Source organism: Pseudonocardia yuanmonensis (assembly GCF_039542425.1).
Taxonomy (GTDB): Bacteria; Actinomycetota; Actinomycetes; order Mycobacteriales; family Pseudonocardiaceae; genus Pseudonocardia; species Pseudonocardia yuanmonensis.
Window position 1 is genome coordinate 54917 of sequence record NZ_BAABIC010000010.1, and the last position, 55500, is coordinate 110416.

The following is a 55500-nucleotide window of genomic DNA, read 5'->3' on the forward strand; positions in this document are numbered from 1 at the left end:
CGTCCACCCCTACTTCGGCATCAGCAAGGAACTGTCCGTGCAGTTCGTGCTCGGCTACACGCCGGACGAGTTCGCGGCGTCGCTGCGCTCGATCGCCGAGGGCGAGATCGACGTCGCCCCGCTGGTCACCGCCCGGGTCGGGCTGGACCGGCTGCCCTGGGCGTTCGAGGCCCTGTCCGATCCCGAGGAACACTGCAAGATCGTCGTGGAGCCGTGAGATGACCGACTGGACCGCCGTGGCCGGGCAGCTGGCCGAGGAGTTCGCGCCGCGCGCCGCCGAGATCGACCGGGAGGGCCGCTTCCCGACCGAGAACGTCGAACGGATGAAGGAGGTCGGCTACCTGTCCTCCGTCGTGCCGGTCGAGCTGGGCGGCGGCGGGGCGGACCTCGCCACCTTCGCCGCCTGCCAGAAGGTCATCGCCGGGGCCTGCGCCTCCACCGCGCTCGCGACGAACATGCACCTGTTCGGGATCGGTGCGGCGGCCGAGGGCTGGTACGGGGGCGACCGCTCCGGGGAGCCGATCTTCGCGATGGTCGCCGACGGCACCGTCGTCGGCGGGAGCCTGACGGACGCCGCCACCGGGCTGAACGTGCGCACGTCCTCGACCCCGGCGCGGCCGGTCGAGGGCGGGTACGTGATCACCGGGCGCAAGTCCTTCTGCTCGCTGGCCCCGGTGCTGGACTTCTTCTGGGGCACCGCCGCGGACACCGAGACCGGGCGGCTGCTGCTGTTCGGGCTGCCGCGCGCCACGCCGGGGCTGTCGTTCGTGGACACCTGGGACACGATGGCGATGCGCGGCACCGGGTCCTGGGACGTCGTGTTCGAGGACGTGTTCGTGCCGACGGCGGCGGTGCAGCGCGGCACCGACCCGGCCGGCCCGCCGGTGTGGGACGCGGCCCAGGAGCGCACCTTCGCCTGGTTCGCGGTGTCGGTGGCGTCGGTGTACCTGGGCATCGCCCGTGCGGCGGCCCGGTTCGCCTACGACCGCGTGACCAGCCGGACCGTCACCGGGGCCTCGCTGCCGATGGCCCGCCAGCCCGCCCAGGTGGCCAGCGCGGCGGAGATCGAGCTGGCGCTGCGGCCGGCCGAGGCGATGGTGGCCGACGTGCTCACCCGCCGGGCGGCCGGCGAGCTCCTCCAGCCCGCCGACATCCAGGCGCTCAAGCACGTCTCCGTCAGCGCGGCCGCCGCCGCGGTCGACCGGTGCGTGCGGATGGTGGGCGGGCACGGGATCTTCCGGTCGCTGCCGATGGAGCGGTACTACCGGGACGTGCGGGCCGGGCAGTTCCACCCGCCGTCGGCCGACGTCGCGGTGGAGACCATCGGCAAGGCCGCGCTGGGCACCGACCCGGCCGCCCAGCCCCGCTGGCCCGCGGACTGAGCGGGCGACCGGCGCTCCCGAGGCGGGTACGTACCTCTGCGTATGGGAACGGTCGCCCCGCGCCGTCACCCTGTCCGATGCCCCGGCCGACCGACCGGGGCATCGGGCACACCACGAGGAGGTGCACGGCATGTTGGGTGATCGGTTGGGCGAGTGCGCGGGAAAGATCACCGGCGTCCGCGTCCTCCCCTCCGAGGGGGAGCAGGTCTGGATCGAGGTGTCCTTCCAGGGGCGCGGAACCCTGCTGGGGCAGGAGATCACGGACACGGGCACCTACCGGCAGACGATCCGGCCCGGCGGGGTCCTCTACGGAGAGGGCCACGTCCTGATGATGTCGCCGGGCGGTGACGTCGTCGACTGGGTCGGTGGTGGCGTCGGTCGGCCGACCGGGCCCGGGTACAAGGCGAGCTTCGGTGTCTTCGGCACCGCGCAGACGAGGTCGGAGAAGCTCGGACGCGTCGCCCAGGTCGCGGACGTGATCGAGTACGAGGTCGAGGAGGACGGGAGCTACCGCTGGACCATGTGGGAGTGGACCGGCGGCGGACTGACCGAGGAGCAGGCCACGGCCGCCCGGTGACGGGGCCGCGGCGGCGGCACTCGTCCGTATGAGTGAACGGCGCTCTCGCTCAGTAGGTGTGAGCGAAAGTGCCGTTCGCCGGCGTTCTCTCCCGGGGCTAGCCTCGTCCGCGTGGAGACCGCGGCGGGGGTGGTGCTCGCGGGGGGCCGCTCGCGGCGGATGGGGCGGCCGAAGGCCGCGCTGGAGTGGCACGGCTCCACGCTGCTCTACCGCACCGCCGCCCTGCTCGGGCGCACGGTGGAGGGCCCGGTCGTCGTGGTCAGGGCCCCCGCCCAGGACCTGCCGCGGCTCCCGGCCGGCGTCGACGTCGTCGAGGACCCGCGCGAGGGGCTCGGGCCGATGCAGGGGGTCGCCGCCGGGCTCGGGGCGGTGGCGGACTGCGCGGCGGTCGCCTTCGTGTGCTCGACCGACATGCCGTTCCTGCACCCCGCCTTCGTCCGACGGGTGCTGCGCCGGCTGGCCGATCCCGGGACCGACCTCGTGCTCCCGGTCGCCCGCGGCTTCCGCCAACCCCTCGCCGCCGGGTACCGCACCGCGCTCGCCGGCCTGATCACCGGCCTGATCGCCGAGGGCGATCTCCGGCCCGGGATGCTGCTGAAGCACTGCGCGACCGACCTGCCCCAGGACGAGGCGTTGCTCGCCGACCCCGAGCTGGCCGCGCACGACCCGGAGCTGGACTCGGTGGTCAACGTGAACACCCCGGAGGACTACGCGGCGGCCCGCGCGAGACCGGGCCCGCAGATCGCGGTGCAGTGTTTCGGCGCGCTGGCCGGCGAGGGCCGGCGCGGCCGGCGGTACCTCGCCGCGGCCACCGTCGGGGAGGCGGCGGACGGGGTGGGGCTGTCCGTCGGCCGGCACGTCGTCGCGGCCCTCAACGGCGACCGGATCAGCCGGGACCCGCAGCTCCCGCTGGTGAGCGGGGACGAGGTCGCCTTTCTCTCGGCGGACGCCGGCGGCTGACTGCACACCCGGTGGGACCGCGCCTACAGTCGTGGTGTGACGCCGGGCGGGTACTTCGGGCGGGCACTGCTCGTCGAGGTCGAGGGGCAGGTCGCACACGGCAGCGCGATCGACCTCGACCAGCGCGTCCTGCGCTCCTACCTCGGCGGCGTCGGCCTCGGCACCTGGCTGCTGCACCGGCTCGCGCCGGCCGGGGTCGACCCGCTGGCCCCGGCCGCACCCCTGGCCTTCGTGTTCTCGCCCCTGGTCGGCACCCCGCTGACCACCAGCGCGAAGTTCGCCGTGGTGGCCAAGTCGCCGTTGACCGGCCTGCTCACGGACGCGCTCGCCTCCAGCCGGTTCGCCATCGCCGGCAAGCTCACCGGCCACGACGCGATCGTGCTCCGCGGGCGGGCCGACGTGCTGTCGGTGGTGCTGGTCGACGGCGCCGCGGCCCGCCTCGAACCCGCGCCGGACCTGGCCGGGCTGCCCGCCGCCGAGGCCGAGGCGCGGCTGCGCGCCCGGTTCGGCCGAGGCTGGAACACCGCGGCGATCGGACCGGCCGGGGAACGCGGGGTGCGGTACGCCACCCTCAGCCACGACGGCCGGCACGCCGGGCGGGGCGGGCTCGGCGCGGTCCTCGGGGCGAAGAACGTCAAGGCCGTGCTGGTGCGCGCCGCGACCCGGGTCGCCGTCGCCGACCAGACCTCCGTGCTGGCGGCCGCCCGCGACCTGCGGGACCGCAGCTTCGGCCCGGCGACGGCCAAGTACCGGGAGCTGGGCACGCTGGCGAACCTGCTGGCGTTCAACGCCGTCAGCACCCTGCCGACCCGCAACTTCACCGCGGCCACCTTCGAGGGCGCACCGAAGCTCGCCGCGGAGGAGCTGCACGAGCTCCGCGGGGTGGCCCGCAACAGCTGCGCCTCCTGCTCCATCGGCTGCGAGCACATCTACTCGCGCAAGGGCGGCGGGCGCCAGCGCATGGAGTACGAGAACGTGTTCGCGCTCGGGCCGCTGTGCGGGGTCTCCGATCCCGACGACGTGTTCGCGGCCAGCGCCCGCTGCGACGAGCTGGGGATCGACACCATCTCCGCCGGCGGCACGATCGCCTGGGCCATGGAGTGCGTGGAGCGCGGCCTGCTCGACGCGCCCTGGCTGCGGTTCGGCGACGGGCCGGCGCTGCTGCGGGCGCTCGACCTGATCGGGACCGTGGAGCCGGGCCTGGGGGAGCTGCTGGCCCAGGGGTCGCGGCGGGCGGCGGAGGTCGTCGGCCGGGGCTCGATCGACTTCGCCCCGCAGGTCAAGGGGCTCGAGCTGCCCGGCTACGAGCCCCGGACCCTGCAGTCCATGGCCCTGGGCCTCGCGGTGAACGCCCGGGGCGCCGACCACAACCGCTCCGGTGCCTACGAGGCGGACCTGTCCGGGGAGCTGGACCGGCTCGCCGGCGGCGCCGCCCACGTCGCGGCCGCGATCGGCACCGAGGACCGGGCGGCGGTGATGGACTCGATGATCCTCTGCAAGTTCCTGCGCGGGGTCTTCACCGAGCCCTTCGACGAGTGGGCCGCGCTGCTGGCCGCGGTCACCGGCTGGGACGTCACCGGCGAGGAGCTGCGGGACACGGCGCGGCGGATCGTCCGGGCCAAGCGGGCGTTCAACGTCCGCGAGGGGGCGACCGCGGCGGACGACCGGCTGCCGGCCCGCCTGCTGGACACCCCGCTGGCGCTGGGCTCGGGGCGCACCGCGACGCTGACCGCGGACCGGCTGCAGGCGATGATCGCGGGCTACTACGCCGGGCGGGGCCTCGACGAGGCCGGCCGTGTCCGGCCCGAGGACCTGCCGGACCTGGTGCTCGACGGCTGAGTCCCGTCTTCTCCCCGCCGCGGCCGCCGCGCTCGGTTAGGGTGGTGCGGGTCACGACTCTCAACGGCGAGGGCAAGAAATGACCGCTGTGCAGGAACCGGTCGCGACCACGCGGACCGTCACGGCCGAGATCGACGGCCGCACCGTGACGGTGCCGGAGGGGACGACCATCTACGACGCGGCCCGGCAGGCCGGCGTCGACATCCCGGTGCTGTGCCACGACGAGCGCTACGACCCGGTCGGCGTGTGCCGGATGTGCGTCGTCGACACCGGCGGACGCGCCTTCGCCGCGGCCTGCGTCCGCCCGTGCGAGGACGGGATGGAGGTCAAGACCTCCACCCCGGAGCTCGAACGCAACCGGGCCACGCTCACCGAGCTGCTCCTCTCCGACCAGCCCCCGCGCGCGGAGGACCCGAAGCAGACGACGACCGGGGACAACCTGCTGCTCGCCCTCGCCGACCGGTACGGGGTGGCGCGGGAGACCACCGAGCTGCCGTGCGGGTCGGGCCGCGGCACGGACGCGTCGAACCCGGTGATCGCGGTCGACCACGACGCCTGCATCCTCTGCGACCGCTGCGTGCGGGCCTGCGACGACATCCAGGGCAACGACGTCATCGGGCGCTCCGGCAAGGGCTATGCCACCCGGATCGCGTTCGACCTGAACGACCCGATGGGCGCGAGCTCCTGCGTGACCTGCGGCGAGTGCGTGCAGGCCTGCCCCACCGGGGCGATCACGAACAAGGCGATCAACGACGTCCCGATCCGCCCGCGCGAGGAGCTCGACTCCGTCCACACCGTCTGCCCGTACTGCGGCGTCGGCTGCGCGCTGACCTACCACGTGGACCGCGAGCGCGGCGCGATCGTGTTCGCGGAGGGACGCGACCAGCCCGGCTCGCAGAGCCGGTTGTGCGTCAAGGGCCGCTACGGCTGGGACTACGCGGCCTCCCCGCAGCGGCTCACGGTGCCGTTGATCCGCAAGGACTCGTCGTACCCGAAGGGCCCGCTCTCGGCCGACGTCCGCGGGGACGCCGGGAACGACCGGGGCCGCGGAGGTGGCGGCGGGAACCGCAGCGGCGGCGGCCGGGGTGAGCCGCTGAGCAGGAACGGCCGGGACCGGACGCGCAAGCCCGGCGGCCTCGTCGACTACGACGAGGTGCTGCCGCACTTCCGCGAGGCGACCTGGGAGGAGGCCCTGGACCTCGTCGCCACCCGGCTGAAGGAGATCCACGCCCGGGGCGGCCCCGGCGCCATCGCCGGGTTCGGCTCCGCGAAGTGCTCCAACGAGGAGGCCTACCTCTTCCAGAAGCTCATCCGGGCCGGGTTCGGCACCAACAACGTCGACCACTGCACCCGGCTGTGCCACGCCTCCTCGGTGGCGGCGCTGTTCGAGGGCGTCGGCTCGGGCGCGGTGTCGACCACCTACGGCGACGTGGCCAACGCGGACGTCGTGATCATCACGGGCTCCAACCCGACGGCCAACCACCCGGTGGCCAGCTCGTTCTTCAAGCAGGCCCGGCGGCGCGGCACCAAGATCGTGTACGTCGACCCGCGGGCCAGCACGGTGGCCGAGCACGCGGACTACCACTGCCAGGTCAAGCCGGGCACGGACGTCGCCTTCTACAACGCGCTGATGCACGAGGTGATCCGGCTGGGGCTGATCGACCGGGAGTTCATCGCCGCCCGGACGTCGAACTACGAGGAGCTGGCCCGGACGGTCGCGGACTACCCGCCCGAGCGGGCCGCGCAGATCACCGGGGTGGACGTCGACCTGATCCGCGAGGTCGCCCGGGTGTGGGGCGAGGCGCGGGCCGCGGTCGTCTACTGGGGGATGGGCATCTCCCAGCACACCACCGGCACGGACAACGCCCGCTGCCTCATCGCGCTGTGCTCGATCACCGGCAACGTCGGGCGGCCGGGCACCGGCCTGCACCCGCTGCGGGGGCAGAACAACGTGCAGGGCGCCTCCGACGCCGGCCTGATCCCGATGTTCTATCCCGACTACCAGGGCGTGGACTCCGGCACCACGCGCCGCCGCTTCGAGGAGGCGTGGGGCACCGAGCTCGACCCGAACCGCGGCCTGACCGTCACCGAGATCATCGGCTCGGTGCTGAAGCCCGACGGGGTGCGGGGCATGTACATGCTCGGCGAGAACCCGTTCCTGTCCGACCCGAACATCAACAAGGTGCGCAAGGCGCTGGCCGCGCTGGACTTCCTGGTCGTGCAGGACATCTTCCTCACCGAGACGGCCGAGTTCGCGGACGTCGTGCTGCCCGCGTCCTCGTACCTGGAGAAGGAGGGCACCTACACCAACACCGACCGGCGGGTGCAGCTCGGCCGGAAGGTCCTCGACCCGCCGGGGCAGGCCCGGGTGGACTGGGAGGTCATCCAGGACCTCGCGAACCGGATCGGCCTGGACTGGTCCTACTCCTCGCCGAGCGAGGTGTTCGACGAGATGGTCGCGCTGATGCCCTCCTACGCGAACCTGCGCTACGACAACCTCGGGCTCTCCGGAAAGCTCTACCCGAACGCCGACCCGGAGCACACGGACGGCACGATCGTCATGTTCGACGAGCGCTTCAACACCGACGACGGACTGGCCCACCTGGTCCCGGCCGAGTGGCTGCCGGCGAAGGAGCTGCCCGACGCGGAGTACCCGCTGGTGCTCAACACCGGCCGGCTGCTCGAGCACTGGCACACCGGGTCGATGACGCGCCGCTCGTTCGCGCTGGACACCATCTCGCCCGTCGCCGAGGTGTACCTGCACCCCAAGGACGCGGCCGACCGCGGCCTGGCGCACGGGGAGCTGTGCCGGGTGCGGTCGCGGCGCGGCGTGATCGAGCTGCAGGTGCGCATCTCGCACCGCGAGCAGCTGGGCAACTGCTTCATCCCGTTCCACTTCCGGGAGGCCGCGGCGAACCTGCTGACGATCGACGAGATCGACCCCTTCGGCAAGATCCCGGAGTTCAAGTTCTGCGCGGTCGAGGTCGAGCCGCTGGGAGTGCGGGCATGACGGTCGAGTCGGAGCGGGCGTCGGCGGCCCGCGCCCGGTGGGTGCCCGGGGTGGAGGCCCGGGCGGGCAAGTTCCCCGGGCCCTCGCTCATCCCCGCGCTCAACGCCATCCAGGCCCGGCTCGGGTGGCTGCCGCGGGCGGAGCTGGAGGAGCTGGCGCGGGAGGTGCGACGCCCCCGGTACGAGATCGAGGGGCTCATCTCCTTCTACCCGCACTTCCGCACCACGCCGCCCGCCGCGGTGGCGCTGCACGTGTGCCACGACCTGTCCTGCTGGCTGAGCGGCGGCGAGGAGCGCCTCGCCGAGCTGCGGGCCCGGTTCGGCGACGCGGCGGACGTCGAGCTGGTCGAGGTGTCCTGCCTGGGCCGCTGCGACGTCGCCCCGGCCGCCGCCGTGAACGAGCGCCCCGGCCCGGTGGCCGAGGTCGACGGGTTGGTCGAGGCCGCCCGGTCGACCGGGGTCGGGCAGGCCGCGCCGACGCCGTCGGGCCGCCGCGGGCCGTGGCCCAACGACCCGTACCCGGCCGGCTCGGGCGTGGCCGAGCGCTACCGGTCGCTGCGGGCGCTGCTGGCCGGCGAGCTCGACCCGGACGAGGTCGTGGCCACGCTCTCGGCCTCCGGGCTGCGCGGCATGGGCGGGGCCGGGTTCCCCACGGGCAAGAAGTGGGAGCTGGTGCGCGGTGCCGAGCCCGGCGGGGTGACCTACGCGATCTGCAACGCGGACGAGTCCGAGCCGGGCACGTTCAAGGACCGCCAGATCCTGGCCGACCAGCCCCACCTGGTGCTGGAGGGCCTGCTGCTGGGCATGGCCGTGGTCGGCGCCGAGCAGGGCTGGGTGTTCATCCGGCACGAGTACGGCCCCGAGGAGCACGTGCTGCGCGCCGAGATCGAGGCGGTGCGCGAGGCCGGGGTGATCGGCCCGGACGCCTGCGGCAGCGGCCGGCGGCTGCAGCTCGACGTCTTCGTCTCGCCCGGGGGCTACATCCTCGGCGAGGAGACGGCCCTGCTGGAGTGCATGGAGGGGCATCGCGGGGAGCCGCGGAACAAGCCGCCCTTCCCGGGCAACTACGGGCTGCACGGCCGGCCCACGCTGATGAACTCCGTCGAGACCTTCGCGGACGTCCCGGTGATCCTGCAGCGTGGCGCGGACTGGTGGGCCGACCAGGGCCGGGGCGAGTCCGTCGGCTGGAAGTTCTTCGCGGTCTCCGGCCACGTCGCCCGCCCGGGCGTGTACTGCGTGCCGATGGGGACCACGGTGCGGGAGCTGATCGACGAGGCCGGCGGCGTCCGGGACGGTGCCCGGGTCGGGGCGGTCCAGCCCGGCGGGGCGTCGTCGAACTTCATCGGGCCGGACCAGCTCGACCTGGCCCTGGACTTCGGGCCGCTCGCCGAGGCCGGGACGATGCTCGGCTCCGGGGCGCTGGTGGTGCTCGCCGAGGGCACGGACCTGCTCGCCGCGTCGACCAACGTGTTGCGCTTCTTCCGGAACGAGTCCTGCGGCAAGTGCGTGCCGTGCCGGGTCGGGTCGACCAAGGCGCACGGGCTGCTGCGGGAGGTGCTCGACGCCGGCACGCCGCTCGACGAGGCCCGCCGCGGCGAACTGCTGCGCCTCGAGGAGGCCATGCGCAAGACCTCGATCTGCGGGCTGGGGCAGGTGGCCCTGGGCCCGGTCGTGTCGGTCCTGGGTCTGGACAAGGGCGGCGCGGCGGCGCGCGATCAACCCCGGCCGGAAGGGGAGACGGGACAGCCGGACCGGTGAGCGGCAAGGAGTTCTTCACGGCCCGGACGGTCGCGGAGGCCCTCGCGGAGTTCCGTCCCGCCCGGCGGACCAAGGCCGAGTCGGTGGGGCTGGCGGCCGCGCTGCACCGGGTCCCGGCCGAGGATGTCGTCGCCCCGGCCCCGCTGCCGGGGTTCGCGCGCTCCACGGTCGACGGGTTCGCGGTGCGGGCCGCGGACACCTACGGCGCCTCGGACGGCCTGCCGAGCTATCTCGACCTGCTCGGGGCGGTGCGGATGGGGGCCGCGCCGGAGGTGGCGGTGCGCCCCGGCGGCTGCGTCGTCGTGCCCACCGGCGGCGTCCTGCCCGAGGGGGCCGACGCCGTCGTCATGGTCGAGTTCACCGCGGAGACCCTGCCCGGGTGCGTCGAGGTGACCCGGCCCGTCGCGCCCGGCAGCGGGCTGGTGCGGGCCGACGAGGACGTCGTCGCCGGTGCCGCCCTCGCCCCTGCCGGGCGCCCGCTGCGCGCCCCCGACCTCGGCATGCTCGCGGCCGCCGGGGTCACGACCGTCGCCGCCCACGCCCGGCCGCGGGTGGCGATCGTCTCGACCGGGGACGAGGTGGTGCCGCCGGACACCGCCGAGCTCGCCGCCGGGCAGGTGCGCGACGCCACCGCGTCGGCGTTGGCCGGCCTGGTCGCCGACGCCGGGGGCGAGCCCGTGCAGGCCGGGATCGTGTCCGACGAGCCGGGGGCGCTGCGGGAGCGGCTCACGGACGCGCTCGTCGACGCCGACCTCGTGGTGATCTCCGCCGGCTCCTCGGTCGGTGCGCGGGACGAGACCGCCGGGGCGGTCGCGGCCCTGGGCACGGTCTGGTGCCACGGCCTGGCGATCAAGCCGGGCAAGCCGACGCTGCTCGCGGAGTGCGGCGGGGTGCCGGTCCTCGGGCTGCCGGGCAACCCGCTGTCCGCCCTGGTCGTCTTCCGGCTGATCGGGGTCCCGCTGGTGTGGCGGCTGGCCGGGTGCGAGGACCCGCCACCCGAGCCCAACCGGCGGGCGCGCCTGGCGCGGAACCTGGCCTCGGCCGCGGGCCGGTTGGACGTGGTGCAGGTGCGGCTCGTCGACGGCGTCGCCGAGCCGCTGTTCGGGCCGTCCGCGCTGCTGTCGGTCCTCACCCGCGCGGATGGGTACGTGGTCGTCCCCGAACCCGCGACCGGGCTGGACGCCGGCACCGAGGTCGAGGTCGTGCTCTACCGATGAGCACGCCGAACCGATGAGCACCTGAACCGATGAGCACCTGAACCGATGAGCACCGTCCCGATGACCGCTCGCAGCCCCTACGTCTCCGACGTCCCCGCCGACCTCGCCCTGGCGGCCTGGAACGAGGCGCGTGCCGCCGCCGGCTGCCCGCCCCGCGTCGAGGTGATCCGCGTCGGGGTGGCCGAGGCCGTCGGCCGGGTGACCGCGCAGCCGGTGTGGGCGCGGCGCTCGTCGCCCGCCTTCGACTCCGCGGCCATGGACGGCATCGCGGTCCGGGCGGACGACACGGTGGGCGCCGCCGAGACGACCCCGGTCGTGCTGGCCCCGGACCGGTTCGAGGTGGTGGACACCGGGGACCCGCTCCCCGCCGGCTACGACGCCGTCGTCATGCGGGAGAACGTGCACCGCACCGCCGACGGGGCCGCCGAGCTGCGCGCGGCAGTGGCGCCCTACCAGCACGTCCGCTCGATCGGCGAGGACATCAGCGCCGCCGAGCTGCTGCTCCCGGAGGGGCACCGGCTCCGCGCCGTGGACGTCGCCGCGTGTGCCGCGGCCGGGGTCACCGAGCTCGACGTCCGGCGGGCGCCGCTCGTGGTCGTGGTGCCCACCGGGGACGAGATCCGCCCGATCGGCACCGACCTCGCGCCCGGCGAGATCGCCGACACCAACTCGCTCATGCTCGCCGCACAGGCGCGGGAGATCGGGTGCGCGGCCCGCGTCAGCGACATCGTGCGGGACGACCCGGCCGAGATCGGGGCCGCGCTGCGCGCCGCCGCGGCGGAGGCCGACCTGGTCGTCCTGATCGCCGGGTCGAGCGCGGGCCGGGACGACTACACCGCGCAGGTCGTCGCGGAGGCGGGCACGCTGGCCGTGCACGGCGTCGCGGTGCGGCCGGGCCATCCGGTCGTGCTCGGGACGGTCGCCGGTCGCCCGGCGACGCCCGTGCTGGGCGCGCCCGGCTACCCCGTGTCCGCCGCGCTCACCTTCGACATCTTCGCCGCGCCGATGCTCGCCGGGCTGGAGGGCGCGGCCCCGGCCGAGCGCCCGTCGACGAGCGCGCGGCTCGCCCGCAAGCTCCCCAGCGCGATCGGCATGGACGACTGGGTGCGGGTCCGGCTGGGCCGGGTGCGGGGCGAGGTCGTCGCCACCCCGCTGCCGCGCGGCGCCGGGGTGCTCACCTCGCTGGTGCGCGCCGACGGCCTGCTGACGGTGCCCTCGGGGGTCGAGGGCCACCACGCCGGGGAACGGGTGCGCGTCGAGCTGCTGCGCGGGCCGGGCGAGATCGACCGGACCATGGTCGTGATCGGCTCCCACGACCTCGTGCTCGACCTCGCCGCGTCCCGGCTGCGCGCGGCCGACCCCCTGATCACGCTGGCCTCGTCGAACGTCGGGTCGCTCGGCGGGCTCGTCGCGCTGCGGGACGGGCTGTGCCACCTCGCCGGCTCGCACCTGCTGGATCCCGCGACGGGCGAGTACACGCTGCCCTACCTCGACCGGCTGCTCGGGCCGGACGCCGACGTGGCGGTGGTCCGGCTCGTCCACCGCGAGCAGGGCCTGATCGTGGCCCCGGGCAACCCGCTGGGCGTCCGGGGGATCGAGGACCTGACCCGCCCCGGCCTTCGGTACGTCAACCGGCAGCGGGGCGCGGGCACCCGGGTGCTGCTCGACCAGCAGCTGGCCGAGCTCGGCGTCGACCCCGCGGCGGTGTCGGGCTACTCGCGCGAGGAGCACACCCACCTCGCGGTCGCCGCCGCCGTCGCCGCCGGCCGCGTCGACGCCGGTCTGGGCATCCTCGCCGCCGCGCGGGCCTTCGGGCTGGACTTCGTCCCGGTGGCGCAGGAGCCCTACGACCTGGTCGTACGGACGGACGCGCTGTCCGATCCGCTGACCGCGCCGCTGTGGGAGCTGCTGGACCGCGCGGACTTCCGGGCCGCGGTCGAGGCCCTCGGCGGCTACAGCTGCGCCGAGACCGGCCGGCGGGTGCGCTGACCGCCCCCGACCGACCCCGGTGTCACGGGAGCAGCACGGCCGTCAGCGGACGGCGTGGCGTGGGCTCCAGCGGCGGCGCGCCCGGCGTGGGGAAGCCCAGCCGGATCACCAGCTGCGGGTGCTCCGGGAGGTGCAGCGCCGCACGTAGACCCTTCCGCGCCGATGGCACCTCGACCGCCTGGCTGAGCGGGTCCGTGGCCAGGCCGGCGCGGGTGGCGGTGAGCAGCACCGCGCTGGTGGCCTCGCCGGCCGCCAGCCGGCCCGCCGTGTCGTCCTCCGCCGTCGCCAGCACGAGCAGCAGGCCGCCGGCGGGGGCCGGTTGCCGGCCGGGGGAGAGGAGGCCGGACGGGAAGCGCTGCAGGTGGGGCTCGTCCCACTGCCCGGTACGGACCGGCACCGCGGCGGGCGGGATCCCGTCGCCGGCGTCGGCGTAGCGCCGGGTCCACATCAGCAGCTCCGCGAGGTACCCGGGCTCGTGCCGCTGCTCGCGCGCGGCCTCCGTGAGGACCTCGGTCATCGCCGTCAGCGCGGCCCGCTCGGTGACCGGCACCGCGACGACGCCGACGGCGTGGGCCCGGTCGACGAGCGCCGCCACCTGCGCCGCCGGGACCGGCTCGGGAGAGTACGGCCGCCGGTCGGTGTACCGCCGGGTGATCTGGCCGAACAACGCGGCCGCGGCCCGGTCCGGCTCACCGTCGACGAGCCGGACCGTGGCCAGGTGGTAGGGGTGCTCGGGGTCCGGCACCCGGTCGACCTCGACGGCCCCGCCGAACCCCGCGACGGCGACCAGCAGGTGGTGGAGCGCCGCGCCGCAGCTGATCACCAGGTCCCGGCGGTCCGGGTCGGTACCCGGCAGGTGCCGCACGGGATCGGCGTGCAGCTCGACCTCGCGCGGCCGCAGGCGCCAGCGCCACGGCTGCGTGTTGTGCACCGACGGAGCCCGCAGCGCGAGCCGGAGGGCCCGCTCGAGCAGGCCGGCCGCCACGTCCGTCGCCATCCCGACTCCTCCCGTACCCGTTCCCGGCCGGTCCGCCCTACGTCCCCTGCGGCTCGGGGACGGCGACGAGCACGGGGCACCCGGCGAGCCGGATCGCCGTCCGGGTGGTCGACCCGAGCAGGTGCCGCCGGCCCCGGCCGGTGCCGACGACGAGCAGGCTCGCCCGGTCCGAACTCTGCACGACCGCCTCGTACGGCCGCTCGGGCACCACCCGCACCGTCGCGCTCACGGCGGGCCGGGCCGCGGCGAGGGGACGCAGGACGCGCTCGAGGGCATCCCGCGCCTCCGCGGCCTCGGCCGGTTTGCGGGCGGCGTGGAGCACCTCGAGCGGCACCCCGCGCCGGGCCGCGGCCCGGTGGGCCTGGGCGACCACGACGACGTCGGCGGCGGGGTCGCCCACGGCGGCCACCACCGGGCCGTCCGCCGTCCCCGGCCGCGGCACCACCACGATCGGCCCGCAGGCCCGGGAGGCGAGGTCGAGGGCGAGCGACCCGACCATCGCGTCCGTCGGCCGCCCGCTCCCGGCGAGCCCGACCACGAGCAGCCCGCCGAGCCGGGCGGTCTCCCGCGAGGTCGCGACGAGGGCGGCGAGCGGCTCCTCGTCCAGGAGCACGGTGCGGGCCGGGACCTGCGGGGCGTGCCGGCGGGCGGCCGCGGCTGCCCGGGCGAGGATCCGGAAGGCGTGGGCGTGCAGCGAGCCGGTCGAGCCCGCCGCGTACGGGGCGGCGTGCAGGACCGTGAGCGCGGCGTCCCGGGCGGCGGCCTCGTCGGCGGCCCAGCACACCGCCCGGAGGCCCGCGTCCGTGCCGTCGACGGCGACGGTGACCCCGTTGCGTTCGGCGACGGGCCCGGGTCCGGCGTGCAGTGCGGTCGTGGGGGCGGTCATCGGGGCTCCTCCGGGGTCGACCAGGCGGCCGTGCGGCAGCGACGTGCCCGGAGCGTCGGCCCGTGGCGCCGCTCCCACCAGCGTCGAAGGTCCCGGGGGCGGGCGGTGTTGGGCCCGGCCCGGGAACCCGGGTCGGTCAGGGTGCGGGGCGCACCTGCACCAGCAGATCGGGCCGGATCGCGAAGTAGCCCGTGAACGGGGCGCCCTGGGCGACGAGCAGTGTGAGGGCGACGGCCATGGCGGTCGCGAGGAGCGCGAGCGAGGCGGCGGCGCGGCTCAACCGGTCGGCCTGCACGCAGCCCATCGCGGCGAGGGTCACCGCCGCCACCAGGAACAGCGCGATCAGCCGCAGGGGGTCGATGGCGGAGTTGCTCAGCACGAGCCGGGTGCGCCGGGCCTCCAGCGCCCGGTCGACCGAGGTGACGAGGCGGTCCTGGGCCACCCGCTGCCCGTCCGTGCCGATCGGCAGGGCCAGGACGATCCGCTGCACCTCCACGAGCCGGGCGGGGGCGACGGTGAGCGTGGCCCGTCCGCCGGACATCTGCGGCCACTCGGCGGAGACGTAGGCGTCGATCTGGTCGCGCACGAGCTGCCGGATCTGCGGTTGCTCGGCCGGGAACGTACTGCTCAGCAGGTCGACGTCGCGCAGGGCGCTCGCCTCCTCGCTGACGGCACCGGCGGCCTGGTCGCGGTCGGCCCAGACGTCCGCGACGAGGAACCCGACCAGCAGGCCGAAGATCAGTCCCATCGGGGAGAGCAATCCCGGGCTCAGCGGGCCCAGCGCCGCCTCGTGGCCGCTCCTGCGCACCAGGTGCAGGACGAGGAGGACGACCGCCGCCGCCCCGTACAGCACGAGGAAGATCGCGGCCGTCAGGAGCGCGAGGGGGACGTCCGCCAGCCACGAGACCATGCGGCCATGCTCGGAGCCGATCTCGGAAGGATTACCTGCACGCCCCCACGACCTGCGGCGGGGGGCTCACCACTTCGGCACGACGCGGGTCAGCATCGTGATCACCGCGTCCGGGCCGACGGCCACCTCGTCCACCAGCTCCCGCAGCGGCGCCAGGTCCGGCCCGGCCCGGTCGACACCCGTCCCGGCGCCGGCCCCGCCGTCGGCGACGACGATCCGCAGCCGCCGGGTCCGGTCGTCGTGGAGCGCCATCGTCTCGATCCGCAACCCGCCCGTTCCGGACGTCGGCGGGAGCGGGCCCCGGCACTGCTGCAGCACGCGGACGGCCTCGGTCACGGCCTTCACGATCAGCGCCGCATGCGCACGCGGCCAGTCGGCGGCCCGCAGCCACTCCGCGAGGAGCCCGCGGACCTGGTCCGTCGGGAGCGCGGAGACGTCCGCCGCGTCCAGCCGCCACACCAGGGCGTTCGCCGTCACGGTGTAGCCCGATCTGCCCGGCGGGAGACCCGAGGTCACCTGCTGCGTCGTCGTCGCACTGATCTGTTCCAGCATCGGCCCCGCTCCAGTTGCTGTCGGCTCAACAACCCGGTGGTGCCCCGGCCGCACCACCGGCTCCGTCCCTTCCCCCTCCACGGCGTCCTGAACCCTTGTTCGGCGCGCTCTGCGACGCGTGTCACCTCAGGTGGTCGCGGTCTCCGCGCCCCGGGGATCCGGGACCGCGGTGACCGGGGACAGGGCCGCGCGGGACAGTGGTGCCCCGTCGGCGTCCCGCAAGGTGGGCAGGGTCTTCTCGTAGAACTCGGCGAACACCGGCGGCAGGTCCGCCCGGATGTCGGTGACCTGCAGCTCGACCTCGTGCACCAGGGTCGCCGAGTCTGCGGTGTGGGCGTACCACTGGAACTTCTCGAGCGTCCCGGCCTTGCGGACCTGCTCGACGACGAGGCCGATCGAGCCCTCCTGCGGACGCTGCGGCGAGTGCGGGACGCCGGCCGGGAGGAGCCACGACTCGCCCTCCCGGATGTGCACCGTGCGCGGACCCTCGTCGGTGACGAGGTGGACGTGGATGTCGCCCTTGATCTGGAAGAACCACTCCTCGTAGGGGTCGACGTGGTAGTCCTGCCGCTGGTTGGGCCCGCCGACGACCATGACGATCAGGTCCTCGGCCCCCTCGTGCAGCTGCTTGTTGCCCACCGGCGGCCGCAGCAGGTGGCGGTGCTCGTCGACCCAGCCGTCGAAGCGGACGGGCTCGCTGATCCCGGTCATGTGTCCTCTTCCTGTACGGGTCCCGGTACGGGGCGGTACGCCACGGCGGAGATCTCGATCAGCAGGTGGGGATGGGGGAGCTGGTGCACGGCGACGGTGGTGCGGGCGGGGCCGGACTCGTCGAAGAACTCGGCGTAGACCTCGTTGTAGCCGCCGAAGTCGTTCATGCTCACCAGGTAGGTGGTGACCGAGACCAGGTCCTCCAGCCCGGCCCCGGCGGCTTGCAGGATCTCGCGGACGTTCTCGATCACCGCCCGGGTCTGGACGCGGATGTCCAGGGCCGTGGTGCCGAACTCGTCGACCTCGGCGCCGGCGAAGGAGCCGTCCGGGCGGCGGCTGCTGGTCCCGGAGACGTGGAGGAAGTCGCCGGCGCGGCGGGCGTGCGGGTACCGGCCGCGTGGGCGGGCCCGGCCCGGGACCAGGAAGGCGTCGCCGCTCACGACCGGGCCCCCCTCCGGGACGCCAGCGCGGCGAGCCCCCCGACGACCGCGGTGGTGAGCCCGGCGGCGAGCCGGTCCTGCCGGCGGATGCGCCCCTCGATCCGGGCGTAGGGCAGCGTCGTGAAGGAGACGAGCTCGTAGCGCGACACGTACCCGGGCACGACGCGCTCCAGGGCGTGCCGGGCCCTCGTGGTCCAGCGGAACACCGGCGAGTTCACCCGGTCGCTCATCTCGACGAAGTTGTCCAGGGCCATGTCCGCGATCGCCTCGGCGTTCGCCTTGCGCCGGTCCTGGTAGCGCGGCAGCGCGACCGCCAGGTCGCCGCCGGTCTCGTCGAGGCAGCGGTCGAGCTCCACGCAGTCCTCGAAGGCGCAGTTCGCACCCTGCCCGAAGAAGGGGACGATGGCGTGTGCGGCGTCGCCGAGCAGCGCGACCCGGCCGCGCACCCAGGGCGCGCAGCGGATCGTGACCAGCGACCCGACCGGGTTGTGCAGGAAGTCCTCGGCGAGCGTCGGCATCAGCGGCACGGCGTCCGGGTAGTGGGCGGCGAAGTACCGCCGTACCGCGTCGGCCGTGTCCAGCGCGGCGAACCCGCCCGGCCCCTCCTTCGGCCAGAACAGGGTGCAGGTGAAGGAGCGGTCGGTGTTCGGGAGGGCGATCATCATCGACGACCCGCGGGGCCAGATGTGCAGCGAGCCCGGGTCCAGCGCGAACCCGCCGTCCGGGGCGGGCGGGATGGTGAGCTCCTTGTAGCCGTGCGGGAGGAAGTCCTGCCGGAAGTCGAACCCCTCGCTGAACTGGACGGACCGGCGGACGGCCGACCAGGCGCCGTCGGCCCCGATCACCGCGTCCGCCCGTCGGGTGCCGCCGTCGGCGAAGGTGAGCGTGCCGGTGGCCGGGTCGACGGCGGTCAGCCGGTGCTCGAAGTGCAGCGTGACGTCCGGGGTCTTCTCCGCGCAGTCCAGCAGGGCGTGGTTGAGCCGGGCCCGGCCGATGGAGTTGATCGCACGGGTGCCGTCCGCGGAGTAGGACTGGAAGCCCAGCGCACCGCGGACCGGGTGCAGGGTCCGGCCCCGCATCGGGAGGGCCTCGGCCAGCGCCTGCTCCGCGAGCCCGACCCGGTCGAGCGCGTCGAGCCCGCGCGCGGAGATCGCGAGGTTGATCGAGCGGCCGCGTTCCGCACCGGCGGTGCGCGGGTCCGCGCGCCGCTCGTAGAGGTCCACGGCGATGCCGCGCCGGCCCAGGAAGGCCGCGAGCAGGCAGCCGGCCAGCCCGGCGCCCACCACGGCGACCGACTCCACGGGCGCTCCGGCCCAGGTCGGCTCAGGCATCGCGGGCCTCCCCGGCCGACGACGGGGGACGGGACGACGGGGGACCGGACGACAGGACGGCCGCCAGCGCCGTCGCGGCCCGCCAGGCGTCGTGGTGCGTGCAGTAGAGGGGGACCGGCGCGAACCGGACGACGTCCGGCCGGCGGGCGTCGGCGATCACCCCGTGCTCGTGGCGGAGCCGGGCCCGGACCTCCTCGGCGTCGACCCCGGACACCCGCACCGAGAGCTGGCAACCCCGTCGCTCCGGGTCCGCGGGTGTGATCACCCGGGCGGGCAGCTCCAGGCACACCGTGTCCAGCAGTGCGGCGAGGTAGCCGGTGAGCCGGATGCTGCGCTCCCGCAGGGCCGCCATCCCGATCTCGTCGAAGAGCCGCAGGGAGACCAGGACTGGCACCATCGCGAGGATCGGCGGGTTGGACAGCTGCCACGAGTCCGCGGTGTCGACGGGGTCGACGTCCGGTCCCATCGCGAACCGCGTCGCGGGGTCGGTGCCCCACCAGCCCTGGAGCTTCGGCAGGGTCCGGTCGGCGAGGTGCCGCTCGTGCACGAAGCAGCCGGCGACCGCGCCGGGCCCGGCGTTGACGTACTTGTAGTGGCACCAGGCGGCCCAGTCGACGCCCCACTCGTGGAGCCGCAGCGGGACGTTGCCGACGGCGTGGGCCAGGTCCCAGCCGACGACGGCGCCCGCCGCCCGCCCCGCCGCGGTGATCGCCGGGATGTCCATCAGCTCGCCGGTGAGGTAGTTGACCCCGCCGAGCAGCAGCAGCGCGACCCGGTGACCCTCGGCGCGCAGGAACCCGAGCACGTCCTCGGTGCGCAGGCAGTCCTCGCCGGGGCGCGGACGCAGCCGGATCACCGACCCGGCCGGATCGAGCCCGTGCAGCCGGGCCTGGCTCTGCACGGCGTAGGAGTCCGACGGGAAGGTGGAGTCCTCGACGACGATCGCGTACCGCTCCGGGGTCGGCCGGTAGAAGCTGATCATCATCAGGTGCAGGTTGACCGTCAGCGAGTTCATCACGACGGTCTCCGCCGGCAGGGCGCCGACGAGCCGGGCGGCCCCGTCGCGCAGGAACTCGTGATAGGGCTTCCACGGCCGCGCGGCCTCGAGGTGGCCCTCGACACCGAGCCGGGCCCAGTCCGCCAGCTCCTGCTCGAGCGCCGCCCGCGCGGCGCGGGGCTGCAGGCCGAGGGAGTTGCCAGCCAGGTAGGCGGCCTCGGCGTGGTCGCCCGCGGTGGCCGGAGGGACGTGGAAGTCGGCGCGACGCGCGGGCAGCGGGTCGATCGCGTCGAGGTGCAGGGCGTGCGCCTCGTCGACCGGCCGCAGCACCGTGCTCACGGGGTCAGTCACGGGGTCGCTCACGGCGTCGCTGACGGGGTCGCTGACGGGGTCGCTGACGGGGTCGCTCACGGGGCCGCCTCGCCGACCGGGGCGCGCAGGCCCAGGAAGGTCTCGGCGTTGCCGCCCAGCAGCAGGTCCCGCTGCGCCTCGGTCAGGAAGGCGGCGCCGCGGACCAGCGACCCCGGGGCCTGCTCGCCGAGCGGGTAGGGGTAGTCCGTGCCGAGCAGGACCCGCTCCGGGCCCATCGTGTCGACCAGCAGCCGCAGCGCCCGCTCGTCGAACACCACGGAGTCGACGCAGAAGCGGTCCAGGTAGCCCGAGGGCGGCAGCGCCGAGGTGCCCACGACGTCGTGCCGCTCGCGCCAGGCGTTGTCCATCCGGCCGATCCAGAACGGGAACGAGCCGCCGCCGTGCGCGAAGCAGATCCGCAGCCCGGGGCCGATCCGGTCGAACACCCCGCCCAGCACCATCGCCAGCACGGACAGGTGCGTCTCGGCCGGCATCCCGACCAGCCACTGCGCCATCCAGCGCGTGGTCCGCGGCGACACCGGCATGTCCCAGGGGTGCACGAACACCGGGACCCCGAGCGCTGCGGCGTGCTGCAGGACCGTCCCGATCCCGACGTCGTCCAGGTCGCGGTCGCCGACGTGGTTCCCGATCTCGACGCCCACGTGCCCGGCCGCCACGGCGCGGTCCAGCTCGCGGCACGCGGCGTCCGGGTCCTGCAGCGGCACCTGGCAGAAGGGCAGCAACCGGTCCGGCGCCTCGGCCGCGATCTCCAGCGCCAGGTCGTTGAACACGGCGGCGGTGCGGGACGCGGCGTCCGCCTCCTGCTCGTAGGAGAAGAAGACCGGGGTGGGCGAGAGGACCTGCCGGTCCACGCCGTGCGCGTCCATGTGGGCGAGCCGGACGTCGGCGTTCCAGGCCGAGTCCGTGATCCGCCGGAACGGCCGCTCGCCGAGCATGATCGTCGCGGTGGCCGGGCCGTCGACCCGCAACGAGGGCCGGGCGCCCGCGCCGGGCAGGGCGGGCCAGCCCCGCGGGACGTAGTGGGTGTGGACGTCCGTCACCGGGGCCACGCGTCACCGCCCGATCTCGGTGCGCACGGCGTACAGCTCGGGGAAGAAGGTCAGCGACAGGGCCTCCCGCAGGAACGCGACCCCGCTCGACCCGCCCGTGCCCCGCTTGAACCCGATCGTCCGCTCGACGGTCTTGAGGTGGCGGAAGCGCCACAGCTGGAAGTTCTCCTCGATGTCCACCAGCTCCTCGCACGTCTCGTACTCGGCCCAGTGGTCGTGCGCCGCCTCGTAGATCCGCCGGAACACCTCGACCAGCCCTTGGTCGAAGGTGTGCGCCCGGCGGACGTCGCGCTCGAGGAGATGCACCGGGACCGCGTGGCCCCGCCGGGCGAGGTAGCGGAGGAACTCGTCGTAGAGGCTGGGCGCCTCGAGCAGCTCCCGGAGCAGCGCGCGGGCGGGCGGGTCGTGCGCGAACACCTCGATGATGTCGGCGTTCTTGTTGCCGAGCGCGAACTCCACCGCCCGGTACTGGTGGGACTGGAAGCCCGACGACGGGCCGAGCACGGGCCGGAACTCGGCGTACTCGGCCGGGGTCAGGGTGGCGAGCACGGACCACTGGTCGGTGAGCGTGCGCTGCACGTGCTTGATCCGGGCGAGCTGCTTGAGGGCGAGGGCGAGGTCGTCCGCCGCGATGTTGCGCATCGCCGCGCGCAGCTCGTGCAGGACGAGCTTGAGCCACAGCTCGGACGTCTGGTGCTGGATGATGAACAGCATCTCGTCGTGGTGGGGCGGCCGGCTCCGCGGGTGCTGGGCGTCGAGCAGCCGGTCGAGGCACAGGTAGGAGCTGTAGGAGGTCGTCGACCGGAGGTCCCGGACGATGTCCGCCTCGAGGGACCTCGTGTTGCCCGTCGGCGGTGGGTGGTGCCGGGTCATCGCTGCTCCCGGGGTGGTCGTCAGGTGCGTCTGGGGGTGGGCTCGCCGACCGGGGGCGGCGGCAGCACCTCCAGCTTCTCCACCAGGCCGAGGGCCTGGAACACGCGCAGTGCGGGCCCCGAGCCCAGCCGCACCGCGACCCGGCGCCCCTCGGCGCGGGCCCGTTCCTCGGCGAGGAGGACCAGCCGTACCCCGGAGGAGTCGACGAACTCCAGCTGCGAGAGGTCGAGGACGAGCAGCCCGGGCGCGCCGTCCTCGGCCGCCTCGACCCGGCGCAGCGCCCGGCCGAAGGTGGAGATGTCCAGCTCGCCGTCGAGCACCACCTCCACGGTGCCCGGGAGCGCGGTCACGGCGCGACCTCCACGACGAGCAGGGCCACGTCGTCCCGCAGCGTGCCCTGCTGGAAGGCCACGACGTCCGCGAGCAGCGCGTCGGCGAGGGAGTCCGCGGTCCACGGGCCCGGGGCGCCGACCAGCGCCCGCACGCGCTCCACGCCGTAGAAGCCGTCCACGCCCCTGGCCTCCGTCACCCCGTCGGTGTACAGGACCAGTATGTCCCCGGGGTCCAGCCGGAGCGGTGTCTCGCGCAGCGCGAGATCGGGGAACACGCCGAGCACCGTGCCCGAGGTGGGCACGACCTCGACCTTCGCCTCGACCTCCGCCTCGACATCGGCCTCGACCATCCCGGCGCTCCCTCCGGCGGCTCCGGCCCGGCGCACCAGCGCGGGTGGATGTCCCGCCCCGGCCAGCCGCACCGCGACCCCGCCGTCCTCCTCGACGTCGAGGTGCGCGTGCGCGGCGGTCGCGAACCGCGCGTCCCGCGCCTCGCGCAGCATCGCGTCGTTGAGCCGGTGCAGCGCCTCGACCGGGCCGAACCCGTGCGCGACCTCGGCCCGCACGGTGTGCCGGATCAGCGCCGTGAGGGCGGCGGCGTCCGGGCCCTTGCCGCACACGTCGGCCACCAGCACCGCCCACCGGCCGGGCTGCGGTGCGGCCACGACGTCGTACACGTCGCCGCCGACCTGGACGTCACTGCGCTCGTCGGTCCGCGGCCGGTAGCGGGCGGCCAGCCGCAGCCCCGGTGCGCAGGGCAGGACCGTCGGCAGCAGCGCGGCCTGAAGGGTGTGCGCGATCCGCCGCTGCTGCTCGTAGAGCCAGGCGTTGTCCAGTGCGACGGCCGCGGTGCCGGCCAGGCGCTGGGCGAACGCGAGGTCGAGCTCGTCGAAGCGCCGGCCGGACTCGGCGTGCACCAGGGTGAGCGCCCCGAGGCTGTGCCCGCGCACCACCAGCGGCACCACGACCGCCGAGCGCATCCCGATCGAGCGGATCAGCTCCAGGTGCTCCTCGTCGACGGCCCCGGCGACGAGGAGCTCGTCCGGGATGTCCGGGAAGAACGCCGGCGTGCCGCTGCGGCTGACCTCGACCGCCCCGCCGCGGGCCGCGGGGTCCGGCGGGTAGCGCTCCTGCAGCCGCAGCACGAAGTCGACCCGGGCCGGGTCCTCGTGCGCGACGGCGACCTGCTCCACCTCGTCCTCGCGCACCCGGTGCACCGCGCACCAGTCGGCCAGCTCGGGCACCACCAGGTCGGCGAGCCGCTGCAGCCGCTCCTCCACCGACAGCGGGGCCTCCATGAGCCGGGCCGTGCGCGCGAGGAACTCCATGCGGTCGCGCTGCCGCTCGGCCAGGGCGCGGGCGTGCCGCTCGACCACGAGCAGCCGGGCGCGGTCCAGCGCCTGCGCGCACAGCGCGGCGACGGCCTCGAGGTAGGCCCGCTCCTCGGGCGGGAAGGTGTGCGGGGTGTCGAAGCTGAACACGATCGCGCCGAGGTCGCGGTCCTCCACCCGCAACGGCAGGCAGGCCGAGGCCTCGCGGTCGCCGGACGTGCCGATCGGCGCCATCTCGGGGTACCGGGCCCGCCAGTCCCGCGCGTCCTCGAGCCACACGGGGGTGCCGCCGAGCACGGCGTCGGACAGCGGACGGCCCCGGTGCAGCTCGAGGCGCCGGTACCGCGCCTCGAGCTCGGCGGGCCACCCGGTGCTGAACAGCGAGTTCAGCGTGCGGGGATCGGCGCGCTCGTAGAGCACCCCGGCGTCCGCGTCGAGCAGCTCGACCGACACGGTGACCGCGACCCGCCCGATCGCCTCGGGCGTGACGGCGCCGAGCAGGGCGACCGCGAGCCGCTGCAGGGCGCCGTGCGCCTGCGCGGCGGTCACCGGGCCGCCTCCACACCGGCGGCCGGGCGCTCCGGTCGGGGACGCTCCTCCGCCATGCCCTCACCTCACCCGCCCGTCCGCGCGGGCCTCGTGGAGCGGACCAGTGTGGCAGTCCCCGCCGCCGGCCGGGAGGGATCCGGACCCCGGGGTCGGATGGCGCCGACCCGACGTCCCGGTGAACACCGGGCGAGATCGCGCCCAGGGATGGCGCCCGGGGTGGTTCCCGGGGTTGACTGCACCTCCGAACCGAGGGGGTGGACAGCATGGCGCTGATGCCGAGGGCGTGGGCCGCGCGGTCGCCGCGACGGGAGGACGTCGCGGCCGCCGTCATGGACCTGATCCGGGACCTCGTCCCGTTCGTGCAGACGGGCATCAAGGCCGCCGACGAGCTGCGCGACCGGGCGGTGGGCGCGCTGCGACAGCGGTCCGGGGGCGTGCGCCGGGGCTGACCCGCCCTGCGTCCCGGGGCGCGTCAGGTCCGGCCGACCTGGCGCAGCGTCGCCTCGACCCGCTGCGCGGCGGCGAGCAGTGCGCGGTCCTCCCCGGGCAGACCCTCCAGCGAGATCCCGATCGGCAGCCCGGTGGTGGAGCGGCCGGCCGGGAGCGAGACCGCCGGCATCCCCGCCGCCGAGCCGGGCGCGGTGTTGCGGACGTTCGTGAGGAAGACCGGCACGTCGCGACCGTTGTGCGGGGTGGTCGCGTCGTGGCCGAGCGGGGCGGGCGGCAGCGGCACCGTCGGGTAGACGAGGGCGTCGAGCCGCCGCCCGTCCGGACCGCCCAGCGCCGTCGTGTACGCCTTCCGCAGGTCGTCACGCACGGCGAGGGCGACGCGGTAGGCGTCGTCGGGCACCGGTTCGGCCGTCGCGGCCTCCAGGAGGGCCCGGACGTCCGGTGAGGCGACCTGCTCGACGACCTCGTCGAGGCGCAGCTCCCGGTGCGGGCCGGGCAGGCCCGCGAGGTAGCCGGGGAGCTCCCGGACCACCTCGTACAGCACGATCGGGAAGCCGCAGCGTGCGTCGAGCTCGTGCGCGGCGAGGTCGACCTCGACGAGCTCGGCGCCGGCGTCGGCGAGCCGGTCGAGGACCTCCGCGGCGCAGCGGTCGACGTCCGGGTCCAGGTCCTCCCAGAACCCGGTCCGCGGGATCCCCAGCCGGAGCCGGTCCGGTTCCGGGCGGTCGGGAACGGCGTCGGTGGCGGTCCCGGCGGCGGCCACGGTGGCGGTCCCGGTGGCGGCGTCGACGACCACGCGGTCGACGAGCGCCGCGTCGGCGACGGTGCGGGCGAACACCCCGACGGTGTCGCGGGTCGAGGAGAGCGGGACGACCCGCCCGGAGCCCCAGCGGCCGACGGTGGGCCGGAAGCCGACGACCCCGCAGTGGGCGGCGGGGACACGCATCGAGCCGCCGGTGTCGCTGCCCAGCGCGACGGGCACGACGCCGGTCGCGACGGCCACCGCGGACCCGCCGGACGACCCGCCGGCGATCCGGTCGGGATCGTGCGGGTTGCGGACCGGGCCGGTGTGCGCGTTGTTGCAGGTGATCCCGAAGGCGAGCTCGTGCAGGTTGGTCTTGCCCACCACGACCGCGCCCGCGGCGCGCAACCGGGCGACGGCGACGTGGTCCCGCGCCGGACGCGAGCCCGCGAGGGCCGCGGTGGCGCCGGTGGTGGGGAGATCGGCGGTGTCGATGTTGTCCTTCACCGCGACCGGGACGCCGGCGAGCGGGCCCGCGGCGCGCTCCCGGTCGTCCCGTGCCTGGTCGGGCCGGTCGCTCAGCGCGAGGAAGGCACCCAGGTGCGCGAGCTCCTCGGCCCGCCGCCGGGTCTCGTCGAGCACGGCGCCGGGGGCCCCGGACGCGAGCCGGGACGCGATGCCGTCAGAGATGATGCCGTCAGAGATGTCGTCAGAGCTGGTCATGTCCGCCTCCGCTGTCGTGCAGGTGGTCCGCGCGGCCGCCGCGCGGTGCGTCGGCGCGCCCGCCCCCGATCGCCCGACACGGGGACCTTCGAGGACGCCGCCCGCCCGTCGACGGTGATCGTCACGTCGGCCCGGTGACCCGTCCCTCGTGGTCGCGGGCCAGGTGCGCGCCGAGGACGTCGATGCCGAAATCCGTGGTCGGGTCGCGCCAGACCGAGTGGGCGTGGTTGGCCCCGCGCTGGGTGTTGTCCCACTCGACCAGCAGCCGCGGGCCCTGGAGCCGGTAGTAGTGCGGCTCGCCGGCGGCGGTCGGCCCCGCCCAGGCGACGTGCACCTGGTCGAGCGCGTGGTCGTCGTCGTAGCGCGCGAGCGGTGAGACCTCCGCGGGAACCCGGTCCAGATAGGTGCCGAGCAGGGCCCGGAGCAGCTCGCGCTGGCCGGCGTCGAGCTCGGCGGCGGGCAGGCCCTTCGGGGCCGCGGTGATGGCGACGGCCTCGTGGTCGGCACCGTCGAGCCCGCTCGCCTCGTCGATGGCGTCGCTCGCGGCCTGCAGGCGCTGCTGCTCGTCGTCGTCGGCGAACCGGCCGCGCCAGATGCCGGCGAGCGGGATCACCCGGTCCCCCTCGGAGACCCGGGTGCGGTTGCCCGCGACGATGTCCGACGGCGCCCGCGGCAGCAGCGTCGCCCGCGCGGCGAGCTCCGGGCGCAGCGACCGGACGAGCTCCCGGGCCAGGTCCTCCACGCGGGCGAGCGGGCGCAGCTCGGCCCCGCCGAGCAGGGCGGACCGCGCCGGGTCGGCGCCGAGGAAGCACGGCGTGCAGGCGACGAGCGCGCCGTCGACCACCAGGTTGTTCAGCGAGACGTGGTGCCCGCCGAAGCGCCACCCCCACGGGCCCGACCCGGTCGGGTCGCCGAACACCCGCAGGTAGAACATCCCCGGGTCGCGGCCGCGCTCCCGGTCGAACCGGGCGACGAACCCCTCGGCGTGGTCGAGCACGTTCTCCAGGCCCATGGTCGTCGAGACGGTGACGTAGGCCGGGGTCGACAGGCCGGACGCGACCAGCCGCATCGCGGCCCGCTGCTGGGCGGGTCGCTGCTGGTGCATCGTCAGGCCGCCGTGGTCGGTGGGGGTGTAGAACCAGCGCCGCCGCTCGGCGTCCGTCTCCTCCTGCGCGGTGGGCGTGGGCCCGCTCGCCGTCGCCCGCTGCGCGGGGTCGAGGGCGTCCAGCCACGCGGCGGCGGCCTCGCCCGTCCGCGCGGCGACCTCCCGTGCGCCCGTCCCGGCCCTCGCGGTCGCGCCCAGGTCAGCCATCGCCCGACCGTACCGAGCCCGCGTGCGCCTGGTAACACCTCGGCTGCACCCTGCGAGCGTGTCAGCGTCCTGCCGTCCCATGCTCAGGGGGAGCGATGACGGGAGCAGCGCAGCAGGTCGACCAGCCCGTCCCGGCGCCGGACGTGGCCGGCCCGCCGATCCCCGCCACCGGTGACGGGTCGGGGGACGGGAAGCGCCCGGCGGCCGCCACCACGTTCCTGACGGGCCGGACGGCCGTCGCCGTCTTCGTCGCCCTGACCTACTGGGTGACCGTGTACAGCCTGCCGCAGCCGCCGGTCGCGCCGGCGCCGGCGCACTTCGGGTGGCTCTTCGTCGGGATCGCGGTGTTCGGCCTCTCGCTCTCCCTGCTGGCGGTCGGCGCCGGGAGGATCGGCCGGCTCGCCGCGGTGTGCGTCGTCGCCTACGTCCTGCTGCTGGACTGGCTGCTGTTCTCGGCCTTCTTCGCGGTGGTGCCGTACGCGCCCGAGCTCAGGTTCACGCTCGCCATCGGCGGGCTCGCCCTCGCCTCGTTCGTCTTCGGCGTCATCGTCTTCGACACGCTGCGGGTGGCCGCGTCGCTGCCGATCGTCATCCTCGTCATCGGCCTCGCGACGGCGCCGTCGGGCTTCCTCGGGGGCAGCGACCTCCGCGGACAGCTGATCACATGGATGGGCATCATCCTCGGCGCGAGCGCCGTGGCCGAGGGGGTCAACCAGGGCGCGAAGATCATCGGCGCGTCCAGGGTCACCCAGGCCATCGCCGCGGCCCAGACGGACGACCCCGCCAAGGCCGACGCGCTGCAGCGCTCGCTCGCACCGCGGGTGGCGCACATCGGCGGGGACCTGGGGCCGTCGCTCACCGACGCGGCCACGCCCCGGCGGCCCTGAGGTCGTCGCCGGCGGGGTGATCAGGGCCCGTCAGGGCGCCACGGCCTGCGCCGACCGGCTGTCGACGATGACCCGGCCCAGCGGGACCAGCGACACCGGGATCAGCTTCAGGTTCGCCAGGGCCAGCGGGATCCCGATGATCGTGATGGCCAGCGCGACCGCGGTGACGAGGTGCGCGATCGCCAGCCACCACCCGGCGAAGATGATCCAGATGACGTTGCCGATGGCCGAGGGCGCCCCCGCGTCGTGCCGCCGCACCAGCTCGCGGCCGAAGGGCCACAAGGCGAAGTCGGCGATCCGGAAGGACGCGAGGCCGAACGGGATCGTCACGATCAGCACGCAGCAGACGATGCCGGCGAGCACGTAGCCGAGCGCGAGCCAGATCCCGCACAGCAGGAGCCAGATGATGTTGAGCAGGGTCCGCATGGGTTCCTCCCGTCGCCGCACCCCGATCCTGCACGCGGTCGCCGCGCCGGGGCCTCACCCCTGACGGACGACGGCGCGTGCAGCTCCGTCCGGAACAGGTCGTCACGGGACCCGGCGGCGTTCCAGGAGCGACGGGCCCGTCCGCGCAGAGCCGGACGGCCCTAGCCGCGCGGGCCTGCGGCCCCGACGGTGGGGCCCGCCGGGGCCGCAGGCGACGACCCCCCGATCCCACCCCCCGGCGAACCACTCGCCGTGCCCGAGGAGGCCGCCATGAGCACGACGGACGCCCGCAGCACGGACGCGAGCCCGCCCGCGGATCTCGCGACCGTCGAACTGAAGCTCGAGGTGGTCGTCATCCCGGTCTCGGACGTCGACCTCGCGAAGGACTTCTACCGTGGGCTCGGCTGGCGGCTCGACGCCGACATGACCTTCGACAACGACTTCCGCGGCGTCCAGTTCACCCCGCCCGGCTCGGCGTGCTCGATCCAGTTCGGCACCGCGATGACCACGGCGACGCCCGGCTCGGCGCAGAACCTCTACCTGGTCGTCTCCGACATCGCCGCGGCCCGGGACGAGCTGCGCTCCCGCGGCGTCGAGGTCTCCGAGATCTTCCGACCGGAGGAGCCGGGCGCCCAGTACGGGGTCGGCGGCGCCGGCGGCCGGGTGATCGAGCCCGGCGCCGGGCACGACAGCTACCGCGCCTACGCCACCTTCCACGACCCCGACGGCAACCGCTGGCTGCTGCAGGAGGTCACGACCCGCCTGCCGGGCCGCGTCGACATCGCCGAGACGACCTTCACCTCGACGGCGGACCTGGCGGGCGCGCTGCGGCGGGCCGAGGCCGCGCACGCCGAGCACGAGCGGCGCACGGGCCGGCCCGACCCGGACTGGCCGGACTGGTACGCCGCCTACATGGTCGCGGAGCAGGTCGGGGCGGACCTGCCGCGCTGAGCCCCAGGGGTCGCCGCTTCGCGGTCCGATCCCGGCCACATCTGGGTCCGCGGGGTGAGCGCGCCGCCGGCCTGGCAGTCGTCGGCGGAGCCGCCTCACCCCACCGGTTGCAGCAGGGGTGGAGGTTTGCGGCGAGGTGTCCGGCTGCGGTCGATCCACGACGGTGGCACGAACTCGGGGAGTCCTTCGGCCATGCGGACCCGCCAGTGTGAGTGGTGGATCAGCCGGTGGTGGATCGTGCAGAGCATGTGGTTGCCCAGTGCGGTGGGTCCGCCGTGTTGCCATTCGCGCACGTGGTGGACGTCGCACCAGGAGGGTGGGCGGTCGCAGCCGGGGAAGGCGCAGCCGCCGTCACGGAGGGCGACCGCCCGGCGCAGCCCGTCCGGGACGGTGCGGGTGCCCCAGGTGTGCAGCTCGGAAGGGGTGCAGACGGCGGCCTGGGCGGCAAGCTGGACCTCTGCTCCGGCCCAGGTCTCGGGTGGCAGGCGGCGGGCGGGGCCGCTGTCGAGCAGCCGGGCGATGACCTCGACGTGGCGCAGGCCGGCTTCTCCGGTGGCGAACACGGTGGCGGTGGCGCGACCCTGGCGCCGCCGGGCGACCATGATCGCCGAGCCGCTGTGCCGATAGTGGTCGCGGCCGCCGCCGGCGCACCGGTACAGCGATCATGCGTCGACGCGTCGCGACTCGGCGGCGTGACCGCGCTCGCGGAGCGCATACCGCCCGGTGGTCTCCCAGAACCCCTCGGGACTCTCACGACCGCGTGGTCCTCCGCGGGATGAGCAGCGCCGCGATCCACCCGAGGACCGCGAAGCTGCCGACGATGACCAGTGCCGAGAAGTACTGCCCCCCGCCGGGGATCGCGCCCGCGACGAGCGAGCCGGCAACCGCCACACCCAGCGACGAGCCCAGGTTCGAGACGCTGCGGGAGACGCCGGAGATGTCGCCCTGGACCTCCTCGGGCCAGGCCGACTGCACGAGGTTGACCGAGGCCGTGAGCATGATCCCCACGCCGAGGCCCATGAGGAACAGGCCGGGGACGAAGCTCCAGATGCTGGGCCGGGTGCCGCCGAGGGCGAGCAGCAGGGCCAGGCCGACCGTGGTGACGAAGAAGCCGAAGCGGATCAGTCGCCGCTGGCTGTGCCGGCGGGCCATGCGGGGCGCGGCCGCCGAGGACAGCAGCAGGCCGATCGTCGCGGGCATCAGGAGCAGCCCCGTCTGGATCGCCGAGAAGCCGCGGACCTGCTGCAGGAACACGGAGATCACGAAGAAGGCGCCCTGCAGGACCAGCCACTGCAGGTTCTGGGTCAGCAGGCCGAGGTTCGAGGTCAGGTTGGCGAACAGCCGGACCGACACCAGCGGGGTGCGGCCGTTCTTCTCCCGCGTCCATGCGACGGCGGCGAACAGGGCCAGGACGACGACCCCGAGCCCGACGTAGATCCACATCGGCGACACGCCGCCGGCGGGCACGATCACGGTGCCGCCGATCGCGTAGTCCTGCGTCGCCGTGCCCCATCCGTAGGCCCCGCTCTGCAGGACGCCGAACACCACGAGGAACAGGCCCAGCGCCGAGAGCACCGCCCCGAGCCAGTCGAAGGCCGGGCGCCGCGCGGGCAGCGGCGGGTCGACGATGCCGCGCCCGAGCCAGGCGATCGCCGCCACGATCACGACCTGCAGCAGGAAGGACGCGCGCCAGCTGACGTAGCTGGTGATGAGGCCGCCGATCAGCGGGCCGGCCGCGGCACTGATCCCGGCCGCGCCGCTGACCACGCCGAAGTAGCGGGCGCGGGTGGTCGTGTCGTCGAACAGCACCGTGATGAGATGTAGATCGGCGGGATCAACAAGGCCGACCCGACGCCCTCGAGGAGCGAGTAGCCGATCATGAGCAGGGGCAGCCCCTGCGCCGACGCGGCGAGCAGGGCACCGGCCCCGTACACGACCAGGCCCAGCAGGAAGCAGAACTTGCGGCCCCAGATGTCGGTGAGCTTGCTGCCCGGGATCATCAACGCCGCCATCGTCAGCGTGAACAGCGTGATCGTGGTCTGGATCCCGGTGACCGAGGTGCCGAGGTCGTCGGCGATCGAGGTGATCGCGACGTTCATGTTCGACGCGGCGTAGCTCGCGACGAACTGTGCCAGCGCCAGCGGGAGCACCGCCGCCCTCGCGGTCGCCAGGGCGACGCCGCCCACCCCTCCGGTCCTGGTCACGGTCGTCAGCCTGGGGTGCCCGGCGCGGGGCCCACCTCGCCTGGACCAGGTGACGCTCGGACGGGTCAGGGCAGGCGAACCCCGTCCGGCGGCGCGGTGCGCAGCCGCGCGGCGTCTTGCCCCGGGGGCATGCCGAACAGGCGCCGGTACTCCCGGCTGAACTGCGACGGGCTGTCGTAGCCGACGAGGTGCCCGACGCCGGCGACGTCGTCGGGCCGGCCGACCAGCAGCGCGCGGGCCTCCTGCAGCCGGATGCGCTTCTGGAACTGGATCGGGCTCAGGGCGGTGATCGCGCGGAAGTGCCGGTGGAAGGTCGACGGGCTCATCCCGGAGCGGGCGGCAAGGTCCTCGATGCGCACGGGTTCGGCGTAGTTCTCGCGCAGCCAGGCGATCGCCCGGCCGACGTGCCAGAGGGTGCTGCGGGCCTGGCCGATCTGGCGCAGCATCCCGCCCTGCGGGCCGGTCAGCAGCCGCCACAGGATCTCGCGCTCGATCAGCGGGGCGAGCACGGGCGCGTCGGACGGGTGGTCGAGCAGGCGGAGCATGCGGACCGCGGCGTCGAGCACCTCGACCGTGACCGGCCCGGTGGTGATCGCCGGCTGCGGGGTGTCCCGGCGCGACCGCGGCGGGGCGGGCGCCTCCAGCGACAGCGACGCGATCAGGGACGGGCGCAGCACCAGCGCCATGGCGAGCGCGGGCGCCTCGGGCGTCGCGTCGACGAAGTGCCCGGTCACCGGGAGGGTGGCGGTGACGAGCAGGAGCTCGCCCGCCCGGTACTCGTGCACCCGGTCGCCGAGCAGCAGGCGCTTCCCGCCCCGGGCCATGAGCACCAGCAACGGCTCGGTGAGGCTGTGGTCCGGCTCCGGGCCGCCGTCGGCCCGGCCGAGGAGGAGCCCGTCGACCGCGGTCGTCACGTCCGGCCCCGCGTGCGCGTCGATCAGCTCGCACAGCTCGGCGAGGAGTCCGGGTGCCCGCATGCCGACACGCAAGCACCTGGGCACCGAGCCCGGCAATCCGATCCCGCCGAGGTCGAGCGGATCGTGCACGAGGCGAGCGGGATCGGTCTACCGCGCGGGACCCCGCCGCGGCTTCCCTGGACGGGACCGTTCCGACGACCCGGGAGGCTCCCGTGCCGCTCGACCACTACGTGACCCTCGGCCGCTCCGGGCTGCGGGTCAGCCCCTTCGCGCTCGGCGCCATGACCTTCGGCGAGGACCCCGGCGGTGCCGGGTGCAGCGTCGAGGAGTCGGAGAAGATCCTCGACGTCTACCTCGACCACGGCGGGAACTTCGTCGACACCGCGAACTTCTACACGAACGGACACTCCGAGAAGATCCTCGGCGACTGGCTGGCCGCGGCGCCCGGGCGCCGGGACCGCGTCGTCGTCGCGTCGAAGTTCTTCACCAACCTCTTCCCCGGCGACCCGAACGGCGGGGGAGCGGGCCGGTCGTCGATCATCGCCCAGCTCGACGAGTCGCTGCGCCGCCTGCGCACCGACCACCTCGACCTGTACTGGCTGCACAACTGGGACCGGCACACGCCGATCGAGGAGACGATGCGGACGCTCGACGACCTGGTGCGCGCGGGGAAGGTCCGCTACCTCGGCTTCTCCAACGTGCCGGCCTGGGTCACCGCGCAGGCGCAGACCCGGGCGCTCCTCGCGGGGTGGACGCCGCTGATCGCCCTGCAGGTCGAGTACTCGCTGCTCGCCCGCACCGTCGAGGGCGAGATCGCCCCGTTGGCGCAGGACCAGGGCCTGGCGCTGGTGCCGTGGAGCCCGCTGCGGAACGGCTTCCTGTCCGGCAAGTACCGCCGCGGCGCCGCCGTGGACGACTCCGCGCGCACCGCCTTCGTGGGGCGGCCGAGCGAGCGGGAGTACGAGGTGATCGAGGCGGTCGCGGCCGTCGCCGACGAGCTCGGCACGACCTCCGCCGCCGTCGCCCTCGCCTGGCTGCGGAGCCGGCCCGGCACCATCGTGCCGATCCTCGGGGCGCGGCGGCTCGGGCACCTCGAGCAGAACCTGGCGGGACTCGACGTCACGCTGACCGCGGAGCGGCGCAGCCTGCTCGACGAGCTGTCGGCACCGGTCCTGGACTACCCCGCTCCGCTGCACGGTGCGCTGCGGGCGATGCTCCAGTTCGCCGGGACCACGGTCGACGGCGAGCCGTCCGAGGTCTACCCGCCGCTCCTGCAGAGCGCCGTGCGGTACTGAGCCTCGGGAGGCGGCCGCGGACTCCGCGCCCCAGCCGACGGCGCAGCTCGTGGGTGACCTGCGTCTTCCCCACCCCGAAGGTCCCGTTCACCCAGACGATCCCGCGTCGCATCCTGCCGCGCACGATCGGCACCCGGCCGGGGCCGGGGTTAGCCTCGGACCCATGAGTCTCGCGCTCGGGTCGTTGTTCACCTTCGACAACTCCTACGTCCATGACCTGGGCGAGCTGTGCGTGCCGTGGGAGGCCGCACGGGCCCCGGAGCCGTCCCTCGTCGTGCTCAACGACGAGCTGGCCGCCGAGCTGGGCGTCGACGCCGAGGCGCTGCGCGCGCCCGAGGGAGTCGCGGTCCTGGCCGGGAACGCGAAGCCGGAGGGCGCCGCGTCCGTGGCGATGGCGTACGCCGGGCACCAGTTCGGCGGGTACGTCCCGCGCCTCGGGGACGGGCGGGCGCTGCTGCTCGGCGAGGTGCTCGACAGCCGGGGCCGGCGCCGCGACCTGCACCTCAAGGGCTCGGGGCGGACGCCGTTCGCGCGCGGTGGCGACGGGAAGGCGCCGCTCGGGCCGATGCTGCGCGAGTACGTCGTCGGCGAGGCGATGCACGCGCTCGGCATCCCGACCACGCGCGCGCTCGCCGTCGTCGGGACGGGCGAGCAGGTCGTGCGGGACCGGATGGAGCCCGGGGCGGTGCTGACCCGGGTCGCGGCCAGCCACATCCGCGTCGGGACCTTCCAGTTCGCCGCCGCCACCCGGGACACCGGCCTGCTCCGCCGGCTCGCCGACCACGCCATCGCCCGCCACCACCCGGCCGCGGCCGAGGCCGACAACCCGTACCTCGCCCTGTACACGGGCGTGGTCGAGGCGCAGGCCGCGCTGCTCGCGCAGTGGATGCTCGTCGGGTTCGTGCACGGCGTCATGAACACCGACAACATGACGATCTCGGGCGAGACCATCGACTACGGCCCGTGCGCGTTCATGGACGCCTACGACCCGGCCACGGTGTTCAGCTCGATCGACCACGGCGGCCGCTACGCCTACGGCAACCAACCCGGGATCGCGCAGTGGAACCTGGCCCGGTTCGCCGAGGCCCTGCTCCCGCTCCTCGACGAGGACACCGACGCCGCGATCAAGGCCGCGACCGACGTGCTGCTGTCCTTCGCCGACCGCTACGAGCGGCACTGGCGGACAGGGATGCAGGCCAAGCTCGGCTTGGCCGACGACGCCGAGGACAAGGCCCTCGTCGACGACCTGTTGACGCTGCTGCAGGAGCAGAAGGTCGACTTCACGTCGTTCTTCCGGGCGTTGTCGCGCGCCGTGGCCGGTGATCCGGAGCCGGCGCGGGCGCTCGCGGGGGAGGGCTTCGACGCCTGGGCGCAGCGGTGGCGGGCGCTCCTGCCGGACCGTCCGGGACCCGAGATCGCCGCGGCGATGGACCGGGTCAACCCCGTCTACGTGCCACGCAACCACCTGGTGGACGAGGCGCTGACGGCCGCCGTGGCGGGCGACCGCGCTCCGCTGGACCGGCTGCTCGACGTGCTCGCCCGGCCGTTCGAGGAGCGCCCCGGCCTCGAGGCCTACGCGCTCCCGGCCCCGCCGAGCTTCGGCTCCTTCCGGACCTTCTGCGGCACCTGAGTCCTGTGACGCACGCCCGGTTCCGCCCGTGATGCGTGGTTCCGCGCGTCGCGGGGTACCCGGGGCCCATGCCGATCGTCGAGAAGGTCAAGCGTTTCCTGCAGAGCCCCAACGGTCGCCGGCTCACCGAGCAGGGCCGGCGGCTCGCCGCCGACCCACGCAACCGGGAGCGGGCGCGCGGGATGCTCACCCGGATGCGCCGGCGCTGAGTGACGGACCGGGGCGGCAGTCGCATCCGTGCGACTGCCGCCCCGGCCTGTTCGCAGCCTGATCGCCGGAGCCGGACCGGTTCCCGCGGGATCTCGCGATGCCGCTGCGTCCCTGACAACTCGGGCGCGCGAAGCGGACGGACCGCCGAGACCTCCTGACCCTGCGCCGACGCGGCAGGATGGCCACGTGCCCGTTCCCGAGCGTGTCGCCTGGGCCGTGGACCTGCTGGATCCCCGGGCCGGCGAGCGGATCCTGGAGGTCGGCCCGGGGCCGGGCGTGGCGGCGGACCTGGTGTGCCGGCGCGGCGCGCGGCTGCTCGCCGTGGACCGGTCGGCGGTCGCCACGGACCGGACCCTGCGGCGCAACGCGGACCACGTCGCGGCCGGGCTCCTCGAGGTCCGTACGGCCGAGCTCGCCGCCCTCGACCTGCCGCCCGGGTCGTTCGACGCCGCCTTCTCGGTGAACGTCAACGTGTTCTGGACGCGGTCCGCCGATCGGGAGCTCGCCGTCCTCCGCGACGCGCTCCGTCCCGGCGGCCGCCTGCACGTCTGCTTCGGGCCCGCCGGGCCACAACCCCCGGCGCGGATCACCGCCGCCGTGGGCGGCGCCCTGCGGGCGGCGGGGTTCGACGACGTCGTCGTCCGGTCCGAGCCCGCCGGCCTCGCCCTGTCCTCCCGGCGGCCCTGACCGGGCCCCGGTCCGTCGATCAGCGTCCCGTCACGGCGTCGCCCGCGGTCCGGTCGAGGAGCAGCGCCGACACCGCGGGGAGCGCGAGCACCACCGCGAGCAGCACGAACGCGACGCGGTAGGGCCCGGCCGCACCGGTCGCGACCGGCACCGCGCCGCCCGCCGCGTGCCCGAGCCGCACGAGCAGGGCGCCGACCGCGACGCCGAGGCCGGCGCCGAGCTCCTGCAGCGTGGACAGCAGCGTGTTCGCGTGGGACATCCGCCCGGCCTCGACGTCCGCGAACGCCACGCTGTTGTAGGCGGTGAAACCGGTCGACCGCGCGACCCCGCTGACCAGCAGCAGGGACACCAGCAGTGGCAGCGGCGTGGTGGGCTGCAGGAACGCCATCGCGACCAGGCAGGCCGCGCCCACCGCGATCGAGCCGAGCAGTACGGTGCGGATCCCGAATCGGCGCATGAGCGGGGTCGTCGCGGGCTTGATCGCGACGTTGCCGACGAACAGCGCGATCACCACCGCGCCCGCCTGCGCCGCCGACCAGCCGAACCCGATCTGGAAGAGCAGGGGCAGCAGGAAAGGGATCGCGGTGATCACAGCGCGGTAGACCGAGCCGCTCGCCGCGGTGACCCGGTAGGTCGCGACCCGCAGGATCCGCAGGTCGACGAGGGGACGTTCGGCCCGGAGCAGGTGCCGCACGGCCAGCGCGAGGCCGGCGGCCGCGACGACCAGGGCGATGACCGTCGCGGGGGAGAAGCCCGAGCCGAGCCCCTCCAGTCCGACGACGAGCGCCGCGACCCCGACCGCGGTGAGCGCGAACCCGGCCCGGTCGAGCGGGGGAGGGCTGTCGGCCCGCAGGCCGGGGACGATCCGCAGCGCCACGGCCAGGGCGGCCAGCCCGAGCGGCACGTTGATCACGAAGATCCAGCGCCAGGAGGCGTACTCGGCCAGCACCCCGCCGACGACCGGGGCGAGCACGGGGGCGAGCAGGGCCGGCCAGGTCAGGTAGGCGATGGCCCGCACGAGATCCGCCTTCGCGGTGGTGCGCAGCACGACCAGCCGCCCGACCGGCACCATCATCGCCCCGCCGGCGCCCTGCGCCACCCGCGCGGCGGTGAGCGCGGTGAGGTTCGGCGCGAGCGCGCACGCCGCCGAGGCCAGCACGAACACCGCCAGCGCCGCGCAGAACACCCGGCGCGCCCCGTACCGGTCCGCCAGCCAGCCGCTCACCGGGATCAGGACGCCGAGGGTCAGCACGTAGGCGGTGATCGCCACGTTGACGTCGACCGGGGCGACCCCCAGGTCGGCCGCGATGTGCGGGGCCGCCGGGGCGAGCACGGTGCCGTCGAGGATCTCCATGAAGAACGCCCCGGCGACGAGCAACGCCAGGCCCCGGTGCAGTGCCACGCGGCAAACCGTAACCGGGCCGGCCGCGCCCCCCGGCGCCCGTGTGAGCCGGGCACCGCGGGGTAGACCCGGGGTATGGCCGAACACGTCGACGACGCCCTCTGGAACGAGTTCCACCGTGTCGTGAACATGACGTCCCGGGAGCTGGAGGACTGGCTGCGGACCGACTCCGCCGACGTCGACGCGGAGGTGGAGCCCGACCACGCCGGCACCCCGAACGGCCGCGAGGTGCTGGCGATCCTCCGCAAGCGACGCGCGGACCTCACCACCGAGGACGCCGACTGCATGCGCCGCGTCGTCGACCGGGTGCTGTCCCAGCGCCGCGAGGACCTCGAGCCCACCGCGGGCCAGGCGGCCTGGCGGCACAAGCTCATGCGCCTCGGCCACGACCCCCTCAAGCCCGTCGGCGCCTAGGGGCGGGGCCTCCTCAGGTCGCCGGGTGCTCGCCCACCGGGCGGGTGCGGCGACGGCGGGTGTACGGCAGCACGAACAGGTACAGACCGCTGGCCAGCAGCACGGCGAGCGGGAGCAGGGGCACGTAGAACACCCACTCGGGCAGTGCTCCGCCCAGGGCCGCGAAGCAGACGACGACGGTCAGGGTGAACGCGAGGGACGTCCAGCGGTGGGTCCGGCGGATCCACGTGTTCCGGGTCATCGGGGCCTCCTCGTCGGCGGACGGCTCCTCCGCGACCTGCGGGGCGTCCGGCCGGGGTCGGTGAACGGCGACACCGGTCACGCTACGAACGGGCTCCGGCCAGGGGCTTCTCGATTCCTGACCGGTTCGTCCCGGGGCGACACCGGCGGCGGGGTCGCCCGGCCCGCGGGCCCGGCGTCCGTGAGGAGCCCGGACCGCTGCGCCCAGAGCACGGCCGCCAGGCGGTCGTGCACACCGATCCTGTGGTAGACCGCCTCGAGGTGCTTGTGCACGGTGCGTTCGGTGATCGCGAGCCGGCGCGCCACCGTCCCGGCGGTGAGGCCGCAGGCCACCAGGACGAGGACGGACGTCTGCCGCGGGGTCAGCCGCACCTCGGTCGCGACCTCGCGGTGCGCCCGGGCCAGGGCCGCGGCCTGCCGGTCGAGCCCGCGGACCAGCCGCCACACCGACCGGGCGAACGTCTGCTCCTGCGGTGTGAAGGGATCCGCGCGGACGATCGAGAAGGCGCGGTGGTGGGGATGGGGCACGCCCAGGGGGAGCAGGATCTGGTGGGCGAAGCCGCCCGGGCCGGCGAACTCGTGCCAGGCGTCGCGGACCCGCCGGTCCGCGAACCGGTCCGGCACGTCGGCCAGGTGGACCGGTTCGGCGTCGTCCGTGGCCGAGTAGTAGCGCAGCAGCGGGTGCTCCCAGCCGCCGTACGCGGCCGTCCACTCGCGGATCTCCCGGTCCAGCCCGCCGAAGGAGCCGTCGTCCGGCCACAGGCGGAGCACGCCGGGCCCCGGCGGACGGTCGTTGAAGGAGCACCCGACGAGCTCGAAGGACTCCATCAACTGCGCGACGACACGCTCCAGCGGGAAACGGGGTTCCGGATCGTGGAGCATCTCGGCCGCGAGGTCGATCCACGGGCCCGGGTTCGGCATCCGGCCAGCATCGCGAGACGGAGGAGGGCGTCGGCAGGGCCGTTCGGCCGTGCGGCGGCGGTCCTCCGCCGGTTGCCGGCCGGGCGCAGGGGGTAGGCCGGGTGCATGACCGGACCCGACGAGCCCACGCACGGCGACCACGGTGACCAGGTTGATCACGGCGACGACACCGTGCTGCGGGGCGAGGAGATCCTGCACGGCGACGAGATCCTCGAGGGGGAGGGCCCGCAGAGCGACGCGGGGGAGGGGCCCGACGACGACGCCGGCGGCCCCGGCAGCGTGAGCGGCGCGGGCCCCGGCAGCGTGCGCTCCTGACCCATCCCGCGCCCCGACCGGGGACTCCCGGCTTCCCGGGCCGCGCCGTCGTCGTCACGCAGTGTGAGACGCGGCGGGCCGGGTAGCCGGGCGGGGACCTGGCCCGCACGTCCCCCGACGTCCTGGAGAACCCCATGACCCAGCGCAACACCGTCGTCCGCACCCTGCACGAGCTCGGCCTCGCCGCCTGGTTCGGCGGCACCCTCGCCGGGGCCGTCGCCGTCAACGGCGCGGCGGCGCAGGCCTCCGACCCGCGCGAGCGGCTCCGCATCGCCAACGCGGGCTGGGCCCGGTGGACCCCGGTGAACCTGGCGGCGATCGGCGCCCACCTCGTCGGGGCGACCGGCGTGGGCTGGGGCAACAAGGGCCGGGTCGCGGCGCAGAAGGGGGTCGCCGCGTCGAGCGCGGCGATGACCGGCCTGACCGTGGCGGCCATCGCCGTCACCGCCTACAGCCGGATGCTCGGCAAGAAGCTGGAGGCCGCCGAGGGCCAGCCCGTCGAGGGCACCACCGAGCCCGGCCCGGAGACGACCGAGGCGACGAGCGCGGCCCAGCGCCGGCTCCGCGTCTGCCAGTGGCTGGTCCCGGCCCTCACCGGCGCGCTGGTGGTCGTGAACGCGGTGCACGGCGAGCAGCAGCGGCCGAGCCAGCAGCTGCCCGGCCTGCTGGCCCGCCCCGCGCAGGTGCTCGGCCTCTCCTCCTGAACCCACCCCCGGTTCCGACGGCGTCCGTCCGCCCGACTCTGCGGGTCCGGGACGCCGTCGCCCGGGGCCGACCGCCCTCAGCCGGCCGGGTCGTCGGCGCGCCGCTCGCGCAGCCATCCCGAAGGATCGGAGCGGGCCGCGGTGTCGTGCCGGGTCCAGCAGCGGAAGCCCTCCGGGTCACGCCGCTCGAACTCGTCGAGGTAGGCCGCCCGGAGGGAGGCGACGAGATCGAGCTCGGCGGGTGAGCCGGCCCGCTGCAGGTGCCCGCAGCTCAGCCGCCACTGCCGGCACAGCTCGGCCAGCGGGACCGTGTGCGTCGCCGGGCGGCGGGCCCCGACGGGCGGGACCGGGCGCCACCGGCGGACCGCGCCGAGCACGAGCCCCAGCACGAGGGCCAGGGCGGCCGTCGCCAGCAGCCCGCCGACGCCGGCGTGCACCGTGACCAGCACGCCCCGCGCGACCAGGACCAGCGCGACGATCGCCGAGCCGGTCGCCGCGACGATCCGCACGACGTCTCCCGCGGATCGCCGCGGCCCGGCCTGCAGGCACCACACCGCGACGGGCGGGGTCCCGACGACCAGCCCGACGACCGCGGCCATGGCCGCGTCGACGGTGAGCGCCAGACACCCGCGGACCAGCAGCGCCGCGCCGGCCACGGCCGCGGGAGGCCCCAACCTGCGGGTCAGGCTCCGGAGGTTCCCCGACACCATCCCGACCTCCCCCCTCGGTCCGTCCAGGGGCTGCCACGCCCGTCCGGCCCGTCGACCGCGTACCACCGGGGGCCCGCACCATGCCCGGAACGCCGGTTTCCGCCCGTCCGGTTCGGGCACGCTCCGGATGTGATCCGGACGGTGTTCCGCGCCCTCGCCCGGCTGCGAGGGGCCCCCGCGTTCCATCCCCGCGGTGTCCTGCTCGGTGGCGAGCTGCAGATCGACGACGGTGGGTCGGCCGTCGGGCAGGCCCTCGGCCTCGGCCCCCACCGCGTGCTCGTGCGGCTCTCGAAGGGGGCCGGCACGCCGCGCGACCTGCCCGACCTGCTCGGCGTGGCCGTGCGCGTCGAGCCGGACCACGCGCGCGAGGCCCTCGACCTGCTGTTCACCACCTCGACCGCGGGCGGTGTGCTGCTCGCGCCGGCCCGGGGCTGGCGAACCGCGACCTACAGCACCCTGCTGCCGTACGACACCGACGCGGGCCGGATGCGGCTGCTGCTGGAGCCGGAGCCGCGCGAGCCGGACCCGCCCGCGGACCCGCGGGCGGTGCCGGACGCCGTGCGGGCCCGTTCGCTGCGCTTCCGCCTGGTCGAGGCGCCCCTCGGGGCGGCCGCCCGGGCCGTGGCCACCCTCGTCCTCAGCGAGGAGCGGACCGGTCCGGTGGCCTTCGACCCGGTGCTGCACCAGCTCCCGGGGCTGCGCCCGGTGCCCCTGCTCGCCGACCTGCGCGCGCGGGCCTACCGCGGGTCGCGGCGCGGCCGCCGGGCTGCGCCGACGGACCTGGTCCGCTAGGCACCGCCTCGACGGGTCGGCCCGGCATGGTCAGTGGCGCTCGCGCCGGGCCGGTTCCCCGTGCACCGCCGGTTCCTCCCGGTCACCGCCCGGGAAGGACCGGGTCACGCGCCCGAGCGCCAGGACCAGACCCAGCACGGCGAACACCCCGGCGACCACGATCGCGGGGGTGTTCATACCCAGCCAGTCGACCGCCGGGTCGGCGACGCCGAGGATCCCGAACACCACGAACGCGGCACTGACCACGGCGAGCACCCAGCCGTACGCGCGCGCGGAGGACATCCGCGTCGCGCTGATCATCCCGATCACGCCCAGCGCCAGGGTCAGGGCGCTGCGCAGGGGATTGACCTCGAGGCCGAGCAGCGTCGGCTGGCGGCCGTCGGCACCGAGCGGCGAGAAGGCCGGCCAGAACCCGACCAAGCCGTAGATCATCAGCAGGGCTCCGAGGACCAGCGCTCCCAGCTGCACCCAGGGGAAGGGGGCGTGCCCCGGACCCTGCTCCGCGGACCGGTCGGACATGGACTTCCTCCTCGGGACGACGAGCGCGGGTGCGCACGGCACCCTGCGTCCGTCGCGTACCCCGCGCACCGCCCGCCATGCCGCGGGCGCCGGGTCACCCGGTCCGATCCGGGCGGATCCGCCCACCACCCGGCCCGTTCCGCAGCCCCTCGGAGTGTGGCGAGCGGCCGAACCGGACGGCGGGTTTCGCGCCCGTCCCCGCGGGCAGCCGGGCCGCACGCAGGCAGGGGCGCCGAGGGGACGGGGGACGTCGATGCAGGTGCTGGAGAGGCGGACGCTCACCGAGGTGACGGGCGGCGACGGCGGGGCCGAGGCCGCCGCGGACCTGGCCTTCGCCCGGTACACCCACGACTACGACGACGAGGGGCTGGAGAGCGTCCTCGCCCGCGCCCGGGAGCTGCACGCGGAGGCCGCGCAGGCACAGGCGGGCGAGCGGCACCTCGGGCTCGACCATCTCCGGCGGGTCCAGGACCTGGTGCCCGAGGTGCGCCGGCTGGTGCACGACCGCGACCGGCTCGACCGGCTCAGCGACCTCGCCGGGGTGGAGCTCGAGCCCTACCCGATCCCGACCTCGTGCTCCGGCGTCAACTTCTACCGCCCCGGGCAGGCACCGATCGCCCTGCACCGCGACGGCCCCGCGTTCGTGGAGCTGGTGCCGCTGCACGCCGACGGCGGCCAGGAGGGCGGGAGCACGCTGGTCTTCCGGGGCCCCGCGGATGTCGGGGCGGTGCGGGCGGCGCAGGGCGACCTGCCGGCCGCGGAGCTGGAGGCCGTGCCCCAGCGGGTCGGCGCGGCGGTGCTGCTGCAGGGCCGGATGCTGCTGCACACCGCGGAACTGCTCACGGACGGGCACCGGGTCACGCTCGTGCTCTCGCTGCGGTCGCGGGCCGAGCCGTGGAAGGACACCAACACGCTCGGCCGGCTGCTGCGCGACGACCGGCCCGAGGACGTCGCGGAGGCCTGGGAGCACGACGTCGAGACCCGGCAGCTGCCGGCGCTCCGCCGCCACCTGCTGGGCTGACGGCCGCGGCGGAGCGGGGCCGGGGGCGGGCTCAGCCGGAGGCGCTGCCCGGGACCGGTTGGCCGGCCTGCTCGCGGCTGCCGGCCCGGGTGCGGCGCGGGTCCGGCGCGCCCTCCTCGGGGAAGCGGCGCAGGAACTCCGCCTCGAGCTCCAGCATCCGGCGGGTGTGCGCCTCGAGCGCGTCCTCGGAGCCGCCGAGGACGGTGTCGTGGCGCGTCTCGTGCAGGTGGGTCATCTCCCGGCGCAGCACGTCGTCGTCGAGCTCGGCCGGGGGGACGCCGTGGGATCGATCGGTCATGCCCCGCAGCTACCCCGCGGTGTGCCCGGCCATGCGGCTCAGGTCGGGTTCGCCTCGGGCCCGCTGCCCGGGATGGCGCCGGTGTCCAGCGGCGCGTTGTCGGATGCGGTGCCGGGTGCACCGTCGGACGCCACGATGTCCCGCTCGGTCCGCCCCGCCTCGGGGGAGGCCTCGGGCCACCGCCCGACCCCCGATCCCTGGGCGTACGACAAGTGTCCGCCCAGCGCGCCGGAGATCCCCAGCGGCAGCATCCCGACCAGCGACAACAGCGCCCCGGCCCGGTGCCGGCCCTGCCGGCGCGCCGCGTAGGAGGCGCCGAGGAAGGCGCCGGACACCATGTTGCCGGCCGCGTGGAGCAGCCCCACCCGGCGCCGGCGCTCGTCGAGCCCGCTCCAGTCGGCGAGCCCGGTGACCGCCGTCGGGAGCAGGCTGACCAGCGCCGCGCCCACGACCCGGCGGGCCGCCTCCTCCTGCCCGCCCACGGCGTCGAGCAGCACGGCCGAGGCCCAGGCGCCGATCGGCACGGTGACCAGCAGCGGGTGCACGGGGTGTCCGATCCACGAGCCCCGCAGCGGCCCGTCGAGCCGGCTGCCGGTGAGGACCCGGCGCAGCCCGCGCTGGGCCGTGACGGCGGCGTGGTCGGGGATCCGGACGGACTCGGTGGCGCGCAGCGCCCGGACGATCGGTGAGCCGGTCATACCGGCGGCCTACCCGAACGGCGGCGCCGCATACCTTCTCGTTCGCACGGGCCGGCCACCCGGGCGGGGCGCACTCGTCCCCGCCCGGGGCCGGCGGTCAGGACGGCCGGGCCTGCTCCTTGACGGTGCCCGCCGCGTCCTGGGCGCGCTCCTGGACCTGCCCGGCGGCGGACCTGCCCTCGTCGGCCACGGTGGAGGCGGCGTCCTTGGCCGTCTCCTGGACCGACTGGACGGCCTGCTGCGCCGGCTCGCGGAGGTCCTCGCCGACCTCCTTGGCCTTCTCGCCGACCTGCTGCGCCAGCGGCCGGCCGACCTCCATCGCCCGGTCCTTGGCCTGGCCGGCGAGCTCCTGCTCCTTGCGGCTCGCCGGGAGCAGGGAGGACACGAGCCAGCCCGCACCGAACGCGATCAGGCCGGCGGCCAGCGGGTTGCCGCGGGCCTGGCGGCGCACCATGTCCGGGGTCTCGCGGGCGGTGTCGGCGATCGTCGACGCCGCGTCCGACGCCTTGTCGGTCACCGTGTCGGTCATCGCGCTCGCGCGGTCGGACACTGCGCTCGCGCGGTCGGACGCCTCGCCGGCCAGCGAGCGGGCCGTGCCGGCGGCCTGGTGGGCGGTGTGGCGGGCGGACCCGGCCGGGTCGCTGCCCATGACGCTGTCACGCCAGCCGGAGACGCGGTCGCGCACGCGGTCGACGCGGCGCTGCACGACCCGGCCCGGGGTGACCTTCTCGGTCAGGGCGTCGACGTCGCCGCTGAGCCGGTTCTGGGTCTGCTCGATCTGGCGGCGGATGACGTCGGGGTCGTCCGTGCCGTAGGGCGTGGGGTCTGCGGGAGTGCCGTGGGGGGTGGTCATCGGGTCCTCCTATCGGCCCTTGAGGGCGTCGGGAACCTGCTTGAGGGTGTCGACGGTCCGTTCCGGGGTGGGATGGGTGCGCCGTGCGTTGTTGCGGCCGATCACGAAGGCGACCGCCGCGATCACGGCCCAGACGGCGGCGACGATCAGGCCGGCCCACCCGCCGTCCATGACGTTGCTCAGCGCCGCCCACAGGGCGACCGACAGGAACAGCAGCACCATGTAGCCGGCGAACCCGGCCGCGCCGAAACCGCCCGCGGCCTTGCCGGCCTTGCGGGCCTCCTGCTTCAGCTCGGCCTGGGCGAGCGCGAGCTCCTGCCGCATCAGGGTGGACAGGTCCCGCGAGACCCGGCCCATGAGGTCGCCGACCGAGACGCCGGAGACGTCGGGCGGGGCGTCGCTGCGGCCGCCCATCGGGGTCGCCCCCGACGGAGGCGCCGCCGTGGGAGGCGGTGCTGTCGGAGGCGGTGCTGTCGGAGGTGGTGCGACGGGCGGTGAGGCCTGGTCGAACCGTCCGAGATCGGGTGCCGAGTGCCGGCCCGGCACCGGCCCGCCGGGCGGGCCGCCGGGCGCGGTCACCGGATGTCCTGGTCGGTCACGCGCGGATCACCGCGACGGCCCAGCTCGTCGACGTAGTCGCCGACGGTCGTCGAGCCCGGCCGGGGCGCGTGCGCCGGTCCGGGACCCGGGGGCGGGGGCGGCGGGGGTACCACGGGTCCGCCGGTGGGCGGTGTGGGCGCGTTGGGCGGCGCGCCCTGACCGATCGTGCCCGGCCCCGGCGCCACGGGCGGGGTGGACGTCGGCCCCGGGGTCACCGGCGGCGGCGGGACCGGCGGCGCGCCCGGCAGGCCCTCGCCGGCAACCCCGTAGCCCGACGGGATGCCCTGGCCGGTCATGCCCCGGTCGGCCGCCAGGCCCCCCTGCGGCCCGGAGGAGTCCCTCTCGTGGTCGACCACACCGCGCGTCAACCGTCCGACCAGGACACCCGCAAGGGCCGCCCCGGCCAGGAAGGCCCCGGGCCGGCGCCGGGCCACCCGGCGGACCTCCTCGACCAGGTCACCCGGCTCGCGGTCCTGCAGCCAGGACGCCAGGCGCTCGGCCCGTTCCGCGGCCTCGTGGGCGAGGTCGGCGACGGGTCCGCCGTCGCCCGAGCCCGCCATCTGGCGCAGCTGGTCGGCGACCCCCCGCACCCCGTCCGCGGCCTGTCGCTGCGTCGAGCCGGCCTGCTGCTGCAGCCGGCCACGCGCCTCGCCGACGAGGTCCTTCGCCTGCCGCCGGGCCTCGCCCGCGACGTTCCGGGCCTGGTCGGCGGCGGTTCCCGCGACCTGGCCGCCCGCCTCGGCGGCGGTCCGCCCGACGTCGGCGCCCTCGGCCCGGACGGTCTCGCTCGTGCTCTCCGTCACTGCCCGCTCCTCTCGTTCGGAGATGGCCACGGCGGTACCCGAGCCCGGGCTCGGGACACACAGGACGGCCGGACCCGCCGCGTCTATCACCTGGACGGCCGAGCGCGACGGGGCGTGTTCGACCGAACGGGTGGCGACGCCGACGGTCCCGCCGCCGGTGTCCTGCGGCCCCGCCCAAGATCGGCCGAGCGTTTCCACCCCGCCCCCCGCGGGTACGGAGGCCGGACGGACGAGAAGGAGGCCGCATGGGCGTGCGGACGTGGCTGGGGTCGATCGGCCTCGACTCGTGGCCGGTGTACCGGCAGCTGACCGGCAGCGACCCGCTCGGGCGGGGCGCGGCCGCGCAGTCGCCGAAGCACGTCGGCCTGCGTCCGCGCACGGCGTCGGCCGACCGGGTGGCGGGATCCGTGTGCCCCTTCTGCGCGGTCGGCTGCGCCCAGAAGGTGTACGTGCGGGACGAGCAGGTCGTGCAGATCGAGGGCGACCCCGACTCGCCGATCTCCCGCGGCCGGCTGTGCCCGAAGGGCTCGGCGAGCCTGCAGCTCGTCACCGGCGAGCAGCGGCTGGACAAGGTCCGCTACCGCGCCCCGTACGCCACCGAGTGGACCGACCTGGACCTGCACGAGGCGATGGAGATGATCGCCGACCGCGTGGTCGCGGCGCGCGAGCGGGGCTGGCAGGACGTCGACGGCAAGGGCCGGCGGCTCAACCGCACCACGGGGTTCGCCGCGCTGGGCGGCGCGACGCTCGACAACGAGGAGAACTACCTCCTCAAGAAGCTGTTCACGGCGATGGGCGCGATCCAGATCGAGAACCAGGCCCGTATTTGACACTCGGCCACGGTTCCCGGTCTGGGGACCTCCTTCGGTCGCGGCGGCGCGACGGACTACCAGCAGGACCTCGCCAACTCCGACTGCATCATCATCATGGGCTCGAACATGGCCGAGGCCCATCCGGTCGGGTTCCAGTGGGTCATGGAGGCGAAGGGCCGCGGCGCCCGGGTCGTCCACATCGACCCCCGGTTCACCCGGACCAGCGCGGTGGCGGACACCTACGTCCCGATCCGGGCGGGCTCGGACATCGCGTTCCTCGGCGGCGTCATCCGGTACGTGCTGGACAACGACCTGGACTTCCGGGAGTACGTCGCGGCCTACACCAACGCGTCGTTCCTGGTGCGTGAGGACTTCGCCGACACCGAGGAGCTCGACGGGCTGTTCTCCGGCTACGACCCGGAGACCGGGACCTACGACCGCGGCAGCTGGTACTACGAGGGCGCCGAGCCCACGGAGAGCACGCCGGACGGCGACTCGGCGGAGGCCAAGGAGCAGACCGAGCCCATGCAGGCCGGGGCCAGCGGGGCGGGCGTCGCCGGGGCGGCGGACGACATCGCGAAGGACCCGACGCTGCAGCACCCCCGCTGCGTCTTCCAGGTCCTGAAGCGGCACTTCGCCCGCTACACGCCGGAGATGGTGGAGCGGGTCTGCGGCACGCCGCAGGACCAGTTCCTCGACGTCTGCCGCGCGTGGACGGCCAACTCGAACCGCGAGCGGACGACCGCACTCGTCTACAGCGTGGGCTGGACCCAGCACAGCGTGGGCGCGCAGTACATCCGCACCGGTGCGATCCTGCAGCTGCTCCTCGGCAACATCGGCCGGCCCGGCGGCGGGGTCTTCGCGCTGCGCGGGCACGCGAGCATCCAGGGGTCCACGGACATCCCGACCCTGTTCAACCTGCTACCGGGCTACCTCGCGATGCCGAACGTGACGCACACGGACCTCGCCACGTGGGTCGCCGACCAGCGCACGGGCGGGCACAAGGGGTACGGCTACGCCGTCGACGCCTACCTGGTCTCGTTGCTCAAGGAGTACTTCGGCGACGCGGCCACCCCGGAGAACGACTTCGGCTTCGGCTGGCTGCCGCGCATCGACGGCGACCACGGCACCTACCGCACGGTCATGGACATGATCGACGGCAAGGTGTCCGGCTACTTCGTGCTCGGCCAGAACCCGGCGGTCGGCTCCGCCCACGGGAAGCTGCAGCGGCTCGGACTGGCCACCCTGGACTGGCTGGTCGTGCGGGACCTCAACGAGATCGAGACCGCGACCTTCTGGAAGGACTCGCCGGAGATCGAGACCGGCGAGATCGTGCCCGAGCGGTGCCGCACCGAGGTGTTCCTCATGCCGGCGGCGTCGCACGTGGAGAAGGAGGGCACGTTCACCCAGACGCAGCGGATGCTGCAGTGGCGCACCAAGGCCGTCGAGCCGGTGGGCGACCGGCGCTCGGAGCTGTGGTTCGCCTACCACCTGGGTCGGCTGGTGCGGGAGCGGCTGGCGGACTCCACGGACGAGCGCGACCTGCCGGTGCAGAAGCTGGCGTGGGACTACGCGACCGAGCCCGGTCCGGAGGGCCCCGGCCCGTGGGTCGAGCCCTCGGCCGACGACGTGCTGCGCCGGATCAACGGCCACGACCTCACCACCGGTGAGCTGCTGCCGGACTACCTCGGCCTCAAGGCCGACGGGAGCACCTCGTGCGGCTGCTGGATCTACAGCGGGGTCTACGCCGACGGCGTCAACCAGGCGGCCCGGCGCACGCCGCACACCGAGCAGGGGTCCTACGAGACCGAGTGGGGCTGGACCTGGCCGATGAACCGGCGCGTCCTCTACAACCGGGCCTCGGCGGACCCCGAGGGCCGGCCGTGGAGCGAGCGCAAGAAGCTCGTGTGGTGGGACGAGGCGAAGGGGGAGTGGACGGGGGACGACATCCCGGACTTCCCGCGGACCACCCCGCCCGGTCACCGGCCCCCGGAGGGCGCCACCGGGCCGGAGGCCCTGTGCGGCGACGACCCGTTCATCATGCAACCGGACGGGAAGGCCTGGCTGTTCGCGCCGCACGGCCTGCTCGACGGGCCGTTGCCGACCCACTACGAGCCGCACGAGTCGCCGGTGCGCAACCCGCTCTACCGGCAGCAGGGCAACCCGACGCGCAAGGTGTACGGCCGGCCGGACAACCCGTCGAACCCGGCGCCGCCCGAGCGCGGGTCTGACGTGTTCCCTTACGTCCTCACCGCGGCGCGGCTGACCGAGCACCACACCGCGGGCGGGATGAGCCGGCAGCTGGCGTACCTGTCGGAGCTGCAGCCCGCGCTGTTCGTGGAGGTGTCCCCGGAGCTCGCGCGCGAACGCGGGCTCACGCACCTCGGCGACGCGCACGTCGTCACGAGCCGGGCGGCGGTGCAGGCCCGCGTGGTGGTCACCGACCGGCTCGCGCCGCTGCGGATCGACGGACGGGTGGTGCACCAGGTGTGGCTCCCGTACCACTTCGGACACACGGGCCTGGTGTCCGGCGACGTCGTCAACGACCTGTTCGGGGTCGTCGAGGACTCCAACGTCTTCATCCAGGAGAGCAAGGTCGCGACCTGCGACGTCCGGCCCGGCCCGCGGCCGCGCGGGCCGGCGCTGCGCGCGCTGCTCGACGAGGTGCGGGCCGCCGCGGGGATCACCGTCGCGACGAACACCCGCATCGCGACCGCGCACGGTGTGGCGCACACCGAGGAGGGCTCATGAGTCGCAACCGGTTGTCCGGGCCGCTCGACGACGTGGCGGGCGACGCGGGCCACCTCGACCACCCGCCGCGCGTCGGGTTCTTCACCGACACCTCCGTGTGCATCGGCTGCAAGGCCTGCGAGGTGGCCTGCAAGGAGTGGAACGCCGTCCCGGAGGACGGCCTCGACCTGCTCGGCATGTCCTTCGACAACACCGGGATGCTCGGCGCGAACTCGTGGCGGCACGTCGCGTTCGTGGAGCAGCCGCGCGCGACGGGCCGTCAGGACCCCGGGTTCGCCGGGCTGCCGACCGGGGACAGCGGGATCCCGGAGACCGCGGGTGCGGTGGAGCCGCGGCTGGAGGCGGCCCCGCGGGGCGGGTCGGAGCTGGGCACGTCCCCGCTGCCGCCGGGCGGCCCGCAGCCGCAGGAGCTGGGGATGCCCGGCTTCTCCCGGCCCGGTGACCTCACCGGGGCCGAGGGCCGGACGGACTTCCGGTGGCTGATGGCGTCGGACGTCTGCAAGCACTGCACGCACGCCGGCTGCCTCGACGTCTGCCCCACCGGGGCGCTGTTCCGCACCGAGTTCGGCACGGTGGTCGTGCAGCAGGACATCTGCAACGGCTGCGGGTACTGCGTGTCCGGCTGCCCGTACGGCGTGATCGACCGGCGCGAGCACGACGGGCGCGCCAACAAGTGCACGCTCTGCTACGACCGGATCGGCGACGGGCTCGAGCCCGCCTGTGCCAAGGCCTGCCCCACGGACTCCATCCAGTTCGGCGAGCTCGACGAGCTGCGCGAGCGCGCCGACCGCAGGCTCGCCCAGCTGCACGACCTCGGGGTGTCCGAGGCGCGGCTCTACGGCCGGGACCCGAACGACGGCGTGGGCGGCGACGGCGCCTTCTTCCTCCTGCTCGACGAGCCCGAGGTCTACGGCCTGCCGCCGGACCCGCAGGTCCCCACCCGGAACGCGCCGGCGATGTGGCGGCGCGCGGGCGCGGCCGCGGCGGCGTTCGCGCTGGCCGGGGTGGCGGCGTTCCTGGGCGGTGGACGCCGGTGACGCGCCCCGGATCCGCGGAACTGCCCAGCGACGCGGGCGGCTCCGCCGCGCGCTCGGCGCACATGTTCCAGGGCCTCCGGCGGGGCCGGCGCGGACGCGGTGGCGGCGAGCCGACCGTCGTCCCCGAGGCGGAGTTCCGCTCCTACTACGGGCGACCGGTGCTCAAGGCGCCCGTGTGGGAGTGGAAGATCGCCGCGTACCTGTTCTGCGGCGGGCTGGCCGCGGGATCGTCGGTCGTCGCGGCCGGCGCGGACCTCACGAACCGGCCCACGCTGCGCCGGTCGTCCCGGCTGGGCTCGCTGGGCGCGCTGCTGGCCAGCCTGTACTTCCTGGTGTCCGACCTGGGCCGGCCGGAGCGGTTCCACCACATGCTGCGGGTGCTCAAGCCGACCTCGCCGATGAGCGTCGGTACCTGGATCCTCAGCGCCTTCGGCGCGGGCGCGGGTGCGGCCGCGGTGTCCGAAGTGGTGCCCTCGCGGTTGCGGCGCACGTGGCCGGCGCGGCTGCTGCACCGGCTCGCGCGGCCGCTCGGGGTGAGCGCGGCCGCGACCGCGCCCGGGGTGGCGTCCTACACCGCGGTCCTTTTGTCGCACACGGCCGTCCCCGGGTGGAGCGAGGTGCGCGACGAGCTGCCGTTCGTCTTCGTCGGGTCCGCCGCGGCCAGCGGGGGCGGCTTCGGCATGATCTGCGCCCCGGTCTCGGAGGCGGGCCCCGCGCGGGCGTTCGCGGCCGCCGGGGCGGCGGGCGAGCTCGTCGCGTCGCGGGTGATGGAGCACCGGCTCGGGTTGGTGGGCGAGGTCTACCGGGAGGGTCACGTCGGCCGGCTGCGGCGCGCGTCCGAGGCGCTGACGGCTGCGGGACTGGCCGGGACCCTGCTCGTCGCCCACCGCAGCCGGGCCGGCGCCGCTGCCTCCGGGCTCGCGCTCCTCGCCGGCAGCGCGTTGCAGCGGTTCGGGGTGTTCGAGGCCGGAGTCGCGTCCACGAAGGACCCGAAGTACGTCGTGGTGCCGCAACGGGAGCGGCTGGACGTGCGGAACGGGGTGGGGCGGGAGTCCTGATCCCGCTTCCCCCGGGAGCGCGCGGATGGTGCTGCGCGTCATGGCTCCACAACGCGCCCCGGAGCAGGTGGTGTGCGCGTTGCGGATCGAGAGTGCGCTCGGGTGCTGCGGTGCTGTTCCTGCGTCCATCTGCCCCTTGCGAAGCGCCATATCTGTAGTTCACGATGTAGATATTCCGACCGTCGGGTGGAGGAGCGCGACGGTCGACGCTCGCCCGCTGGTCATCGCACGTCCTCATCGGAGGTTGACATGCCCGCAGACCGGAACTCGGTCCCATCCCCGGCGACCACGACCGCCCCGGCCCGCGCCGCGACGTCCACCGCGTCCGCACGCACCGACCGGCCCGCCGTCCCGCTCGTCGACCCGGCCACCCTCCGCGCCCTCGAGTCGCTCCACGGGGACGGTGCCGATGCCTGAGGCGACGCTGCAGGACGAGACCGTGCGTCAGGAGGGCCGGTCCCCGTTGCACGACGACACCGCGCGTCAGGAGGGCGGGTCCCCGCAGGTGGCACCGGAAGAGGAGTCCTCGAGCAGCATCGGACAGTCGCCCGCCGGGTACGGCCGGTGCGGCGGCTGCGGGCAGGTGAAGGTGCTCGACGAGCGGGGCCGTCCCTTCCCGCACAACCGCTACCGCTACCAGCGCCGCCTCCGCGCCCAGCGCTGCCCCGGCGAACGCCTCTCCGCCGCCCCACCGTCCCCGCTCGCCGAAGCCGGCTGACCCACCCCACTCCACTCCGCGAGTCGGCAGTTCCGGCCCCGCGAGTCGGGCTGTGGGCTTCGGCGAGTCGGGCTGTGGGCTTCGGGCGATCGGCTGCTGGCCGCGCTTCGAAGGCCTGGGTGGCGTCGGCACACCTGACGCGGCGCGACACAGCTGTCCGAGCGGGGGGTCACACCTGAGAGGTCGTTCGCGCACCCCGTCGACGGCCCGCGCCACGCCCGAGGGGCTGGGTGATCGCATCGAGCCGGCCTCGGTGAGCATTCACCGTGCGCTCGGCGGCGCGGCGCGGGCCGACCTCCTCGGCGACGGCCGCGGCGGGAACTCGAGTCCATCATGTTCGCCAGCGGGCGACGGCCCGAGAGCCCGTGACTGCGTCGGGAGGCTCGTCGCTGCAGCCCACGACTTCGAGCCGGAGCGTGCGGTTCACGGTGCTGGATCTCGCGACTCGCGGGAGCTCACAGCGCGACTCGCGGGAGCTCACAGCGCGACTCGCGGGGCTGTGGCCCTCGCGCCCGGGCGCCGATCCGAACCTTTTGCCGGGTTGGCAAGGGAACTTGCCAACCTTCTGCCGCTGCGCGCACTGTCGCGGCAGGAGGTGGTCGAGGTGACCGAGGATCTGGAAAGCGGCTACGACGTGGTGGTGATCGGCGGGGGCGCGGCGGGCCTGAACGGCGCGCTGATGCTCGCGCGGGCGCGGCGGTCCGTGGTGGTGATCGACGGCGGTGAGCCCCGGAACGCGCCGGCGTCCGGCGTGCACGGGCTGCTGGGGCGGGAGGGCATGCCGCCCGGGGAGCTGCTGGAGCGCGGCCGGGCGGAGGTGCGCGGCTACGGCGGCGGGATCGTGCCGGGCGAGGTCACCGACGTGACCCGCGAGGGCGACGGGTTCCGCGTCGTCCTCGGCGACGGGCGGGTCACCCGGGCGCGCCGGCTGCTCGTGACGACCGGGCTCGTCGACGAGCTGCCCGACGTCCGGGGGCTGCGGGAGCGGTGGGGCCGCGACGTCGTGCACTGCCCCTACTGCCACGGCTGGGAGATCCGGGACCAGGCCATCGGTGTGCTGGCGAGCGGTCCGATGTCGCTGCACCAGGTCCAGCTGTTCCGGCAGTGGAGCACGGACGTCGTCTTCTTCACCCACACCTCGGCGCCGCCGGCGGGCGAGGCGGCGGAGCAGCTGGCGGCACGGGGCGTGACCGTCGTCGAGGGGGCGGTCGAGTCCCTCGTCGTGGTCGACGACCGGCTCGTCGGGCTGCGCCTGGCCGACGGCCGGACCGTGGCGCGCGAGGCGGTGGCGGTCGCGTCCCGGATGGTGGCGCGGGCGGGCTTCCTCGGGTCGCTCGGGCTGCGGACCGTCGAGCACCCGAGCGGGGCGGGGGAGCACCTCCGCACGGACGCGACCGGCCGGACGGACGTCCCGGGGGTGTGGGCCGCGGGCAACGTCACCGACCCGTCGGCGCAGGTCGGCGCGGCCGCGGCCGGTGGTGCCTGGGCGGCGGCGCAGATCAACGCCGACCTGATCGGCGACGAGACCCGGCGCGCGGTCGCCGCGTTCCGCGATCCCTTCTGCGCAGCGTCCGAGCAGCGTGTCGCGGCGCTGGTGGCGGGGGACCGCCGGCACGGACTGTGACCCCGGTCACTCAAGATCGAGACCAAGTAGGGGCTTTCGGCCCCTGCCGTACGATCGGTCGGGAACGAGAATTCCGCCCGTGTCGGAGTCTTCCACGGCCGTGTCGGACGGCCGAGCCGATCTCGTGGAGATCGACCGGGCCGAATGCCTGCGGCTGCTCGCGACCGCCGACCTCGGGCGGGTCATCTACACCGAGGGTGCGATGCCCGCCGCCCACCCGGTGACGTACGTGCTCGACGGCGAGGAGATCGTCTTCCGCTCGGCGGGCGGACCGACGCTGGTCGCCGCGACCCGCGGTGCGGTCGTCGCCTTCCAGGTGGACCGGATCGACGCCGGCGACCACACCGGCTGGAGCGTGCTCGGCATCGGCGAGGCCTACGAGGTCACCGACCGCGCACGGCTCGGCGGGCTGGTCCGGCTCCTGCACGCGCCCTGGCCCCCGAGCCGGACCGGGCACACGATCAGCATCCCGCTCGCGCGTCTCACCGGGCGTCGCCTCGTCGCGCGCTGAGCAACGGCCCCATACCGACCCGCCTGCGGGACGAACCCGGCCCCTGTGCCGAACACGCACGAGCGAACGGCACGCCCGCTCACCAGGACCGAGCGAAAGTGCCGTTCGCCGTGCAGGCCGATCCGGTCTCGCCCTCCTGTGCGGCGCACGGCAGGATGACCGCCATGACCGAACCCGAGCGGGTCGTCGGGGGCCCGTTCGACG

General features: G+C 75.2%; 58 protein-coding genes (2 of these 58 only partly in view). 29 read left to right on the top strand and 29 right to left on the bottom strand.

Going from position 1 to position 55500, the window contains the following annotated elements; translation table 11 throughout:
* From ABD990_RS16130 to ABD990_RS16170, 9 genes are all read left to right on the top strand, one after another.
* On the top strand, window positions 1–217 hold the 3' portion of the coding sequence (locus ABD990_RS16130) for a zinc-binding dehydrogenase (protein WP_345381332.1). The gene continues 815 nt to the left of window position 1, outside the view; 217 of the gene's 1032 nt are visible here — the last part of the coding sequence; its start codon lies beyond the left edge, outside the window; its stop codon occupies window positions 215–217.
* 1 nt (window position 218) lies between these two features.
* Window positions 219–1382 (top strand): acyl-CoA dehydrogenase family protein, encoded by a 1164-nt coding sequence (locus tag ABD990_RS16135; protein WP_345381333.1) that lies wholly within the window; start codon window positions 219–221, stop codon window positions 1380–1382.
* Window positions 1383–1512: 130 nt separating this feature from the next.
* A complete protein-coding gene (locus ABD990_RS16140) occupies window positions 1513–1959 on the top strand; it encodes a hypothetical protein (RefSeq protein ID WP_345381334.1) in 447 nt (148 codons plus the stop codon).
* Between the two features lie 111 nt (window positions 1960–2070).
* Window positions 2071–2919 carry an NTP transferase domain-containing protein gene (locus ABD990_RS16145; RefSeq protein WP_345381335.1) on the top strand — a complete coding sequence of 283 codons (849 nt, stop codon included), beginning with the start codon at window positions 2071–2073 and terminating at the stop codon, window positions 2917–2919.
* A gap of 36 nt (window positions 2920–2955) precedes the next feature.
* The gene (locus ABD990_RS16150) at window positions 2956–4758 is read left to right on the top strand and encodes an aldehyde ferredoxin oxidoreductase family protein (protein ID WP_345381336.1); all 1803 of its coding nucleotides are present in this window, start codon (window positions 2956–2958) and stop codon (window positions 4756–4758) included.
* 79 nt (window positions 4759–4837) lie between these two features.
* Window positions 4838–7768, top strand: a complete 2931-nt coding sequence (gene fdhF / locus ABD990_RS16155; protein ID WP_345381337.1) for a formate dehydrogenase subunit alpha — start codon at window positions 4838–4840, stop codon at window positions 7766–7768.
* The gene (locus ABD990_RS16160; RefSeq protein WP_345381338.1) at window positions 7765–9525 is read left to right on the top strand and encodes an NAD(P)H-dependent oxidoreductase subunit E; all 1761 of its coding nucleotides are present in this window, start codon (window positions 7765–7767) and stop codon (window positions 9523–9525) included. Before fdhF ends, ABD990_RS16160 begins: the two co-directional genes overlap by 4 nt.
* Window positions 9522–10742 (top strand): molybdopterin molybdotransferase MoeA, encoded by a 1221-nt coding sequence (locus tag ABD990_RS16165; RefSeq protein WP_345381339.1) that lies wholly within the window; start codon window positions 9522–9524, stop codon window positions 10740–10742. The genes ABD990_RS16160 and ABD990_RS16165 overlap by 4 nt, the downstream gene beginning before the upstream one ends.
* Window positions 10743–10787: 45 nt before the next feature.
* Complete coding sequence (locus ABD990_RS16170; RefSeq protein WP_345381340.1) at window positions 10788–12731, top strand: molybdopterin biosynthesis protein; 1944 nt, start codon at window positions 10788–10790, stop codon at window positions 12729–12731.
* Window positions 12732–12753: 22 nt separating this feature from the next.
* Here ABD990_RS16170 and ABD990_RS16175 read toward each other — a convergent pair whose 3' ends face one another.
* From ABD990_RS16175 to ABD990_RS16230, 12 genes are all read right to left on the bottom strand, one after another.
* Complete coding sequence (locus ABD990_RS16175) at window positions 12754–13728, bottom strand: Acg family FMN-binding oxidoreductase (protein ID WP_345381341.1); 975 nt, start codon at window positions 13726–13728, stop codon at window positions 12754–12756.
* Window positions 13729–13765: 37 nt separating this feature from the next.
* Window positions 13766–14614 carry a universal stress protein gene (locus ABD990_RS16180; RefSeq protein ID WP_345381342.1) on the bottom strand — a complete coding sequence of 283 codons (849 nt, stop codon included), beginning with the start codon at window positions 14612–14614 and terminating at the stop codon, window positions 13766–13768.
* A 136-nt stretch (window positions 14615–14750) separates the two neighbouring features.
* Window positions 14751–15524, bottom strand: coding sequence for a bestrophin-like domain (locus ABD990_RS16185; protein ID WP_345381343.1), 774 nt, complete (start codon window positions 15522–15524; stop codon window positions 14751–14753).
* Window positions 15525–15590: 66 nt separating this feature from the next.
* The gene (locus ABD990_RS16190; RefSeq protein WP_345381344.1) at window positions 15591–16076 is read right to left on the bottom strand and encodes a hypothetical protein; all 486 of its coding nucleotides are present in this window, start codon (window positions 16074–16076) and stop codon (window positions 15591–15593) included.
* 126 nt (window positions 16077–16202) lie between these two features.
* The gene (nbaC, locus tag ABD990_RS16195) at window positions 16203–16787 is read right to left on the bottom strand and encodes a 3-hydroxyanthranilate 3,4-dioxygenase (protein ID WP_345381345.1); all 585 of its coding nucleotides are present in this window, start codon (window positions 16785–16787) and stop codon (window positions 16203–16205) included.
* Window positions 16784–17227 carry a RidA family protein gene (locus ABD990_RS16200; protein ID WP_345381347.1) on the bottom strand — a complete coding sequence of 148 codons (444 nt, stop codon included), beginning with the start codon at window positions 17225–17227 and terminating at the stop codon, window positions 16784–16786. The genes nbaC and ABD990_RS16200 overlap by 4 nt, the downstream gene beginning before the upstream one ends.
* Complete coding sequence (locus ABD990_RS16205) at window positions 17224–18558, bottom strand: FAD-dependent oxidoreductase (RefSeq protein WP_345381348.1); 1335 nt, start codon at window positions 18556–18558, stop codon at window positions 17224–17226. The genes ABD990_RS16200 and ABD990_RS16205 overlap by 4 nt, the downstream gene beginning before the upstream one ends.
* On the bottom strand, window positions 18551–19906 hold the full coding sequence (kynU, locus tag ABD990_RS16210) for a kynureninase (RefSeq protein WP_345381349.1): 1356 nt from the start codon (window positions 19904–19906) through the stop codon (window positions 18551–18553). The genes ABD990_RS16205 and kynU overlap by 8 nt, the downstream gene beginning before the upstream one ends.
* A gap of 56 nt (window positions 19907–19962) precedes the next feature.
* Entirely contained in the window at window positions 19963–20976 is a 1014-nt protein-coding gene (locus tag ABD990_RS16215; protein ID WP_345381350.1) for an amidohydrolase family protein, read from the bottom strand.
* Window positions 20977–20979: 3 nt separating this feature from the next.
* Entirely contained in the window at window positions 20980–21849 is an 870-nt protein-coding gene (locus ABD990_RS16220; RefSeq protein WP_345381351.1) for a tryptophan 2,3-dioxygenase, read from the bottom strand.
* A 20-nt stretch (window positions 21850–21869) separates the two neighbouring features.
* Window positions 21870–22199, bottom strand: a complete 330-nt coding sequence (locus ABD990_RS16225; protein ID WP_345381352.1) for an STAS domain-containing protein — start codon at window positions 22197–22199, stop codon at window positions 21870–21872.
* Entirely contained in the window at window positions 22196–24061 is a 1866-nt protein-coding gene (locus tag ABD990_RS16230; RefSeq protein WP_345381353.1) for a GAF domain-containing SpoIIE family protein phosphatase, read from the bottom strand. The genes ABD990_RS16225 and ABD990_RS16230 overlap by 4 nt, the downstream gene beginning before the upstream one ends.
* 263 nt (window positions 24062–24324) lie before the next feature.
* Between ABD990_RS16230 and ABD990_RS16235 the strand changes: the two genes are divergently transcribed.
* Window positions 24325–24510 (top strand): hypothetical protein, encoded by a 186-nt coding sequence (locus ABD990_RS16235; RefSeq protein ID WP_345381354.1) that lies wholly within the window; start codon window positions 24325–24327, stop codon window positions 24508–24510.
* 23 nt (window positions 24511–24533) lie between these two features.
* Here ABD990_RS16235 and ABD990_RS16240 read toward each other — a convergent pair whose 3' ends face one another.
* Both ABD990_RS16240 and ABD990_RS16245 read right to left on the bottom strand, forming a co-directional pair.
* Window positions 24534–25976: an amidase family protein gene (locus ABD990_RS16240; protein ID WP_345381355.1), complete on the bottom strand. Its 1443-nt coding sequence runs from the start codon at window positions 25974–25976 to the stop codon at window positions 24534–24536.
* Window positions 25977–26097: 121 nt separating this feature from the next.
* Entirely contained in the window at window positions 26098–27288 is a 1191-nt protein-coding gene (locus tag ABD990_RS16245; protein WP_345381356.1) for a DUF3500 domain-containing protein, read from the bottom strand.
* Between the two features lie 95 nt (window positions 27289–27383).
* Here ABD990_RS16245 and ABD990_RS16250 point away from each other — a divergent pair, with 95 nt between their 5' ends.
* A complete protein-coding gene (locus tag ABD990_RS16250) occupies window positions 27384–28175 on the top strand; it encodes a hypothetical protein (RefSeq protein WP_345381357.1) in 792 nt (263 codons plus the stop codon).
* 30 nt (window positions 28176–28205) lie between these two features.
* Here the strand turns inward: ABD990_RS16250 and ABD990_RS16255 are convergent, their stop codons facing one another.
* Window positions 28206–28601 (bottom strand): YccF domain-containing protein, encoded by a 396-nt coding sequence (locus ABD990_RS16255; protein ID WP_345381358.1) that lies wholly within the window; start codon window positions 28599–28601, stop codon window positions 28206–28208.
* 270 nt (window positions 28602–28871) lie between these two features.
* Between ABD990_RS16255 and ABD990_RS16260 the strand changes: the two genes are divergently transcribed.
* Complete coding sequence (locus ABD990_RS16260; protein ID WP_345381359.1) at window positions 28872–29552, top strand: VOC family protein; 681 nt, start codon at window positions 28872–28874, stop codon at window positions 29550–29552.
* Window positions 29553–29647: 95 nt separating this feature from the next.
* Here the strand turns inward: ABD990_RS16260 and ABD990_RS34430 are convergent, their stop codons facing one another.
* The 4 genes from ABD990_RS34430 to ABD990_RS16280 form a co-directional block, all read right to left on the bottom strand.
* Window positions 29648–30154 (bottom strand): HNH endonuclease signature motif containing protein, encoded by a 507-nt coding sequence (locus ABD990_RS34430; RefSeq protein ID WP_425569613.1) that lies wholly within the window; start codon window positions 30152–30154, stop codon window positions 29648–29650.
* A gap of 148 nt (window positions 30155–30302) precedes the next feature.
* The gene (locus ABD990_RS16270) at window positions 30303–31361 is read right to left on the bottom strand and encodes an MFS transporter (protein WP_345381360.1); all 1059 of its coding nucleotides are present in this window, start codon (window positions 31359–31361) and stop codon (window positions 30303–30305) included.
* Window positions 31274–31756: an MFS transporter gene (locus ABD990_RS16275; RefSeq protein ID WP_345381361.1), complete on the bottom strand. Its 483-nt coding sequence runs from the start codon at window positions 31754–31756 to the stop codon at window positions 31274–31276. The genes ABD990_RS16270 and ABD990_RS16275 overlap by 88 nt, the downstream gene beginning before the upstream one ends.
* Before the next feature lie 65 nt (window positions 31757–31821).
* Window positions 31822–32733, bottom strand: a complete 912-nt coding sequence (locus tag ABD990_RS16280) for an AraC family transcriptional regulator (protein WP_345381362.1) — start codon at window positions 32731–32733, stop codon at window positions 31822–31824.
* Between the two features lie 152 nt (window positions 32734–32885).
* Here ABD990_RS16280 and ABD990_RS16285 point away from each other — a divergent pair, with 152 nt between their 5' ends.
* The 4 genes from ABD990_RS16285 to ABD990_RS16300 all read left to right on the top strand — a co-directional run bounded on the left by ABD990_RS16285 (window position 32886) and on the right by ABD990_RS16300 (window position 36495).
* Window positions 32886–33968: an aldo/keto reductase gene (locus ABD990_RS16285; RefSeq protein ID WP_345381363.1), complete on the top strand. Its 1083-nt coding sequence runs from the start codon at window positions 32886–32888 to the stop codon at window positions 33966–33968.
* Window positions 33969–34131: 163 nt separating this feature from the next.
* Entirely contained in the window at window positions 34132–35598 is a 1467-nt protein-coding gene (locus ABD990_RS16290) for a protein adenylyltransferase SelO (RefSeq protein WP_345381364.1), read from the top strand.
* Window positions 35599–35666: 68 nt separating this feature from the next.
* Window positions 35667–35807: a hypothetical protein gene (locus tag ABD990_RS16295; protein WP_345381365.1), complete on the top strand. Its 141-nt coding sequence runs from the start codon at window positions 35667–35669 to the stop codon at window positions 35805–35807.
* A 187-nt stretch (window positions 35808–35994) separates the two neighbouring features.
* Complete coding sequence (locus tag ABD990_RS16300) at window positions 35995–36495, top strand: class I SAM-dependent methyltransferase (protein ID WP_345381366.1); 501 nt, start codon at window positions 35995–35997, stop codon at window positions 36493–36495.
* 19 nt (window positions 36496–36514) lie between these two features.
* Here the strand turns inward: ABD990_RS16300 and ABD990_RS16305 are convergent, their stop codons facing one another.
* Window positions 36515–37897 (bottom strand): MFS transporter, encoded by a 1383-nt coding sequence (locus ABD990_RS16305; RefSeq protein WP_345381367.1) that lies wholly within the window; start codon window positions 37895–37897, stop codon window positions 36515–36517.
* A gap of 75 nt (window positions 37898–37972) precedes the next feature.
* On the opposite strand from ABD990_RS16305, the gene ABD990_RS16310 reads away from it, so the two are divergent.
* Window positions 37973–38311 carry a DUF3140 domain-containing protein gene (locus ABD990_RS16310; protein ID WP_345381368.1) on the top strand — a complete coding sequence of 113 codons (339 nt, stop codon included), beginning with the start codon at window positions 37973–37975 and terminating at the stop codon, window positions 38309–38311.
* Between the two features lie 13 nt (window positions 38312–38324).
* On the opposite strand, the gene ABD990_RS16315 is transcribed toward ABD990_RS16310, so the two are convergent.
* Complete coding sequence (locus tag ABD990_RS16315) at window positions 38325–38552, bottom strand: hypothetical protein (protein WP_345381369.1); 228 nt, start codon at window positions 38550–38552, stop codon at window positions 38325–38327.
* Window positions 38553–38629: 77 nt separating this feature from the next.
* Window positions 38630–39472, bottom strand: a complete 843-nt coding sequence (locus ABD990_RS16320; protein WP_345381370.1) for a helix-turn-helix transcriptional regulator — start codon at window positions 39470–39472, stop codon at window positions 38630–38632.
* A 105-nt stretch (window positions 39473–39577) separates the two neighbouring features.
* Between ABD990_RS16320 and ABD990_RS16325 the strand changes: the two genes are divergently transcribed.
* Window positions 39578–39787, top strand: a complete 210-nt coding sequence (locus tag ABD990_RS16325) for a hypothetical protein (RefSeq protein WP_345381371.1) — start codon at window positions 39578–39580, stop codon at window positions 39785–39787.
* Between the two features lie 134 nt (window positions 39788–39921).
* Window positions 39922–40491 carry a hypothetical protein gene (locus ABD990_RS16330; protein WP_345381372.1) on the top strand — a complete coding sequence of 190 codons (570 nt, stop codon included), beginning with the start codon at window positions 39922–39924 and terminating at the stop codon, window positions 40489–40491.
* Window positions 40492–40568: 77 nt separating this feature from the next.
* Here ABD990_RS16330 and ABD990_RS16335 read toward each other — a convergent pair whose 3' ends face one another.
* The gene (locus ABD990_RS16335; protein WP_345381373.1) at window positions 40569–41201 is read right to left on the bottom strand and encodes a hypothetical protein; all 633 of its coding nucleotides are present in this window, start codon (window positions 41199–41201) and stop codon (window positions 40569–40571) included.
* A gap of 129 nt (window positions 41202–41330) precedes the next feature.
* Here ABD990_RS16335 and ABD990_RS16340 point away from each other — a divergent pair, with 129 nt between their 5' ends.
* Window positions 41331–41993, top strand: a complete 663-nt coding sequence (locus ABD990_RS16340) for a hypothetical protein (protein WP_345381374.1) — start codon at window positions 41331–41333, stop codon at window positions 41991–41993.
* 30 nt (window positions 41994–42023) lie between these two features.
* On the opposite strand, the gene ABD990_RS16345 is transcribed toward ABD990_RS16340, so the two are convergent.
* Window positions 42024–42512 carry a DUF4383 domain-containing protein gene (locus ABD990_RS16345; RefSeq protein WP_345381375.1) on the bottom strand — a complete coding sequence of 163 codons (489 nt, stop codon included), beginning with the start codon at window positions 42510–42512 and terminating at the stop codon, window positions 42024–42026.
* Window positions 42513–42765: 253 nt separating this feature from the next.
* Here ABD990_RS16345 and ABD990_RS16350 point away from each other — a divergent pair, with 253 nt between their 5' ends.
* Window positions 42766–43533 (top strand): hypothetical protein, encoded by a 768-nt coding sequence (locus ABD990_RS16350; RefSeq protein ID WP_345381376.1) that lies wholly within the window; start codon window positions 42766–42768, stop codon window positions 43531–43533.
* Between the two features lie 31 nt (window positions 43534–43564).
* On the opposite strand, the gene ABD990_RS16355 is transcribed toward ABD990_RS16350, so the two are convergent.
* The 5 genes from ABD990_RS16355 to ABD990_RS16375 all read right to left on the bottom strand — a co-directional run bounded on the left by ABD990_RS16355 (window position 43565) and on the right by ABD990_RS16375 (window position 46785).
* Window positions 43565–43831 (bottom strand): DUF6158 family protein, encoded by a 267-nt coding sequence (locus ABD990_RS16355; protein ID WP_345381377.1) that lies wholly within the window; start codon window positions 43829–43831, stop codon window positions 43565–43567.
* A gap of 38 nt (window positions 43832–43869) precedes the next feature.
* Window positions 43870–44529: a DUF2231 domain-containing protein gene (locus ABD990_RS16360; RefSeq protein WP_345381378.1), complete on the bottom strand. Its 660-nt coding sequence runs from the start codon at window positions 44527–44529 to the stop codon at window positions 43870–43872.
* A gap of 97 nt (window positions 44530–44626) precedes the next feature.
* Window positions 44627–45382, bottom strand: coding sequence for a DUF3618 domain-containing protein (locus ABD990_RS16365; RefSeq protein WP_345381379.1), 756 nt, complete (start codon window positions 45380–45382; stop codon window positions 44627–44629).
* A gap of 9 nt (window positions 45383–45391) precedes the next feature.
* Complete coding sequence (locus tag ABD990_RS16370; RefSeq protein WP_345381380.1) at window positions 45392–45796, bottom strand: phage holin family protein; 405 nt, start codon at window positions 45794–45796, stop codon at window positions 45392–45394.
* A gap of 161 nt (window positions 45797–45957) precedes the next feature.
* Window positions 45958–46785, bottom strand: coding sequence for a hypothetical protein (locus ABD990_RS16375; protein WP_345381381.1), 828 nt, complete (start codon window positions 46783–46785; stop codon window positions 45958–45960).
* A 245-nt stretch (window positions 46786–47030) separates the two neighbouring features.
* On the opposite strand from ABD990_RS16375, the gene fdh reads away from it, so the two are divergent.
* The 8 genes from fdh to ABD990_RS16415 form a co-directional block, all read left to right on the top strand.
* Window positions 47031–50348, top strand: coding sequence for a formate dehydrogenase (gene fdh, locus ABD990_RS16380; protein WP_345381382.1), 3318 nt, complete (start codon window positions 47031–47033; stop codon window positions 50346–50348).
* Window positions 50345–51385 (top strand): 4Fe-4S dicluster domain-containing protein, encoded by a 1041-nt coding sequence (locus ABD990_RS16385; protein WP_345381383.1) that lies wholly within the window; start codon window positions 50345–50347, stop codon window positions 51383–51385. Before fdh ends, ABD990_RS16385 begins: the two co-directional genes overlap by 4 nt.
* A gap of 62 nt (window positions 51386–51447) precedes the next feature.
* Window positions 51448–52443 carry an NrfD/PsrC family molybdoenzyme membrane anchor subunit gene (gene nrfD / locus ABD990_RS16390; protein ID WP_345381529.1) on the top strand — a complete coding sequence of 332 codons (996 nt, stop codon included), beginning with the start codon at window positions 51448–51450 and terminating at the stop codon, window positions 52441–52443.
* 249 nt (window positions 52444–52692) lie between these two features.
* On the top strand, window positions 52693–52860 hold the full coding sequence (locus ABD990_RS16395) for a hypothetical protein (RefSeq protein WP_345381384.1): 168 nt from the start codon (window positions 52693–52695) through the stop codon (window positions 52858–52860).
* Window positions 52853–53161, top strand: coding sequence for a hypothetical protein (locus tag ABD990_RS16400; RefSeq protein ID WP_345381385.1), 309 nt, complete (start codon window positions 52853–52855; stop codon window positions 53159–53161). The genes ABD990_RS16395 and ABD990_RS16400 overlap by 8 nt, the downstream gene beginning before the upstream one ends.
* A 604-nt stretch (window positions 53162–53765) precedes the next feature.
* On the top strand, window positions 53766–54785 hold the full coding sequence (locus ABD990_RS16405) for an NAD(P)/FAD-dependent oxidoreductase (RefSeq protein WP_345381386.1): 1020 nt from the start codon (window positions 53766–53768) through the stop codon (window positions 54783–54785).
* Between the two features lie 79 nt (window positions 54786–54864).
* Window positions 54865–55296, top strand: coding sequence for a pyridoxamine 5'-phosphate oxidase family protein (locus tag ABD990_RS16410; protein WP_345381387.1), 432 nt, complete (start codon window positions 54865–54867; stop codon window positions 55294–55296).
* Window positions 55297–55460: 164 nt separating this feature from the next.
* Window positions 55461–55500: the start of an STAS domain-containing protein gene (locus tag ABD990_RS16415; protein ID WP_345381388.1), read on the top strand. Its footprint extends 341 nt past the window's final position; 40 of the gene's 381 nt are visible here — the first part of the coding sequence; its start codon is at window positions 55461–55463; its stop codon lies beyond the right edge, outside the window.

Bases quoted from the DNA above. Each gene is read 5' to 3' on its own strand.
- ABD990_RS16135 (WP_345381333.1), top strand. From the start codon at position 219: ATGACCGACTGGACCGCCGTGGCCGGGCAGCTGGCCGAGGAGTTCGCG.
- ABD990_RS16140 (WP_345381334.1), top strand. From the start codon at position 1,513: ATGTTGGGTGATCGGTTGGGCGAGTGCGCGGGAAAGATCACCGGCGTC.
- fdhF (WP_345381337.1), top strand. From the start codon at position 4,838: ATGACCGCTGTGCAGGAACCGGTCGCGACCACGCGGACCGTCACGGCC.
- ABD990_RS16160 (WP_345381338.1), top strand. From the start codon at position 7,765: ATGACGGTCGAGTCGGAGCGGGCGTCGGCGGCCCGCGCCCGGTGGGTG.
- ABD990_RS16170 (WP_345381340.1), top strand. From the start codon at position 10,788: ATGAGCACCGTCCCGATGACCGCTCGCAGCCCCTACGTCTCCGACGTC.
- ABD990_RS16175 (WP_345381341.1), bottom strand. From the start codon at position 13,728: ATGGCGACGGACGTGGCGGCCGGCCTGCTCGAGCGGGCCCTCCGGCTC.
- ABD990_RS16180 (WP_345381342.1), bottom strand. From the start codon at position 14,614: ATGACCGCCCCCACGACCGCACTGCACGCCGGACCCGGGCCCGTCGCC.
- ABD990_RS16185 (WP_345381343.1), bottom strand. From the start codon at position 15,524: ATGGTCTCGTGGCTGGCGGACGTCCCCCTCGCGCTCCTGACGGCCGCG.
- ABD990_RS16190 (WP_345381344.1), bottom strand. From the start codon at position 16,076: ATGCTGGAACAGATCAGTGCGACGACGACGCAGCAGGTGACCTCGGGT.
- nbaC (WP_345381345.1), bottom strand. From the start codon at position 16,787: ATGACCGGGATCAGCGAGCCCGTCCGCTTCGACGGCTGGGTCGACGAG.
- ABD990_RS16205 (WP_345381348.1), bottom strand. From the start codon at position 18,558: ATGCCTGAGCCGACCTGGGCCGGAGCGCCCGTGGAGTCGGTCGCCGTG.
- ABD990_RS16220 (WP_345381351.1), bottom strand. From the start codon at position 21,849: ATGACCCGGCACCACCCACCGCCGACGGGCAACACGAGGTCCCTCGAG.
- ABD990_RS16235 (WP_345381354.1), top strand. From the start codon at position 24,325: ATGGCGCTGATGCCGAGGGCGTGGGCCGCGCGGTCGCCGCGACGGGAG.
- ABD990_RS16240 (WP_345381355.1), bottom strand. From the start codon at position 25,976: ATGACCAGCTCTGACGACATCTCTGACGGCATCATCTCTGACGGCATC.
- ABD990_RS16245 (WP_345381356.1), bottom strand. From the start codon at position 27,288: ATGGCTGACCTGGGCGCGACCGCGAGGGCCGGGACGGGCGCACGGGAG.
- ABD990_RS16250 (WP_345381357.1), top strand. From the start codon at position 27,384: ATGACGGGAGCAGCGCAGCAGGTCGACCAGCCCGTCCCGGCGCCGGAC.
- ABD990_RS16255 (WP_345381358.1), bottom strand. From the start codon at position 28,601: ATGCGGACCCTGCTCAACATCATCTGGCTCCTGCTGTGCGGGATCTGG.
- ABD990_RS16260 (WP_345381359.1), top strand. From the start codon at position 28,872: ATGAGCACGACGGACGCCCGCAGCACGGACGCGAGCCCGCCCGCGGAT.
- ABD990_RS34430 (WP_425569613.1), bottom strand. From the start codon at position 30,154: ATGGTCGCCCGGCGGCGCCAGGGTCGCGCCACCGCCACCGTGTTCGCC.
- ABD990_RS16280 (WP_345381362.1), bottom strand. From the start codon at position 32,733: ATGCGGGCACCCGGACTCCTCGCCGAGCTGTGCGAGCTGATCGACGCG.
- ABD990_RS16290 (WP_345381364.1), top strand. From the start codon at position 34,132: ATGAGTCTCGCGCTCGGGTCGTTGTTCACCTTCGACAACTCCTACGTC.
- ABD990_RS16295 (WP_345381365.1), top strand. From the start codon at position 35,667: ATGCCGATCGTCGAGAAGGTCAAGCGTTTCCTGCAGAGCCCCAACGGT.
- ABD990_RS16310 (WP_345381368.1), top strand. From the start codon at position 37,973: ATGGCCGAACACGTCGACGACGCCCTCTGGAACGAGTTCCACCGTGTC.
- ABD990_RS16315 (WP_345381369.1), bottom strand. From the start codon at position 38,552: ATGACCCGGAACACGTGGATCCGCCGGACCCACCGCTGGACGTCCCTC.
- ABD990_RS16320 (WP_345381370.1), bottom strand. From the start codon at position 39,472: ATGCCGAACCCGGGCCCGTGGATCGACCTCGCGGCCGAGATGCTCCAC.
- ABD990_RS16325 (WP_345381371.1), top strand. From the start codon at position 39,578: ATGACCGGACCCGACGAGCCCACGCACGGCGACCACGGTGACCAGGTT.
- ABD990_RS16330 (WP_345381372.1), top strand. From the start codon at position 39,922: ATGACCCAGCGCAACACCGTCGTCCGCACCCTGCACGAGCTCGGCCTC.
- ABD990_RS16335 (WP_345381373.1), bottom strand. From the start codon at position 41,201: ATGGTGTCGGGGAACCTCCGGAGCCTGACCCGCAGGTTGGGGCCTCCC.
- ABD990_RS16345 (WP_345381375.1), bottom strand. From the start codon at position 42,512: ATGTCCGACCGGTCCGCGGAGCAGGGTCCGGGGCACGCCCCCTTCCCC.
- ABD990_RS16350 (WP_345381376.1), top strand. From the start codon at position 42,766: ATGCAGGTGCTGGAGAGGCGGACGCTCACCGAGGTGACGGGCGGCGAC.
- ABD990_RS16355 (WP_345381377.1), bottom strand. From the start codon at position 43,831: ATGACCGATCGATCCCACGGCGTCCCCCCGGCCGAGCTCGACGACGAC.
- ABD990_RS16360 (WP_345381378.1), bottom strand. From the start codon at position 44,529: ATGACCGGCTCACCGATCGTCCGGGCGCTGCGCGCCACCGAGTCCGTC.
- ABD990_RS16365 (WP_345381379.1), bottom strand. From the start codon at position 45,382: ATGACCACCCCCCACGGCACTCCCGCAGACCCCACGCCCTACGGCACG.
- ABD990_RS16370 (WP_345381380.1), bottom strand. From the start codon at position 45,796: ATGGGCGGCCGCAGCGACGCCCCGCCCGACGTCTCCGGCGTCTCGGTC.
- ABD990_RS16385 (WP_345381383.1), top strand. From the start codon at position 50,345: ATGAGTCGCAACCGGTTGTCCGGGCCGCTCGACGACGTGGCGGGCGAC.
- nrfD (WP_345381529.1), top strand. From the start codon at position 51,448: ATGTTCCAGGGCCTCCGGCGGGGCCGGCGCGGACGCGGTGGCGGCGAG.
- ABD990_RS16395 (WP_345381384.1), top strand. From the start codon at position 52,693: ATGCCCGCAGACCGGAACTCGGTCCCATCCCCGGCGACCACGACCGCC.
- ABD990_RS16400 (WP_345381385.1), top strand. From the start codon at position 52,853: ATGCCTGAGGCGACGCTGCAGGACGAGACCGTGCGTCAGGAGGGCCGG.